Source organism: Nocardia sp. NPDC019323 (genome assembly GCF_044389845.1).
GTDB classification, from domain to species: Bacteria; Actinomycetota; Actinomycetes; order Mycobacteriales; family Mycobacteriaceae; genus Nocardia; species Nocardia implantans.
On record NZ_JBIRYN010000011.1, the window covers coordinates 1 to 57,671 of the forward strand.

The window sequence follows — 57,671 nt, forward strand, 5'->3', positions numbered from 1 at the left end:
CCCGAACCACTCACCACCACACCAGCAACAACCAAAGCCGAGACCGTTATCGGAGCAGATACACGCATTCGGCCACACCCAATCCTCGACGTCGTGGGAGCGGCCGTCCGGGACATCCCCTGCCCAGGCCGCTCTGGACAACGTTGTCCAGGTTACCCACCGGTCAGGTCCTTATTCGGTATTTCCGGTTGATCAGGGCTTATCGACGGTGAAACCCCTGCTGGAGCGGCCTTTCGGCCGGAGCTTTTCTTGCGACCGCCCTTTGCGCCGCTTTCCGCCCTGGCCTCCTGATCCGGGGATTCCGCCGACTCGATTCGGTCCAGAATGCCTTTCAGCTCTTCCAATTCCCGGCGCAGGTAATCGCGGGTGGCCACTTCGCCGACCGCGATGCGCAGCGAGGCGAGTTCGCGGGCCAGGAACTCGGTGTCCGCCTTGGTCTGCGCGGCCCGCACCCGGTCCTCCTCCAAGGCGACCCGGTCCCGGTTGTCCTGCCGGTTCTGCGCCAGCAGGATCAGCGGCGCCGCGTAGGCGGCCTGGGTGGAGAACGCCAGGTTGAGCAGGATGAAGGGATACGGGTCCCAGCGCAGCGCGACCACGAACACGTTCACCGCGATCCAGACCAGCACCACGATCGTCTGCACCGCCAAATACCGACCGGTCCCTAAGAATCGGGCCACCCGTTCGCTGCTGCGGGCCAAAGCCTCGGCGTCCCACTCGAATCGGAACCGGCTTTCCACCGGCGTCTCCAGCCGTTGGCGGGCCCTGCTGGGACCGAGCCGCGCGCCCGGGTCGTTCTCGCTCACGGTGTGTCCTTTCGGGCGGGCGCGGGGCCGTGCGGGCTCACGCTCCGCCCCGCTCGTCGGTCTCTTCCTGGTCGCGCCAGTCCTCGGGCAGCAGGTGGTCCAGGACGTCGTCGACGCTGACCGCGCCGAGCAGGTGGTTCTCCGCGTCCACCACCGGTCCGCAAACCAGGTTGTAGGTCGCGAAGTACCGGGTCACCGCGGCCAAGGGCAGTTCGGGGCGCAGCGGCGACAGATCGGTGTCGAGAATGCCGCCCACCAGATGGGCGGGTGGCTCGCGCAGCAATTGCTGGATGTGCACCGAACCGAGGTAGCGGCCGGTCGGCGTGGCGGTGGGCGGACGGACCACGAACACCATGGAGGCCAGCGCGGGGGTGAGGTCGGGGTTGCGCACCCGCGCCAGCGCTTCGGCCACCGTCGTCGACGGCGTCAGGATGACCGGTTTCGGCGTCATCAGGCCGCCCGCGCTGTAGGGAGAGTGCTCGAGCAGCCTGCGCACCGGCTCGGACTCCTGCGGGTCCATCAGGGCCAGCAGCGATTCGGCCTCGCCCTCGGGCAGTTCGCCCAGCAGGTCGGCGGCGTCGTCGGGGTCCATCGCCTCCAGCACGTCGGCGGCCCTGCGCACCTCGAGGTGGCCGAGCAAGTCGACCTGTTCGTCGTCGGGCAGTTCCTGCACCACGTCGGCCAGGCGTTCGTCGTCCAGCGCGACGGCCACCTCGATGCGCCGCTTCTCCGGCAGCTCGCGCAGCTGCTGCGCCACGTCGGCAGCGCGCATGCCCTCGAAACCTTCGAGTAGTTGTGTGACGTCCTGTCCCGGCCTGCCGATCTCGTACGGCGTCAGACCGGACACCCTGCTCCAGTCCACCACGTGCACCGTGCGCCTGCGGCCGAGCCTGCGGTGCCCGCGCACGGCCACCCTGCTGACCAGCCAGTCCCTGGAACGGGTCTGCTCGATGCCGAGATCGGCCACGTGGACCTCGACGCCGGCGAGGTCGGGCAGGTCCGGGTCGTCGACCCGCACCACCGAGTCGACGATCTGCGCCAGGGCCAGCATCTCGCCCGGTCGCTGGGTGAAACGGCGCAGGCTGACCGTTCCGGTGTTCAGGGTGACCACGCCGGGCTCGATCGCGGTGATCCGCAGGATCGGCACGAAAATACGCCGCCGGGTGGGCAATTCGACGACCAAGCCGTGTACCCGTGGCTGCTGGCGGTCGGATCGGACGGCCACGACGACGTCCCGGATCCGGCCGATAGACTCCCCGTCCGGTCCCAGTACCGCCAAACCGGCCAGCCTGGCGACGTACACCCTGGTAGCTGCCATGCTGCCAAGGCTAGATGTTCGCGGGCGGGTGTTCGCATCCCGCCACGATCGACGGGAGTGATCATGAAGCCGCGCCGTTCGGTGCTCGCCTGCCCCGGCAGCAACACGAAGATGATCGAGAAGGCCAAGACGCTGCCCGTCGACGAGGTGTTCCTCGATCTGGAGGACGCGGTCGCCCCGGTCGCGAAGGCCGAGGCGCGGGCGAACATCGTCGCGGCGCTGAACGACTCCGGGTGGGGAACGCAGCTGCGGGTGGTCCGGGTCAACGACTGGACCACCGAATGGACCTACGCCGACGTCATTTCCGTGGTCGAGGGCGCGGGCGCGCGGCTGGACGCGATCCTGCTGCCGAAGGTGACCGACGCGGGCCAGGTGCGCGCGCTGGATCTGCTGCTGACCCAGCTGGAGAAGACCTGCGGCCTCGAGGTCGGCCGGATCGGCATCGAGCCGCAGATCGAGAACGCGCTCGGGCTGCGCAACATCGACGCGATCGCCACCGCGAGCCCCAGGGTGCAGACCCTGGTCTTCGGCCCGGCGGACTTCATGGCCAGCATCAACATGCGCACCCTGGTGGTCGGCGAGCAGCCGGAGGGCTACGACACCGGCGACGCCTACCACCACATTCTGATGACCATCCTGCTCGCGGCGCGCGCCCACGGCCTCCAGGCGATCGACGGGCCGTACCTGCAGATCCGGGACGTGGAGGGCTTCCGGAGGGCCGCCGCGCGCACGGCCGCGCTCGGCTTCGACGGCAAGTGGGTGCTGCACCCCGGCCAGATCGAGGCGGCCAACGAGATCTTCAGCCCGCGGCAATCGGACTACGACCGGGCCGAGGAGATTCTGGACGCCTACGCCTTCCACACCTCGGCGGCGGGCGGGGCGCGCGGCGCGGTGATGCTCGGCGACGAGATGATCGACGAGGCCAGCGCCAAGATGGCCCAGGTGATCGCGGAGAAGGGCCGCGCGGCGGGCATGACGCGCACCACGCGTTTCACACCACCGCGAGATGCGTCGGAATAGCAGAATGGAACCATGACGAATCCCTTGGGGAACTCGAGCCGCGCGCGACAGGCTCTCCCGACGCCTCCCTCGGGCTGGCCGGTCGGCTCCTACCCGACCTACGCCGAGGCGCAGAAGGCGGTCGACTATCTGGCCGACAACCAGTTCCCGGTGCAGGACGTGACCATCGTCGGTGTCGACCTGATGCAGGTCGAGCGGGTTCTCTATCGGCTGACCTGGGGCAAGGTGATCGGCGGCGGCGTGGTGTCGGGCGCCTGGCTCGGCCTGTTCCTCGGTCTGCTGCTGAGCCTGTTCACCACCAGCGGCGCCCTCGGCCCGCTGGTCGTCGGCTTGGTCGGCGGCATCATCTTCGGCCTGATCTCGACCTCGATCCCGTACGCGGCGACCAGGGGCCAGCGCGATTTCGCGTCCACCATGCAATTGGTGGCGGGCCGCTATGACGTGCTGTGCGATCCGAAGTCGGCCGAGCAGGCACGGGACATGCTCGCGCGGTTGGCGATCTGACGCATGGAAGTGCTGGAGACGGTCCGCACCGAGGTGCTGGGCCATTTCGGCGTGGACGCCGCGAGCGTCGACGCCGCGTCGGTGACGTTTCTCGGCTTGGAGCCGATCGAGATCCTGCGCATCGTCGCGGGCGACCTGGTGCACTACGTGACGCTGGGCGGCAGCAGGCATCCCATGGGCGATCCCACCGAGGTGCACGCCGATCCGCTGCGCGGGCCGCGCGCGGAACTCGTGCTGACGTTGCGGTCGGGGGTGGGCGCAAGCTCCGGCCTGGCCAAATCGCTCGGCGTGCTGGCCGCCGCGCCGGTGGTGGAAGGCGTTGTGCTGCAAGCCGACGCGCTGCTCGACCTGGGCGAGCCGATGTGGCGCGACGCGCCGTTCACCGCGGTCCTGCTCGGCGACAGCGACATTCCCGAGGTGCCGTTGCCCGACCCGGCCGACCCGGTTCGCTACTTCGCGGTGACGCCGGTGACCGCGACGGAGGCGGCGTGGGTCCGCGTGCGTGGCGCGCAGGCGTTGCGGGAGGCGTGGCAGGAGGCGGGCATCGACGTGCGCGACCCGAGGCGCGGCGCCGCCAGCCTGTGATGCCGCCCGGCTACAGCCACTTGTTGCGGCGGAAGGTGAAGAACAGGCCGGTGCAGATGACGAGGATGAGCACCCACACCATGGGGTAACCCCAGACCTGGTGCAGTTCGGGCATGTGGTCGAAGTTCATCCCGTAGATGCCCGCGATCATCGTCGGTACGGCCGCGATCGCCACCCAGGCGGAGATCTTGCGCATGTCGGTGTTCTGCTGCACGCCGATCCTGGCCAGCGCCGCGCTGATCAGCGCGCTGAGCGCCTCGTCGAAATCGTTGATGCGCTCGGCCACGGCGGCGTGATGTTCGGCGACGTCGCGCAGATAGCGCCTGACCTCCTTCGGCACCGGCAGATCCGGCTTGTGGCTGAGCAGTTCCAGCGGCGCTGCCAGCGGGTTCACCGCGCGCCGCAGCTCGACCACCTCCCGTTTGAGCTGGTAGATGGATTCCACCGTGACCTTGCTGCGGGGGGTGAAGATCTCCTCTTCCATCTCGTCGATGTCGTTCTCGACAGACTGGGCCACCTCGATGTAGGAGTCCACGATCCGGTCGGCGATCGCGTGCAGCACCGCGCCCGGTCCGAGCGCCAGCTGCGCGGGATCCTCCTCGAGAGCCTTGCGCACCTCGGCCAGCCCGGAATGCTCACCGTGACGGACGGCGACCACGAAGTCGGGGCCGGTGAACACGATGATTTCGCCGGTCTCCACGATCTCGCTGATGCTGTTCATCTCGTGCGGGACATAGCTGACCGTGCGCAGCACCAGCAGCAGCGAATCGTCGTACCGCTCCAGCTTCGGCCGCTGGTGCCGTTGCAGGGCATGCTCGGTGGCCAGTTGGTGCAGTCCGAACGTCTCGGCGATGTCGTTCATCTGGGTGTCGTCGGGATCGTGCAGGCCCACCCAGACGAATCCGTTGGCCTCCTCGCGGGCGCGCGCGAGGGCCGCCTTGTGGGTGAATCGTCCGGGCAGGCGCTTACCGTCCACGTACACCGCGCAGTCGACGATCGCCTGCGCCGTCGGAACCGGGATGAACCGCTGCCCTTGCTGCGACGGCGTCCGGCCGGATCCACGAAGTGACGAAAGCGGGGAGAAGGACGGCACGCTGACGATGCTACGTCGCCCCGGCCTGGCGGAACTTCGCCTGCGCGTGCGGGACGACCTCGCGGCACTGTAAGACTTGAAGGCGTGCGCATCGACCTGCATACCCATTCGACCGCGTCCGACGGCACCGACACTCCGGCGGAACTCGTGCGGAACGCGGCCGCCGCGGGCCTGGACGTGGTGGCGATCACCGACCACGACACCACCGCCGGATGGGCGGAAGCGGTCGAGGCGCTGCCGAAGGGGGTGACCCTGGTCCGCGGCATGGAGATGTCCTGCGTCGGCCTGGGGGAGGACGGCTGGCCGGTGCCCGTACATTTGCTGGCCTACCTGTTCGATCCGACCCACCGTGGCTTCGCGGAGGAACGCGAGCGGCTGCGCGCCGAACGGGTGGAACGGCTGCGCGCCATGGCCGAGCGGATGGCGGCCGACGGACTGCCCATCGATCCCGACGCCGTGCTGGCCTCGGCCGGGCCGTCGGCCGGGCGCCCGCATCTGGCCCGCGCGCTGGTCGCCGCGGGCGTGGTGGCGAGTGTGGACGCCGCGTTCGACGAACTGCTCGCGCCGCACGGCCCGTACTACGCCGAGAAGGCCGACACCCCGCTGCGTCGCGCGGTGGAGATGATCGCCACCGCTGGCGGTGTCAGCGTGCTCGCGCACACCAGGGCGCGCAAGCGGGGCAGGCTGCTGGCCCTCGACGACATCCGGGAGCTGGCCGCGCTCGGCCTCGGCGGCCTCGAGATCGCGCACCCGGACCACTCCGCGGCCGACCGCGCGTTGCTGACCGATCTCGCCGCGGAATTGGGCCTGCTCACCACCGGTTCGTCGGACTACCACGGGACGAACAAGACCATCCGGCTCGGCGAGTTCACCACCGATCCCGAGCAATTCGAGAAGCTGGCCGGCAAGGCCTCCGGCGTTCCGGTGATCGCCTCGTGAGACTGGTGCGCGGCCTCAGCGGCATCGTCGCCGGCGGCACCGTGGTCGGCATGCTGATCGTGGTCGGCGCCGCGGTCATCGCGCAGCGGCGCGGCTTTCCCGGTCCCGGTGGCGAATCGGTCGCCTGGCATGTGGCGGCCGCGGTGGTCGCCCTCGGGGCGCAGATCTATTCGGATCGGCATCGTGGTTGGGCCGCCTTTGCCGGATCGATGGTCGTTTTTCTGGCTGCTGGACTATTGCTGTGGACGCAATGGTGGAGCTGACCCCCGAGTTTTGGTTGCGGGCCGATGAATTGTGCCCGAACATTTTTCTTTATGACCGAACTCGAGACGGACGTACTGGTAATCGGCGGTGGTCCCGCCGGTGCCTGGGCGGCCGTCTCCGCCGCCGCGGCCGGCGCCGCCGTGGTGCTGGTCGACAAGGCGCGCTGCGGGTCGAGCGGGCCGACGGCGTACGGCGCGATCCCCCTGTGGCACCTTCCGCCCGGCCCGGCGCGGGACGAGGCGGTGCGGCGCGGGCACGCGCACGGCGGCGCGCTGGGTGATCCGGAGTGGATGCACCGGGTGCTCGAGGAGACCCATCAGCGGATCGAGCAATTGGCCCGGTGGGGTTATCGCATCACCGGTGACCCGGCGCGTCCGGCGCGGCGCAGCTATCTGGACGGCGGCCGCTATCTGCGGCGAATGCGCCGCGCGGCCCGGGAAGCCGGGGTGCGCGTATTCGATCATCACCCGGCGCTGCAACTGCTGGCCGACCGCGAGGGTGTGGTGCGCGGCGCCACCGGATTGTGCGCCCAGGACGGGTTCCGGCGCTGGACCGTGCGTGCGGGCGCGGTCGTGGTCGCCACCGGCGGCTGCGCGTTCCTGTCCGGCGCCGCCGGCACCGACGTGGACACCGGCGACGGCTTGCTGTTCGCCGTGGAAGCGGGCGCCGAGCTGTCCGGGATGGAGTTCTCCTGCGCCTACAGCCTGATTCCGCCCGGGAAAGCCGAGCCCGCAGCGCTGCGGAGTCTCGCCTTGCGCTTCGCCCCGCTCTACGACGAATCCGGCGCGGAGCTGTCGGGGCATCGCTCGGCGGCGCTCGCGGCCATCGCTGGAGGTCAGCGGGTGTTCGCCGCCCTGGACGACGTGCCGGTCGCCCTTCGCTCCCGGCTGGCGCGTCACGGCTTCGTCGACCGCGCCGAACGGGTGCCGCTGCGCGCCGTGCTGGAGGGCACCGTGCGCGGCACCGGCGGGTTGCGCGTCACCGGACCGGATTGCGCGACGACCGTCGCCGGCCTGTTCGCCGCGGGCGACGTGGTCAGTCGCGAGCCGGTCACCGGGGCGGTGAGCGGGTTCGGCGGACTGACCGCGGCGTGGGCGATCGCCTCCGGCGTCTGGGCGGGCGCGGGCGCGGCGAAGTTCGCCAGGACAGCTGACCGGCGCGTCCCCGTGCGCGAGGTGCCGGGGGCCGGGCTCAACGCCGTGGCGCGGATCGACCCGAGGGCGGTGATCGGCCTCGTGCAAGAGCACACCTTGCCGTTGCGGCGCAGCTACTGGCGCAGCGCGGGCAGCCTGCGCGACAGCATCGCCGAACTCGACGGCATGTGGCCGGGGGCGGAATTCGACCTCGGCGGCAGCGGCGCCGAGCTGCTGTGGGCCCGGCAGGCCGCCGCGCTGCTTGCGGTGGCGCGCTGGACGAAATACAGCGCGCTGACGCGCACCGAGAGCCGCGGCATGCACCGCAGAACCGATCATCCCGGCGCCTCCGACACCTGGCGGGTGCGGCTGACGTCCGGTGGCGTGTGCAAGGTGTGGGTGCGCCCGCACGCGCCCCGAACCGTGCCGGAGCAAGCCCGCGATATCGTCGCGTGAGGGTGCGCCGCCGCGCGCTCGCACTCACACCGTCGCTGCCCCGAGCGGTGCGATCGCTCACCGCACGCGGCCGCTGAACGGGGAGTTTCCGCTTACCTGAAGGTAATTCCCGGCCCATAACGTTGGGTGATGGAGCGCGACACGGCCCAGGGGGTAACCGGTTTGGCAACTTGCCCACCGGACTGGCAGAATGTGTCGGATTCCTTGCCTCCGCCACCGCCGGGTGAGGGAATCACGGAGGTCTCCGCCTCGCCGACGTACCGTCGCGACCCGGGAGATCACACCGCATGTTCTGTCCGGGCCCACCCGCCCGGTTCTGCTCCGCGGATCAGTGCCGCGCCCGTCATCGAGATATCGGCAAGTCGTGTCCGCTCACCCGCAGCCGCTCGAAACACGCCGGTCAGCGCACCCGATGAGCGTAGTGAAAACACTTATACCCATTACCCGGTGGTAACCGTCCCCCGGTTTAGCCCGACCCGAGCAGGAGTGAAATCGTGTCACCTGTGACTGACGCACCGAATGCCACCGCAAGCCTTTCCGAAATCACCAACGACGAAATTTTCGCGGGACATCTCGGCGGCAAGCTCTCGGTCGAACTCAGTGCTCCCCTGGAGACCCAGCGCGATCTGTCGATCGCCTACACCCCTGGCGTGGCCCAGGTCAGCCGCGCGATCGCGGAGGACGAGGCGCTGGCCAAGCGCTACACCTGGACCGATCGGCTCGTGGTCGTGGTCAGCGACGGCACCGCAGTGCTCGGCCTCGGCGACATCGGCCCGCGCGCCTCGCTGCCGGTGATGGAGGGCAAGGCGGCCCTGTTCAAGAAGTTCGCCGGGCTGGATTCGATCCCGATCGTGTTGGACACCAAGGATGTCGACGAGATCGTCGAGACGCTGATCCGCCTGCGGCCGAGCTTCGGCGCGGTGAACCTGGAGGACATCTCCGCGCCGCGCTGCTTCGAAATCGAGAAGCGCGTCATCGAGGCGCTCGACTGCCCGGTGATGCACGACGACCAGCACGGCACCGCCATCGTGGTGCTCGCGGCGCTCAACGGCGCGGCCAAGGTGCAGGGCCGCGGCATCGAGGGCCTGAAGGTCGTGGTGTCCGGCGCGGGCGCCGCCGGTGTCGCCTGCACGAACATCCTGCTGGCCGCCGGTGTCCGCGACGTGACCGTGCTCGACTCGAAGGGCATCGTCAACGCCGAGCGCGGCGACCTCAACGAGGTGAAGGCCGAGCTGGCCACCCGCACCAACCCGCGCGGCCTCACCGGCGGCGCGGCGGAGGCGCTGGCGGGCGCCGACGTCTTCCTCGGCCTGTCCGCCGGTCTGATCGCCGAAGAGCTCATCGCATCGATGGCGCCGGAGGCGATCGTGTTCGCCATGTCCAACCCGGACCCGGAGATCCACCCCGAGGTGGCGCGCAAGTACGCCGCGATCGTGGCCACCGGCCGTAGCGATTTCCCGAACCAGATCAACAACGTGCTCGCGTTCCCCGGCGTCTTCAAGGGCGCGCTGGACGCGGGCGCCCGCCGGATCACCGAGGGCATGAAGATCGCCGCCGCCGACGCCATCCTCAGCGTCGTCGCCGACGAACTCGGTCCGGACAAGATCGTGCCGAGCCCGCTGGACCCGCGGGTCGCTCCGGCCGTCGCCGAAGCGGTCGCGGCCGCCGCCCGCGCCGAGGGCGTCGCGTAACGGCACCCCGCATCAGCCGAAGGGCGCCCATTCGACCGCGAATGGGCGCCCTTTTCACCTCCCGCGCCCGGCCTGACATCGGCGCCATCGCCGGCTCGAGCGCGCCGGACATCGTCGCGGCACTGCGCGTCACCGATGACTGAACGTTTCGCCGGCTAGCTGCGTACGGTGGCTTCGTCCGCGTCCGGCAGTGGAGCCGCTGATGGACGGGCGGCCCGGTGCACGCGGCGCCATCGGTCCACTCCCGGCGCGCTGGCCCACACCGCGACGGCCAGCAGCCCGTCCAGCAGCATCGCCAGCACCGCCACCAGCAGCGCGCCGACCAGCACCCGGTCGTAGCGGTAGAGGCTGATGCCGTCGAAGATGTACCGGCCGAGGCCGCCGAGGTCGACGTAGGCGGCGATCGTCGCGGTGGCCACCACTTGGAGCGTCGCGCCGCGCAGCCCGGTGAGCAGGATGGGCAGCGCGTTGGGCACCTCCACCCGGAACAGGATCTGCCGTTCGGTCATGCCCATGGCGCGCGAGGCGTCCACGACGTCGGCGGAGACGTTCGCGATTCCGGCGTAGGCGCCCGCGAGCAGCGGGGGGATGCCGACGGTGATCAGCGCCAGCAGCGGCGGTATCAGACCGAGGCCGAGCAGCAGCACCAGGAAGGTCAGCAGGCCGAGGGTCGGCAGCGCGCGCATGGCGTTGGCGAAGCCGACCAGCACCGCCGCTCCACGCCGGGTATGGCCGATGATCAGGCCGAGCGGCACCGCGATCACCGCCGAGACGGCCACGGTGAGGAAGCTGTACCAGAGGTGCTGGACGATACGGGTCCCGATGCCGGAAGGGCCGCTCCAGTTGGCGCCGTCGGTGCAGTAGTGCCAGGCGTCGAGGAAGAGGTTCACGACCCGGCGCCTTTCGTCCTGACGTCCGCGCGCACCCACGGCGTCGACCAGCGGCCCAGCGCGTACACCACCCGGTCGGCGACCAGAGCGAGCGCGAGCGTCACGATGATGCCCGCCACGATCTCGTCCGGGTAATCGCGCTGATAGCCCTGGGTGAACAGTCTGCCGAGCCCACCGACGCCGATCAGCGCGCCGACCGACACCATCGCGATATTGGTCACCACCACCACCCGCAGACTGGACACGAAGACCGGCACGGCCAACGGCAGGTCCACCGTGAGCGTGCGGCGCAGCGGGCCGTAGCCCACCGCGTCGGCCGCGTCGAGCACCGTGGCGGGCACCGAATCGAGCGCCGCGGGGACCGCGATCACCAGCAGCGCCGTGGAATAGATGGTGAGCGCGATGATCACGTTCAGTGGATCGATGGCCGAGAGGCCCGCCAGCGGAGGAATGATCACGAACAGCGCCAGCGACGGGACGGTGTAGGCCAGGCTCGCTACGGTCACCGTGACCCGGCGCAGCCACGCCGCCCGCCGCACCAGCGCGCCGACCGGGATCGCGATCGCCAAGGCAGGAAGTAGCGGCGTCATGGCGAGATAGATGTGGGTCGCGGTGATTCCCATGACCTGCGCGAAGTTCTCGACCAGATACCTCATGCCGCCGCCCGGATTCCGTCGCGCACGGCCGCGTCCGGTTCGTTCACGGCACTCGCTCCTCGAAGAAGTGCCGGTTGCGCTCGGCGTCTTCGTGGGCGCGCTGTCCGGCCAGCTGCTCGAGCACCTCGGCGGCCAGCACCCCGCCGCGCACCGCGCCCGCGCTGTCGACGGCGACGCCGATCCCGGACGGCGAGGAGATCGCGGCGTCCAGCGCCTGGCGCAGGTCGCCGGACGGGGTGAACAGCGAACCGCCCGCCGACATACTGTCGGCGAGTGCGCGGCCGGCCCGGAATCCCTCGACGCCGGTGACGTCCATCCAGCCGATCGGCTTGCCGTCGGCGTCCACCACCAGCACCCACTCGCCCGCCTCCAGCCGCAGCTCGCGCACTTCGTCCGCGACGGCCGTCCGGATGTCGTGCAGCGGAACGTCCTTCGCGGACCGGAAGGACAACCCGCGGTAACCGCGGTCGCGGCCGACGAAGTCGGCGACGAAATCGGTGGCGGGCCGAGCGAGCACGCGCTGCGGCGCGTCGTACTGCTGGAGTACCCCGCCGCGCCCGAACACCGCCACGCGATCGCCGAGCGTGATCGCCTCATCGATGTCGTGGGTGACGAACACGATGGTCTTGTGCAATTCCGCTTGCAGCCTTTGCATCTCGATCTGCAATTCGGCGCGCACCACCGGATCGACGGCGCTGAACGGCTCGTCCATCAGCAGGACCGGAGGGTCGGCGGCGAGCGCGCGTGCCACGCCGACGCGCTGTTGCTGACCGCCCGACAGCTGCGCCGGATACCGCTGGGCCAGCGAGCGGTCCAGGCCGACCCGGTCGAGTACCTCGAGCGCCGCGGCGCGGGCGGCGCGTCGCGAGTCACCGCGCAGCACCGGAACCGTCGCGACATTGTCGACGACCGTCCGGTGCGGCAGCAGGCCGCCGCTCTGGATGACGTACCCGATCCCGCGGCGCAGCCGAACGGGATCGACGGTCGAGACATCCTGTCCGGCCACGGTGATCGTCCCCGAGCTTGGCACGATCATGCGGTTGATCATCCGCATCGAGGTCGTCTTGCCGCAGCCGGAAGGCCCGACGAACACGGTGAACGATCCGGACTCGATGCGCAGATCCAAATCGGTGACGGCGTGCGTGCCGTCCGGATAGGTCTTACTGATACCGGAGAATTCGATATCCGACACCGAATTCCCCTTTCTAGCCCACCGGCTTGTTCAGCCCCTTGGCGGTCACCCAAGCCGCGGCGGCGGCTTTGGGCTCGGTCTTGCCCGCGCCGGAGACCGCCTCGTTGAGCTTGATCAGTTCCGCGGTGGTCAGTTGCGCCGACACCGCGTTCAGCGCCGCGAGCGCCTTGTCGGACTTCTTGCTCGCGTTGAGCAACGGCACCACGTTCTGCGCGGGAAAGTTGTGTTTCGGATCGCCCAGCACCACGAGGTCGTTCTGCGTGATGGCGGGCGAGGTGGTGAAGATATTGGCCGCGGTCACCTGGCCTTCCACCAGCGCCCGCACCGTGGCGGGACCGCCGCCGTCGGCGATCCGCACGAAATTGTTCGCCGCGATATCGAGGTTGTAGTTCTTCTTCAGGCCGGGCAGGCCGCCCGCTCGCTCCTGGAATTCGGCGGGCGCGCCGAATTTCACCTCCGGCGAGTGCGCCGCCAAATCCGCGATGGTGCTCAGGTTCCAGCGCTGCGCGGTGGCCCGGGTGACGACGACGGCGTCGGAGTCCTGCCCGGGCGCGGCCGTGCCGATCGCGAGATCGGAACCGAGCGCCGTGCCGAGCGCACTCTCCACGTCGGCCGCGCTGGTGGCGGTGGCGTTCTTGTCCAGGTACTGCAGCAGATTGCCGGTGTACTCGGGGATCACCGAAATGGCGCACTGCCGCAACGCGGGAATGTAGGCTTCCCTGCTGCCGATACCCAGCTTGGTGTCGACGCTGAAACCGTTGGCGCGCAGCACTTCCGCGTACACCTCGGCGATGGTCTCCGACTCCGGGAAATTCGCGGAACCGACGATCAACCCGTCTCCAGCACAGCTGCCGCCCGCGGCGAGTGGATCGGAATTGCCACAAGCCGACAGGGCCATCGCGACGGCGAGGGCCGTCGCGGCCGCGAGGATGCGGGCCGCGCGCACTGCGACGCGCGCGGCGGGGGTGCGGGTGGATTTCACGAGAGTCCTTCCGACATGACGGCGGGCGCGGTCTCGGCACCGAGCGGCCGCCGGTACATTCTGGGTGTCCATACTGCCCGCTTCCGGGTTTTCCTGTTGGCCGTGTCGAGTCGTCGGAAAGTTGGTGTCGCCGGATGGTGTTGGCCGCGTCACAGCGGGTGCTGGCTCGGTTGCTGGTCGTCGCGTCCGTCGCGCTGGTCGTGTCCTGCGGGAACGACGAGCCGCAGCGGCAGATCACGGTCGGCGCGGGTGACTCGATCGAGTCATCGGTGCTCGCCGAGATCTACGCGGGAGCGCTGGCGCGCACCGGTGCGCGGACCGCGGTGGATCCCGGACTGGGCAGCCGCGCGGATTACCTCGCCGCGCTCGACGCCGACCGGGTCCAAGTGATCGGCGAGCACACCGGCGCGCTGCTGGCCCATCTCGACGAACGCGCCACGGTGCGGCTGCCCAAGGAGGTGGCGAAAGCGGTGAGCGCCGCTTTGCCCGAAGGCTTGGTCGTCTCCGATCTCGCCGACGGCACCGATCTGCGACCGCGGGTATCGGTCACCGCCCAGTCGGCGGCGCGGGACAGGCTGCGCTCGGTCGGCGACCTCACGCCCCGGTGCGGTGGGCTGACCGTCGGCGTGGCGTCCATGCCCGGCCTGCTGCCGTCGGCTGGAAGCGCTCGCGTCGCCGGGTGTGATTTCGCGGCCACCGTCGCCTTCCCGGATCCCGCGGCGCTGCGGAACGCACTGCTGGACGGCAGGGTTCAGGCCGGTCTGTTCGTCGGCCCTCCCGAGCTCGCGCCCGGCGCGACCGACGGATTGGCCGTGCTGTCCGACGGCGAGTACGCCGTGCGCGCCGAGAACGTGCTGCCGCTGTTCCGCGAAGGACTGCTGGATCAGCGGCAGATCAAGAAGCTCAACTACGTCGCCGGCGAACTGACCACGGACGAGCTGGCCGCCATGATCCGCGCTGTCCGCGACGATGGCGCCGCGCCGAGTGAGGTCGCGCGCGCCTGGCTGGACAAACACGCGTTGTAGGGCACACCGCAGCCGAACACCATCCCGCACAGCGCCGGAGAGGGTCGACCTTCGGCGGGCCTGATCGAGAGGCCATCGAGTACAGCAACTCGATGGCCTCTCGTCGTGTATCGGCCCGGACATCGGGAACGCGATACGCGAGGCGGGCAATTGTGTGACCCATCACGGGCGGCAGCGTCTTGTCCACGGGCTGTTCCACGCCGTATATTCCACGTGGAATATTTAGCGTGGAGCATGTCGGGACCGGGCGATAGCGTGCCGGTCGGCGGCGGGCTCGCGTCGGGGCCGAAGGCCCGGGCGAACGAATGACGGAGGTGATCAGGCATGGGGCAAGGGCAGGCGCATCCATCGGTGACGCCGTTGGCCATCGCCGTGCTCGCGCTGCTGGAGGAGCGGCCCATGCATCCGTACGAGATGTTCCAGACGCTGATCGCGCGGCGGGAGGACAAGCTGGTCAAGGTGCGGCCCGGCTCGCTGTACCACACCGTGTCCCGTCTGGCCGACCAGGAATTGGTCCGCGCCGAGGGCGTCGACCGTGCGGGCAACCGGCCCGAGCGCACCACCTACCGGATCACCGCGCGCGGCAGGGAGGCGCTGCGCGACCGGATCGCCGAAATCGTGCGGCGACCCGTTCCGGAGTATCCGGTCTTCCCGCTTGCGCTGGGGGAATTGCACAATCTGCCCAAGGCGGAGGCGCTCACGCTGCTGCGCGAACGAATCGCCGTACTGGAAAACGAACTGGCCGACGCCGACATGTTGAGCGCGTGGGCCGAAGAGCACGTCGTCCCCCGCCGCTACTGGATCTCCCTGCCCTATCTGCGGGCGATGCTCACCGCCGAGCTCGCCTGGGTCAAGGGATTCACCGCCGAATTGGCCAGCGGCGCACTCGAGTGGGAGGACTTCGACCCGGTGACCGGCGCGCGCTCGGGGGGCGAGCCTGCCGCCGACTCCGCGGTGTCGCCGCCGGTGCCTACCAGCGCCGCGGCGAAATCCGCACCCAGATTTTCGGATGATCCGAGTTAGGAACGAATTGATGTCCACCCAACGCAATCCGTGGCTGGCGCTGCTCGCGCTGGTCGTCGGCTTCTTCATGATCCTGCTGGACATGACGATCGTCGCGGTCGCCAATCCCGCCATCATGACCAACTTGCACGCCGACATCTCCCAGGTGATCTGGGTGACCAGCGCCTACCTGCTCACCTACGCGGTGCCGCTGCTGGTCACCGGACGGCTGGGAGATCGATTCGGCCCCAAGAACATCTATCTGATCGGCCTGGCGGTGTTCACCGCGGCGTCGCTGTGGTGCGGCCTGTCCGGCAGCATCGGCATGCTGATCGCCGCGCGCGCCGCCCAGGGTGTCGGCGCCGCGCTGATGACGCCGCAGACCATGGCCGTGATCACCAGGACCTTCCCGCCGGACCGGCGCGGCGCGGCCATGGGTCTGTGGGGCGGCGTCGCGGGACTGGCGACGCTGGTGGGACCCATCCTCGGCGGTGTGCTGGTGGACGGTCTCGGCTGGGAGTGGATCTTCATCGTGAACGTCCCGGTCGGCGTCGTCGCCTTCGCGTTGGCGGTCTGGCTGGTGCCCGCCCTGCCGACGCACGAGCACAAGTTCGACATCCCCGGCGTGCTGCTCAGCGGCGTCGGCATGTTCCTGCTGGTGTTCGGCATCCAGGAGGGCAACACCTACGATTGGTCGCTGCGGATCTGGCTGCTGATCGGCGCGGGCCTGGTGGTGCTGGCGATCTTCCTGGTCAACCAGGCCAGGAACACCGGCGAGCCGCTGCTGCCGCTGAGCCTGTTCCGTGATCGCAACTTCGCGCTGTCGAATGCCGCGATCGCCGCGATGGGCGCGGCGGTGACCTCACTGATGGTGCCGACGTACTTCTATCTGCAGGCCGTGCGGGAGATGTCGCCGACGAAGTCCGCGCTGGTCTTCGCGCCGATGGCGATCGTGACCGGTTTCTCGGCCCCGCTGGTCGGCAAGTTCGCCGACAAGCTGCACCCGCGGATCGTGCCCACCGTCGGCTTCGGCCTGTTCGCACTGTCGGTGTTCTGCTTCTCGATGCTGATGAAGCCGGACTCGTCGCTGGCGTGGTTCCTGGTGGCCGCGGCGCTGGCCGGTTTCGCCAACGCCTGCATCTGGGCTCCGCTGGCGTCCACCGCCACGCACAACCTGCCGGTCCAGCAGGCCGGGGCGGGCGCCGGTGTCTACAACACCACCCGCCAGGTGGGCTCGGTGCTCGGCAGCGCGGCGATCAGCGCCCTGGTGGCGGCGCGGCTGACGGCGAACGGCCTCGGCGGCGGCCAGGTCGCCGAAGGCGGCGCTGGCCAAGGCCCGCTCCCGGAATTCGTCAAGGATTCTTTCAGCACCGCGCTGAGCCAATCCGCACTGCTGCCCGCTGCCGTCCTGCTCATCGGCGTCGCCGCCTCGGTCCTGTTCATCCGCCACGGCGAGTCCGCACAAGCTCAACCTGAGCGGAAATTGGTCAAGGCAGATCTCAGCAGCTGAAGTCCCGCTGATGCCCGCGCGCAAAGCTTCCGGGCGGGCATCAGCGTGCCAGCACGCCCGGCCTCGTCCAGTCGATTTTGATCTCGATCGGCACATCGATCACCGTCTGCGATTCGCTCGGCTCCAGTTTCCTACGCAATCGGTACTGGCTGAGCACTTGGTCGAGTACATAGACCTCGATCGAATCGACGCAATTGTTCGACACCCAGACGATCCAGTACCACGGGATCCCGGCGAGCGCGTACTCCGCGAGCTTGTCGGCCATGTCCACACGCTCGGTGCCCGGCGCACGACCATCCGGCGTATCAACCTACGCTGACCGTGACCGAGGGGTAGCCGGTCGCGCCGTCGGGGATGACGTCGCGGCGCTCGGCGGTTTGGGTTTCGCCGGCGCCGTCGGTGGCGCGGGCGCGCAGGGTGTGCGGGCCGGGGGTGGCGTCCCAGTCGAAGACCCACTGGCGCCAGGTGTCGATGGACTGCTCTTCGGAGAGGCGGGCCTGTTGCCAGGGGCCGTCGTCGATCTGGACTTCCACGGCGCTGATGCCGCGATGCTGCGCCCACGCGACTCCGGCGATGGGGATGGTGCCCGGCTGGAGGCGGCCGCGGGCGCGTGGCGTGTCGATGCGGGCGCCGGTCTTGATCGGGCCTTGCGCCGACCAGCCGCGGCGGGTCCAGTACGCGGTGGCGCGGTCGAAGCGGGTGACTTCCAGTTCGGTCACCCATTTGGTGGCCGAGACGTAGCCGTAGAGACCGGGCACGACCAGCCGGGCCGGGTAACCGTGCTGCACCGGAAGCGGTTCGCCGTTCATGCCGATCGCCAAGAGCGCGTCGCGTCCGTCGGTGAGCACCGCCAGCGGCGTCCCCGCGGTCCAGCCGTCGGCGCTGTGCGAGAGGACCATGTCCGCGTCGGGGTGTGGCCCCGCCTCGGCCAGCAGCTGATCCACGCGGTATCCGAGCCAGCGCGCGTTGCCGATCAGGTCCCCGCCCACCGGATTGGACACGCAGGCCAGCGTGACCAGGTGTTCCTCCACCGGGCGAAGCGCCAGATCCGCCCAGTCGAGCCGAATCTCGCGATCGACCATGCCGTGGATGCGCAGCGACCAGCCGTCCTTGGACACCTGCGGCACGATCAGGGCGGTGTCGATCCGGTAGAAGTCGTCGTTCGCGGTCAGGTACGGCGTCAGCCCTGGGACGCGGAGGTCGACGCCGGGCGGGACCGGCTCGGTGGGCGCCGACGGTTGCGGCAACCGCACCGCGGCTCGCTCGCCGGACACGTCGCTGCGGCGCGCGCCGAGCACCCGCCCGCCGATCCCCGTGACCGCCGCAAGCCCGCCGGCCACCAGCAGTCCCCGCAAGACTTGCCTGCGTTCCGGAGCCGCCGAGCCGGACTCCGATGTTCCGCTGGCCGATGCGGGCGAGGCCGCCTCGGCCTGCCGCTCCCCGGACGCCGCGTCGATGCGACGGGTCAGCGCGCGCAGCGAGTAGATGCCGACGGCGACGCCGACGACGGTCGGCAACGCGGCGGCCAGGCCGGTCCGCGATACCGCGATCCATGCCGTGATCACCCCGAACACGGCGAACAACCACGACCCGGCGGCCCGGGTGGTCCGCTCGATCGCACCGGCCACCCCGGCGACCAGGACGGCAATCACGCCCATGATCACGTACAGCGCGGCCTTGTCGCCGGTGCCGAAGGTGGTGATGGCCCATTCCCGCACCCCATCGGGGGTGTGGTCGACCACGGCCGAACCGAGGACGTGCAGCGGCGCGCTGTCGGGGCCGAGGAAGGCCGCGAGCAATTCGGCGACGCCCAGGGTCAGACCCGCCGAGACGATCCCGGCCACCACGCGCGGTCGCAGATCGGCCATGGCATCGAGACTACTGCCGGTCGTCCGCCGCGCGGGTCGGCCACCGACTACTCCCTGGTGGCGGTCCGTGACACGCGAAAAGCGCTGCCCGCGCACGGACAGCGCCTTTCTGCGATCGGTTCAGTTGTAGATACTCGCCACGTCGTCGGCGTGCTGCTTCATCACGACCGCGCGCTTGAGCGACATCTTGGGGGTGAGCTCGCCGGTCTCCTGGGTCCAGTCGATCGTCAGCAGACGGATCTTCTTGATCTGCTCGGCCTTCGACACCTTCTTGTTCGTCTCGGCCACCGCCGCGTTCACCTCGGCGAGCAGATCCGGGTTCTCGATCAGCTTCTCGATCGGGGTGTCGGCGGGCAGGCTGTTGCGTTCCTTCCAGCCGGGCAGCGACTCCGGGTCCAGCGTGATCAGCGCGCCGATGAACGGCTGACCGTCGCCGACCACCATCACCTGGCTGATCAGCGGGTGCGCCCGCAGCGAGTCCTCCAGCAGCGCGGGGGAGACGTTCTTGCCACCGGCGGTGACGATGATCTCCTTCTTGCGGCCGGTGATGGTGATGAAGCCGTCGGCGTCGATGGCGCCGAGGTCACCGGTCTTGAACCAGCCGTCCTCGAAGGCGTCCTCGGTGGCCTCCGCGTTGCCCCAGTAGCCGCTGAACACGACCGAGCCGCGCAGCAGCAGCTCACCGTCCTCGGCGATCTTGGCGGCGTGGCCCTCGATCGGCCGGCCGACCGAGCCGACCCGGATGTGCTCCGGGGTGTTGACCGAGATGGCCGCGGTGGTCTCGGTGAGGCCGTAACCCTCGTAGATGGTCACGCCGACGCCGCGGAAGAAGTGGCCGAGCCGCGCGCCGAGCGGGCCGCCGCCGGAGACGGCCGCCTCGCACTGGCCGCCCAGGGCCGCCCGCAGTTTGCTGTAGACCAGCTTGTCGAACAGCGCGTGCTTCAGCTTCAGCACCACGCCGGGTCCGCCGTTGTCCAGCGACTCGCTCCACGCGATCGCGGTCTCGGCGGCGGCGTCGAAGATCTTGCCCTTGCCGCCGTCGTGCGCCTTCTGCTTGGCGCTGTTGAACACCTTCTCGAACACCCGGGGCACCGAGAGGATGAAGTGCGGCCGGTAGCTGCCGAACTGCTCGACCAGGGTGGACCAGTCGGCGGTGTGCGCGACGATCACCTTCGCGTCGAACGCGGCCAGCGCGACTGCGCGGGCGAAGACGTGCGCCAGCGGCAGGAACATGAGGGTCTTCTTGCCCTCGGTGACGTACTTGTGCAGCGCGATCCGGTCGGATTTGGACTCCGCGTACAGGTTCGCGTGGGTCAGCATGACGCCCTTCGGGCGGCCCGTGGTGCCCGAGGTGTAGATCAGCGTGGCGGGCGACTTCGCGCCGACCTGCGCGCGGCGGCCGTGCACGATCTGGTCGTCGAGGTCGGCGCCTGCGGCGGTCAGCTCGTCCAGCGCGCCCTTGTCGATCTGCAGGGTCTGGCGCAGGTCGGGCAGCGACCCGGCTTCGATCTCGTCGATCACCTTGCGATGCTTGTCGCTGTCGACGATCAGCAGCTTGGTGGCCGAGTCCTGCAGGATCCACTTGGCCTGCTCGGCGGCGGAGCTGTCGTAGATCGCGACGGTGCAGCCGCCCGCGGCCCAGATGGCGAAATCGAGGACGGCCCACTCGTAGCGGGTGGGGGCCATGATGGCGACGCGATCGCCGAGTTCGAGACCCGAGGCGATCAGGCCTTTCGCCACCCCGGTAACCGTTTTCGCGAATTCCGCGGCGGTGACGTCCCGCCACCCGCCACCGCCGTTCGGCACGTTGAACAGCACCGTGTTCGGCGACTGCTCGGCGTGGCGGAAGACGTTGTCGGAATTGTTCGCGTCATCCGGAATGGTGTAAGAAGCCGGGACTTCGAACTCTCGCATCAGTGCCCTTCCACGTGGGTTTACTCGCCAGTAATCTACGACACCTGCGCCAGGGCCGTGAGGTCGACCACCGCCAATCGCCTCCGTACATCACCGCAGGCTGGGGACCCGCTCGAATTTCATCCTAGTTCGCGCAGGTCCGCCGGTTGAACGGCTTCGCGCAGGAACTCGGCGAGTTCGCGCAGGACGGCCGCGGCGGGCGCCGCAAGCGCGGCCTGCAGTTGAGCGACGTGCCACAGGCCCTCGCTTTCGGTGAAACGCACCTGCACCCCCGCCGCGCGCAGCGCGGCGACCAGCGCGACGCACTGCCGGTGCAGCAGTTCGCTGACGTCCACCTGCACATAGGTCGGCGGCAGGCCGCGCAACTCGCCGGTCAGCGGGGCGTAGACCGGGTCGGCGGCATCGCCGTCGCCGAGATAGGCGGCGGCGCAGGCGCGTGACCAGGGCTTGCTGATCACCAGATCGCGTTCCCGATCCGGGATCTCGTTCGGGTCTGCCCACGGCGCGATCAAACCGAGCGCGGCCGGGGTCTGCCCGTGCCGGGCGATCAGTCGCTGTGCCAGCGCGAGCGACAGCCCGCCGCCCGCGGAGTCACCCGAGACGGCGATCCGGTCCGGCCGCAGACCTGTCGCCACCAGCTCGAGGAACGCCGCCTCGGCGTCGTCCAGTGCCGCCGGTAAGGGGTGCTCCGGCGCCAGCCGGTAGTCCAGCACGTAGACCGGGCAGCCGACGTCCCGCGCCAGCCGCGCCGCCAGCGAGCGATGTGTCGCGAGCGAGCCGACCGCGTAGCCGCCGCCGTGCAGATAGAGAACCGCGCCGTGCTCGCAGGTCTTCGCGAAGTCGATCCGCTCGGCGGGCCTGCCACCGAGGCGCGTGGGTCGTACCACGGCGCCCGCGGGCAGCAACTGCGCCCGCGAACTCACGTCGAGCAGCCTGCGCTGCAGCGTGAACGGCAACCGCTTGTTCAGCGTGGCCCGGAAGATCGGATTCAGTACCGCCCGCGCCAGCGGCAGGGGCAGGTCGATGTCCCGCATTCGTCGTTCCTCGAATCCGCGATCAGGGCAGGAAGCGGCGTTCGACGTTGGCCGCGATCCGCTGATAGCCCGACGCGGTGACCCGCACGAACAGATCCAGCAGCTTGGCCTCCCAGCCGATCAGCACCCGGCCCTGCCCCTTGCGCACGCCCTCGATGATGGTCTGCGCCGCCATCTCCGGGGTGTGGATGGCCAGCTTCCGGTCGAACATCGACGCGGCCGACTTGGCATCGATGCCCTCGGCGTAGGTGGCGTTGCGCGCGACGGCGGTCTTGATGCCGCCGGGATGCACACAGGTGACCTTGACCGGGTGCCGGGCGACCAGCATCTCCTGGCGCAGCGACTCGGTGAAGCCGCGCACCGCGAACTTCGCCGCGTTGTAGGCGCTCTGTCCGGGGATCGCGATGAGGCCGAAGAGGCTGGACACGTTGACGATGTGGCCGTCACCGGACTCGATGACCATCGGCAGGAACGCCTTGGTGCCGTTGACCACGCCCCAGAAATCGACGTCCATCACGCGCTCGAAGTCCTTGTACTCCGAGCGGACGACCTCGCCGTGGTGGGCGATGCCCGCGTTGTTGTAGACCTGATGCACCGTGCCGAAGTGCGCTTTCACCGCGTCGGCGTAGAGAATCACCGCTTCGCGTTCGACCACGTTCAGCCGGTCGGACTTGACCTCGGCGCCGAGCTGCTCGCAGCGGCGCACGGTCTCGGCGAGACCATCGACATCGATGTCCGACAGTGCCAGCTTGGCGCCGCGCCGGGCCAGATTCACCGCCAGCGCGCGGCCGATCCCGGAACCCGCTCCGGTGATCACACATACCTTGTTCTTGAAGTAAGCGTCACTGCTCACGATGCCACTGCTTTCAGGTCTGCCGAGGAAATGGAGATGTCGTACGCCGCCACGTCGAATGTCTTGGTCAGCCGACGGAATTCGAAGGTGAAGTCCGGCCACAGCGTGGTGTTGTTGCCGTGCTTGTCCAGGTACCAGCTCGAGCACCCGCCGGTCAGCCAGACGCTGCTCGCCAGCTTTCTCTGCAGGTCGGCGTTGTAGGCATCCTGCACGTCGCGGCGCACTTCCACGGTACGCAGGTCGAGACGGTCGAAGGTAGCCAGCGCGTCGGCGATGTAATTGATCTGCGATTCGATCATGTACACCATCGAGGTGTGCCCCAGGCCGACGTTCGGGCCGAGCAGGAAGAACATATTGGGGAAATTGGCGATCGCGGAGCCCTTGTATCCCTGCTGCCCGATCTCGTCGAACACCTCCGACAGGGTGCGCCCGTCGCGGCCCGTGATGGTGTTGTAGGTGGGGGAGTCGGTGACGTGGAAGCCGGTCGCCACGATCAGCGCGTCGATCTCGCGCTCGGTGCCGTCCTTCGTGACGATCGAGTTGGCGCGCACCTCGGCGATGCCGTCGGTGACCACGTCGACGTTGGGACGCGAGAGCGCGGGGTAGTAGTCGTTGGAGATCAGCATGCGCTTGCAGCCGATCCGGAAATCCGGCGTCACCTTCGCGCGCAGTTCGGGGTCGCGGATCTCGTAGCGCAGTTTGGCCTTCGCGATCGCCTCGAACAGCTGCATCAGGGCGGGCGCCTTGGCCAAGCCGATCACCTGGGTCTCGCGCGCGGCGTAGATGGCCGCGCGGGACAGTCGCTGCAGGCCCGGCACGTGCTTGAAGGCCAGTCGCTCGGCCGTCGTGTACGGGCGGTCAAGGCGCGGCAGCAGCCACGGCGCGGTGCGTTGGTAGACGTCCAGGTGACCGACCTTCGGGGCGATGGCGGGCACGATCTGGATCGCCGAAGCGCCGGTGCCGATGATGGCGACCCGCTTGCCGGTGAGGTCGGCGTCGTGGTTCCAGCGCGCGGAGTGGAAGATCTCGCCTTCGAACGCGCCGATGCCCTTGATGTCCGGCAGCGCGGGCTCGCACAGCGCGCCGACGGCGGAGATCACGGTGTTGGCGGTGAAGCTGCCCTTGGTGGACTCGATCTCCCACAGCGCGGTCTCGTCGTTCCAGCGGGCGCTGGTCACGTCGCAGTCGAAGATGTGCTTGTCGCGCACGTCGTAGCGCTTCGACACGTCCTGGATGTACTGCTGGATCTCGCCCTGCCGGGAGAACGAGCGCGACCAGTTGGGGTTCAGCGCGAACGAGTACGAGTACAGGTGCGAGGGAACGTCGCAGGCCGCGCCGGGGTAGGTGTTGTCGCGCCAGGTGCCGCCGACGTCGCTGCCGCGCTCCAGCACGAGGAAGTCGTTGCGACCCTGCTGGGTCAGCCGGATGGCCAGACCCAGACCCGCGAACCCGCTGCCGATGATGATCGTCCTCGCGTGGCGCGTGGGTCGGCCGGCGACAGCTTTGTCTGTAACCTTGCGACTCATGTAATCCAGCCTACGGTCCTATTGAGCGCGAGTCAACAGTGTATTGACTGGCGTTCAGTAGGATTGGGCGCGTGACGAGAACCCAGGGAGACGCCCCCAAGCGGACGCGGCTGAGTCCCGACGAGCGCCGCGAGCAGCTGATCACTCTGGGCGCGAAGATGCTCGGCGAGCGTTCCATCGAGGACATCTCGGTCAGCGAGATCGCCGCGGAGGCGGGCATCTCGCGCGGCCTGCTGTTCCACTATTTCCCGACCAAGCAGGACTTTCAGCTGGCGATCGTGCACCACGCCAACGCCGAGTTGCTCGAGCGCGTCGCCCCGGACCGCTCGCTGGGGCTGTTCGAGATGCTGCGCGACTCGATCGAGCGCTACATCGAGTACGTCACGGAGAACCGGACCTCCTACCTCGCGCTGCTGCGCGGCCCTACCAGCGTCAGCCCCGAGCTGGCCCCGCTGGTGGACCAGACTCGCGACGCCATCATCGGGATCATCCTGGCCGAGACCCCCGTGCCGGTCGCCGAAGCCGACCATCCCCGCCTCATGCTCGCCATGCGCGGCTGGATCGCGTTCGTCGAGGAATCCACGCTCACCTGGCTGCGCTCCGAGCCCATCTCCCGCACGGAGCTGATCGACCTGCTGGTCGAATCGCTGATCGCCATAGCGTTCTCGGTGGATCCGGCTTTGGCTGCGGCGCTGAGGGGTTGACGAGTTCCTGCGTGGAATCGGTCGCCGCTGTGGCGCTGCCCACACGCCGCACTTCGCATGCCCTTGTGCTGCCAATACCGTGCTGCTCCAGTGCCTTTCGATTTTGTGTCGGAAATCCCGGCGCATACCGTTGTGTGGTCGATGGTGTGGGACGGCGATGGAGGCCGCCGATGTTGGTCATCAATGAACGAACGACGGCGCCGCGATCCGAACAGCGCGTGCTCGACTGGATGCGGACCTGGACCGGCCAGTACGTCATTGTCGGACTCGCGATCTCGGGGTGTTACCTACCCGACCGTGAGCGCAAGGACGAAACGCAGGAAGCCGATCTGGTGGTGATCACCCCCAGGGCGGCGGTCGTCGTCGAGGTCAAGGGCACCGTCCCGGAGGCGACGAGCGGTGTCCTTTCGGTGCAGGCCAACGGCCGCTGGCGGCTGTCCGGCTACGCGGGCGACCCGATCCACGTGCGCGACCACGACAGCAGTCCGTTCGACCAGGTGACGAACAACGTCTTCAATCTGAAGGCGCTGGTGCGCAAGCACAACGCCGAGGCGTTCGTCGACGGTCTGATCGTGGTGGTGCCGCCGAAGGATTCGAACCTCACGCTGAACATCGAGTCACGCAGGCGCGGTTGCGCGGTGGTGCTCGGAGCCGGGCAGGCCGATCTGCGGGCGTGGTTCCACCGCACCGCGAGCCGCAAACTCCTCTGGACCGCCGAACGCACCCATGCCCTGCTGACCGACTTGAACCTGGGCGATCAGGTCACCGTGGACGACCTGGTGGCGGACGGTTTTCCGCCGGAGCGCAAGTTGCGGGCCGGGACGCTGGCGGCGTTGGACAGCGTCACGCGCAAGGCTCCTGAACTCGACGGTAGGGGGTCCTCCGAGGATTCCGACGCGGGTGACGTGTCGGCTGGTGCGGGAGCGGCGGCCGTGGCAGCTGTGCCGGAGCAGCCCGATGCGGTACCGGAGGCACGGGATACTGTGCCGGAGGTGTCCGATGCGGTACCGGAGGCACGGGATGCTGTGCCGGAGGTGTCCGATGCGGTACCGGAGGCACGGGATGCTGTGCCGGAGGTGCCGAATGCCATTGCGGAGTCGCCGGCTGCCGTTCTGCAGTCGCCGGACGCCGTTGCGGAGGCCGCGAGCCTCAGCGCATCCAGTTCGACGGAAACGTCCGGGAACGGAGGCGAGCGAGAGGTAGATCGGCAGGTCACGGAGTCGGGGCAGTCGCCTGCGTTGCCCGCGCCGAAGGAGACCGCCGTCTCGGAACTCGATACCGAGCATGAGGTGTCGGAGCCTGTGTCTTCGGCGCGGTCCCGTGCCTCGAGCTCGCAAGCCGACCGGTCATCTCGGCAGTCGCTGGAGGACACCGCCCTCCCGGACAGCAGCCAGGCCCCCGCGTCCGAGCCGCATCCCGCGCACGCACCCGTTACGCCTGCACGCGCACCGGCCGCTGAAGTGGACCCTTTCGCACCGGAATTCCTCGCGCCGGAGCCGGTACCGGCGCCTACGTCGGACACGGCAGCTCATTCCGACCGGTACGCCTGGGAAGAAAACCGGCCGGCCTCGCATCTTTCGGATTCGCCCCCGCCCGATTCCGATGTGTGGAAGAACGATCGCCACGAGTCGCCTCGCTTCGAAGGCAGGCTCGCGGCGAGGCCCGAGGCCGAGTCGTATCCAGACGAACCGGAACCGTTCGCGACCGGAGCTGCGGCGTCGGTACGGCGTGCCCCGGCTGAGCCCGACGGGCCTGCGCCGACTGACGCCGAACTCGATTCTGTCGATGCGGAATACGGCCCGGCCGCGCGCCCAGCCGCCGCACCGTCGTCGTTCACCGACAGTTGGTCCTCGTGGATCGATCCCGCCCCCGACCGGCCGCTACGCCCCCGTCCGGTGCAGGCTCCCGTGCCGAGCCGACCCACGTCGTGGTCCACACCCACCCGCGAACCGGAGCCACTGCGCCGCCCCACGCCGACCGCCGTTCTCGAGCGGCGTCCACGGGTGGCGGTGCGCGAGCAGCTGACCGCACTGTCCGCGCGCATCCCGGGGCGCGGCTCCGAGAAATCGAAGTCACGCGGCCACCGCTCGCAACAGATCGCCGCGGTGGCGCTGATCGTGCTCGTCATCGGAACGATCTGGATATTGGCCGCCTCCTGCTCGACACCCGCGGGCGGCGCCGTGCGCCCCACCCAAGCCCCCGTGCTCACCACCGAGGCAGTTCCGCCTCCGCCGACCGTCACCGAAACCCCGGCCCGCATGAACCTGCTGCCGTTGTGCACTCCGTTCACACCCAAGTGCTGACGACGTAGTACGGCACGCGCTCAGAGGCGTCGGCCGCCGGAGCGCTCGGCTGCAAGCGGGGTCTCACGCCCCGGCGTGCAGGTAGGCCGCCCAGAGCGAGGGCGTGGCGGGAAGTGCGTCGCGCACCTGGTGGACGGCTTTGTGCAGTGCGTATGCGGCATCGGTTACGTCGTCCAGCGCGGTGTAGAACGCGTCGGCGATCTGGACAGCGATTTCGTCGTCGATGGTCCATAGCGTGCCGATGACGTGCGGGTATCCGGCGAGCTGGAACGCCGAGGCGAGATGGATGGCTTCGTCCAGGAGCCTGCCGTTGGTGGTCAGGGCGGTTTCGCAGGCCGAAAGGTAGGCCAGCCGTGCGCGGTCCAGTTGGACCGAGGCGAGTTCGGCGACGGTGAGCGGGTCCGTGTCGTGGTCGTGCAGCAGCAGGTGGCTGCGGGACGGGTCGGCCGGATCGTTGGCGCCGTGGCAGGCGAAGTGCACGATGGCGCAGTCCGCCAAGCGATCGAGGACATTGGCCTTGGTCGGGAAGGCTGTGGTAGCGCCAGGTGACGCCGCGATCGCCGAGCCGTCGGTGAGACCGGACTCCGGTTCGGTGAGCGTCGTCGCGGACGGCAGGTGGGCGGCGACCGCGCGGACTTCATCGGGCACGTGGTGCAGGCGCCCCGCGACCCCCGGAGTGGTAGGCATCGCGACGATGAGTGCGCAGCCGCGAGCAGGCTCGGTGCTCGATGAACGCCCGCGCGCGTGGCGAAGGGCGGCGATGGTGGGCGTGTAGGAGGAGACCACCCGGTCCAGCACCGCACGACCTGCGGGACCAGGGGGCTTGGTGTGGTATCCGGCGGCGTGGATGGGCAGCAGCCCCAGCAGACCACCCGGTATCCACCAGACCCGAGGGCCTGCCCCATCCGCGGCGGACCGTTCCCGGTAGCCCAAGGCGTCCAGGACGGGGCCTGCGGCGTTGTCCCACAACCATTCCAGGATCCGGCTGAGTTGTCGCTGGGCCGCTTGCCGCTCCTGCCCGGTGCGGCCTTCGCCTGCGACTCGCAAGGCTTCGTGGAAGGCGAGAACCTGGTCGATCACGGTCTCGAGCGACAGGCCGGGCAGCGGCAGGCAGGTGGTTCCGCCAGGGGTGAGCAGAAGCGCATCGCAGCGATATCCGCTGATATTGAACGCCACCACCGGGCCGTGGCCGGCCTGAGCGATGAGTTCCTCCGCCGATGGGGGCAGAGCGAAGGATGCGAATCCAGGTAGCGCACGAATTCGCGCCAGCACCTCGTTCAGCTCCCGCGCCGATCGTGCCCGGTCCGCGATCGGGTCCGCGGCCGCGTCGGGCGCGGCGGGGGCATCGGTAGGTCGGTCGAGCAGCTTCCGGAGTCGGACGAAGTCGGAGGCCAGCTCGGGGTGCTGCGCTTCGAGGTCGGTGAGGTCACCGCGGACCTGCACTGCTTGGCTCGACAGCACCGCCCGCCCCGCCTCCAGCAGCCGTAACGCCAGAATGGGGCGCTCGTCCGGTGGTGTGCCCGGATCTCGCAGCGCCAGTGCGGCCGCGTCGGAACCGAGTCCGGCGTACTCGCCGAGGACATGCTGTTGATCCGGCCGCGCCAACTCGCGTGGCGCGAGTTCGGGCAGCAATCGGATCGCTTGTCGCAGCAGCTCCGCCGCTCGGCCCGGCTCCGCTGTCGCGGCCAGCTCGGCCGCACTACGAGCTGCCCGTATACGTAGCGAGGGCGCGGCTGTGGCCAGCTCGGCGGCGGCCTGCATGGCGTTCGTCGCCTCCTGCCGATCAGCCGCGCTGCCGGTCCGTTCGGATCGGGCTGCCACAGCTTCGGCGAGGTTGATCCGCACGATGGCGTGTTCGGGATGGTCGGCGGGCATGGCCGCGACTGCCTGCCGGCCGATTCGGATCGCTTCGTCCAAATCGTCCGGCATTCCGGTCTGCTCGAACCGGATATGCAGCGGGAGGGCGAGGTTGGACAACCGGTTGGCGAGGTCGGGGTGGTCTGCGGGTGTCGCCTCGACCGCCTCCCGGCATAGTGCGATCGCTTCGTCCAGATCAGCCGCCGACCCCGTCCGTTCGGACCGCTTCGAAAGGACAGCACCGAGATCCGACAGCGTCTCGGCACGAGCGGGGTGGTCGAGCGGGAGGATGCTCGAGGATTGCCGGAGGGTGACGATGGCTTCGTCCAAAACGGCCGGCGTTCCCGTCCGCTCGAATCGCCTCAGCATGGATGCCGCGAGCTCCGACAGCATGGCGGAAAGATCGGGATGATCGGTTGGCGTGGCCGCGACGGCCTGCCGACCCATTCGGATCGCTTCGTCCAAATCGTCCATCGCACCCGTCCGTTGGAACCGAATCCGCAGGGGGATGGCGAGATTGGACAGGTGGCGGGCTCGGAGAGGGTAGTCGGCCGGTGTGGCCGCCACCGCCATGCGATTCACTCGGATCGCCTCGTCCAGATCGGCCTGCGCACCCGTTCGATCGAACCGCCTCCACAATCCGACACCGAGATTCGACAGCATCGTGACACGCCAGGGATGGTCGGGAGCAAGGATGTCCACGGCTTTCCGGAGGGCGCTGATCGCCTCGTCGAGGTCGGTCGTCAGCCCTGTTCGGTGCGACCGGGCCACCAGGCAGGTGGCCAGATTCGAGCGGGTGACGGCCAGGCCGGGGTGGTCGGCGGGCGTGGCGGCGACCGCATCCCGTCCGATCCGGATCGCCTCGTCCAAGTCGGCCATCTCGCCGCTGCGCTGAAATCGGCTCAGGAGGCAGGTGACGAGATTGGACAGTGTGGTGGCCAGGTCGCGATGGCCGGTGGGCACGGCCGCCACCGCCTGTCGGCCGATCTCGATCGCCTCGTCCAGATCGGGCAGTCCTCCTATCCGCTCGAACCGCTTCAGCAGGGCATTCGCCAGATTGGACGATGTGCTTGCCAGGTCGGGATGATCGGCGGGCGTGACGTCCACGGCTTCCCGAAGCGTGGCGACAGCCTCGTCCAGATCGCTCATGTCGCCGATCCGCTCGAACCGCCGCAACACCGTGGCCCCGTGAGCGGACAGGATGTTGCCCAGGTCCAAGCGGTCGGAGCCGAGTGCCACCGCCTGCCGACCGAAGCGAATCGCTTCGTCCAGGTCGGCCTGTGACCCGGTACTTTCGAACCGGTTCAGCAAAGCGGTCCCGAGCGTGGACAGCGACACGGGGCGGCTGGCGTCGTCGGCGTATTCCGCGGCTTCCCGGAGCAGAGCGATGGCCTCGTCCAGATCGGCCGCCGAGCCGGTTCGCTGGGACCGTAGATGCAGGGCGGTTCCGAGAATGGACGTACTGTCGGCGCGCTCGGGATGATCCGGGGTCGCGGCCGCTACCGCTCGCCGGCCGAATCCGATCGCCTCATCCAGGTCGTGCGATCGCCCTGCCAGCGCGAATCGAGCCACCAGAGCCCGGCCGATGCTGGTCATCCGGCCGGTGCGCTGCGCGTGACCGGGTGGCGTGCCTGCCACCGCCTGCCGACCGATTCGGATCGCTTCGTCCAAGTCGTCCCACGCACCGGTCACCTCACCTCGCATCCGCAGGGAGACGCCGACATCGGACAGAATGCCGACACGCTCGAGGTGGTCCGTGGCCGCCACCGCCTGCCTGCCGACCCGGATCGCCTCGTCCAGATCGGGCAACGCCATCGTCACCGTGAACTGATGCCGCAGGGCGCGACCGAGCGCGCTGATCCTTCCGGCGCGCTCGGGATGGTCGGTGGGCGTGGCCGCGATCATCGACCGCAGCATGAGGACCGACTCGTGCAGATCGGCGATCGTTCCTGTCCGCTCGAACCGGATCCGCATGGCCAACGAGAGAAAACCCAGCAGTCCGGCCACGTCGGGGTCATCAGGCGGCGTGGCGTCCACCGCTCGTCGAGCTGTGCGGATCGCCTCGTCCAAGTCGGCCGACGTCCCGGTGTGCTGGAAACGGGTCCACAGTCCGCCACCTAGTTCGCCCAGGACGACGGCGAGGTTCGGGCTGTCGGCGGGGATGGCGTCGACGGCTTTCCGCAGGGAGTCGATGGCGTCGTCCAGATCGGTCATCGCCTCTGTCTCCTTGAACCGGCGATAGAGAGCGTCCGCGAGGCGGAACAGAAGCAGCGCCCGCGCGGGGTGGTCGGCGGGGGTGGTGGCCAACTTCCGTCGCAGGAGTTTGATCGCGCCCGTGCACAAGGTGGCGTTGACCGTCACACCGCATCGACCCCCACGGTTTGCCCATCGCCTGCCAGCTGATCACCGATCACCTCTGGCACAACGGTTTACGGCGATATGATCGCACGGCACGCGCTCACCGGCAGTGGCTCCGGCGGCAGTGCCTGTCGTATTCACCTGTGCACCTGGGGGTTCGGTTGCCGCCGTCACAAGATGCAGCGCGAGTCACCGCCGGGTTGGCGTATCTCTGTGGTCACCTGCAGGAGATCCGCAGCACCCTCGGCGACGACGAGACGGACGCCTCGACCCCGTTGCGAAAGCTACTCGACGCGGTCCGGTCGGGGTCCGGGGCGGACATCGCGACCACGCTGGATGCGGTGCACGCCGCTCTGCGCACGGTGGGCGACGCGCGCGGAATCTACGGACACCACCGCGGTCTGACGCCGGTCGGCGTGCACAGCATCGAGGTCGTCTACCGCTGCCCACTCGAACGCTGCGACGGCCGTGGGCGCGACGAGGTCGATGCCGACCCACCCCACTGCGCGATCAGTGGTCAGGAACTGCGACGAGAACGGCTCTCATGAGCGGGCTGTGGAGCGAACTGGCGAAAAAGCTCGCCGAGAAGTGGTTCTCGCTGCTCGTTCTGCCCGGCGCGTTCTATCTGGCGCTCGCCGCCACCGCGCGCACGCTCGGCCATGCGCACGCACTGGACGTCGGCCTGCTCACTCGGCGTGTCACCGACCACGCCAAGAACCCGGCAGTCACCAGCACCGGCGGGCAGGTCGTCGTCCTGGCCGCGCTCCTCGCCGCCGCCGCGGCGATCGCTTTCGTCGCCCAATCGCTCGGAACGCTTATCGAGCGAGGTGTACTAGCCGCGGAATGGCAAGCGTGGCCGCTGCCGGGACGGTACCTGGCTCGGCGATCCCTGTCCCGCCGTCAGCGCCGCTGGGACAGCGCCAACGCCGACTATCTCCGGGAATACCAGCAGGCTTTGGCTCCCGATCCGACTGCCCGACCCGATCCGGCGCTGCGACACCGTGCGGCCCGCCGACGAGCGCGCATTTCGGTCGAACGCCCCGAGCGCCCGACCTGGAGCGGCGACCGCATCCACGCCGCCGCGCTCCGGCTCGACCGCGACCACCATCTCGACCTCGCGCCCGCGTGGCCGTCGCTATGGCTGGTCCTGCCGGATCCCGTTCGCGACGAGATCACCACCGCCCGCACCGCGCTTTCGCGAGCCACGACGCTCGCGGCCTGGTCCGTTCTCTACCTCGCCCTGACCATCTGGTGGTGGCCCGCCGCACCCCTCGCCGCCGTCATCGCGGCAACCGCCCATCATCGAATCCGCACGACGACCGACACCTACGCCACCCTTTTGGAAAGCGCCGCCCGTCTGCACGCCACCACCCTCGCCACCCAACTCGGCATCGACCACACCGGTCCACTCAGCCCGCAGCTCGGTCACGCCCTCACGCGTCACCTGCGCCCGTCGACCGCATGACCCTGGCAGGGGCCGCAGCGTAAAGTGTTGGCTGCGTTGCCCATTCGACTCCAAGACGCTGTTTGTGTGCTGAGTGTCGGCGGAATCGTGACGCTGCCAGTAGCACCGATCTCTGGAAGGACGCGTGTTCACCACTACCGAATCCGAGCTGGACGATCTCTACGCGGCCATTGAGAAATCCGCGCGGTTATGGAACGTGCCTTGCACCCGAGAGGCTGTCCAGCCCACTCTGACGGCATACGGCGCGATGCTCACGCGCTCGGTGATCTCTCTCCGAGTTGTCACCGACGCCCGCCGCGCGGGAGATCTCGATTACCGCTTCTTGACGCTGCCCAGCGACGTCGACCCCTACGGCATCGCCCTTTCCAACGGGCTCCTTCCCGAGACCGATCACCCGATCGGCGCTCTGCTGGACCAGGTCCGCGAGCGGTACCCCATCCACAGCTACGGAATAGATATCGGTGTAGTCGGCGGCTTCAAGAAAATCTGGCCGTTCTTTCCTGCCGACGGCATGCAGAAGGTATCCGAACTCGCCGAACTACCGTCCATGCCACCCGGTCTCGCCGACCACGCGCGCATGTTCGCACGTCACGGTTTGGAAGACAAAGTCGGCTTGCTCGGCATCGACTACCACGACAAGACGATGAACGTGTACTTCCCCGGACTGCCGGCCGACTACTTCGAACCCCGCGCCATCGTGTCGCTGCACCGGGATGCCGGACTTCCGGACCCCAGCGATCGCTTCCTCGCGCTCACCGAGAAAGCATTCGATATCTACGCCACCATCAGCTGGGAATCACCCCGCATCGAGCGCCTCTGTTTTCCGGTGATAACACCGGACCCGAGAACGCTTCCGGTTCCGATCGAACCCCGCTTCGCGCACCTCGTCGACGAAGTTCCGATCAGCACGCCCGACCGCCGATTCACCTATGCCGCCACCTCGTCACCCGACGGGGAGTCCTACAAGTTCAGTTGGTTCTATCAGTGGCAACCCCGGATTTTGGACAGGATGAAGACTTCCGATTCATAGAACTGTCGACAGGGCGTGTCAGCTGACGAGTCCCACTCCTGCTGACACGGCCTTTCGATAGCGGTGCCGACCGGGGGAGTTGGACGGCCGCCTCGAACGGCGCCCCTGCTGATGAAGATGTTCGGCGCGTAATCTGCCGGTCCTGGAATCGGTGTACCGGCGGTCGCCTAGGGGATGACAGGGCTGCTGTGACGTGGTCGATCCGCCGCCCGCGGATCAAGCATGTCAAAGGCGTTCCCAACAACAATCCTTCGAAGGGGACCTGGCCCGACACGATTACAGGCGAGGAACTCGATGAGCTGGCCGAAGCGGCTGAGAACTCACCGGCACGCGGACCCAACCACGACGGCAACTTCGAACGCGAGGTCGACGCCGGTAAGGTCATCGGCAGCGTGTCGGAGCAGTTGGGTGGTCACGCCACCAGCCGGTACAAGATCATCACCGACCGATTCGGCGGCATCATCACCATGTATCCGATCCCGTAAAAGCCAGGGAGTTGAATTGGGAATCGACATAGTTGTGCAGTTGTGGCGGGTTAGGCCGCAAACTGTGAGGAGAGAGCCGAGGCTGGCCCGCAGATCGGGCCGGACCGCGTCCCACGGTATATCGGTGCGGAGCCAGTCGACTTTTCGCACCTGCCGGAATTCCTTCGGCTCGTCCTGACGGAATTCATACGAGCCGCTGACTCTGCCGTTCCCCCATTACAGTTCACCGAACCCGGTTCGATTCATACCGGAGATCGCAGGTCTCCGCCTCGATTTCGACAGGGCCAGCGGGTACGGCCGGTTCGAGGCAATGAATACCGGCGGGCCGGTTTGCGACCGCTGAAGATCCGTGAGAAGTACCGCCAAGTTAGTTGCGATTCATCGCATTGATGACCCACACGATGATCCGTATCGGGTGCCCACATTCCGCAAGACAACTGGATCGGCACCACGGAGAAGGCAACGGACGTCGTGTTCGAAGCGCTCGGCTTGCGGAGACCGGAGAAGCGAACACCGTTCACCACTGGCGGAAGTCGAGCTTCACCAGCCCGGAGACTTGTGTAGAGGTTGCCGCGATTCCAGGGGGCGTACTGGTCCGCAACAGCAACGCACCTGAGGCCGGAACATTGGAGTTCACCCGAGCCGAGTTCGCCGCTTGGCTGGAGGGATGCAAAGCGGGAGAGTTCGACGACCTCGCTGTCTGATGCGGTGGGCGGCGTGAGCGCTCCTCGACCTTGTTGCGCCGCACGACCGACCCGACCGCACCGATCGATCGTCTGCCAACGCTACGGCCGCCGAGTTACCGCGGTGCCGTTTTTGTCGCAGGCGGAGTGGGGTCGACGAGTCGCACCTCGAGAGGGGCAACGTTTGCGTCGAGACGTACGGCACGGCTGTAGACGCCGTCGGGAGGAAGATACCCGCGGATGTACGCCGCTCGTTGAACCGCACCGTCTTTTGTGAACACGAGAATGCTGCCACGCTCTGTGAAGATGGGTTCCATCTCGACCGGAGCGCCGACGAACGCCTCGACTTTCGCACGGGTGTCGGCGGTCACGACGTAGACCCTGTCCCAATCACCGCCGGTGAGATCACGGAGCAGAGCTGAGCCGTGCGTGCGGAAGAGTTCGTCCTTCTTCGCCTCCAGATCGGTGTCTTCGATAAGGTGTGGACCTGTCGGTCGAGGCTCCACGAATTCGAGATAACGCGGGTAGCCAGGCGCCCGAAGCTCGACGTCTGCGGTGTAGAGCCCTGAGATCAGTGGCACATCAACCCAAGTCGCATGCTGAACGCCGTTCCCTCGCGCGAAGACCAGCACTGACGCGCCACTTTTGGAGAAGGTGTCCTCCATCTCCACTGGTGCACCGACTTCTCGCTCCACCTGTTCCCGGCCGAGGTATTCCTGCTGGTACACGTAGACGCGGTCCCAGCTTCCGCCGGCAAGGTCGCGCAGCGGCGTGGAGCCGCCCTTCCTCCACAGGTCGTTCAACTGTGCGGACAGGGCCTTGTCCTCACTCAAGTGTGGTTCGAACGGGTCGCCAGCCACATATGCCAGAAGTCCGACCACCGCCAACACCGGCACAGCGACGAGAAGAACGCCCCACAGCACCCTGCGAAGCCACTGTCCCTTAGTAGTAGGTTCCGTTCTTGGGCTCACCGCGCGTCACCTCCGGGTCGTGACCACCTCGCGCCGGGGGCTCTCTGTCGGTAATCCCCGTGTCGCCGAATGGCACCTGGTTGCTGTACTTCAGTTGACCGTCGGGTCCGACGACAACCAATTGGCCGTTTTCTACCGCCTTCTTCACGAGCTCCTTCAGCTCGGTGGGCGACGCATTCGGATGCTCGGCTTGGATTCGACGACCGACCTCGTTGTTGTGCAGGTCCATCGCCTCCGCGCTCGCGTGTGAAGTCGGACCGTCGATCCGCTCGTGCGCAGTCGTGTACGCGTTCGCCCAGTCCTGGCCGAATTCTTTGGACAACAGAGTGTTCCAGTAGGCGTGCCGGAACGCGTCGGCGTGACCGTCGCCCACGCCGCCCGCACGTGGCTTGTCCTCGAAGATCGTCTTCCCCTCTTCCGATGCGGCCTGCTCGATCATGGAGAACGCCAGGACACCATGCAAGTCCAGTTCGGACAGCATCCGGGCCTCACTGGCGGTAACTCGTCTGGGCTCGAATCCGGCGGCTGCCAGAGCTTTGCCGAGTGCGCTCTCCGGGTCGGTAGGGAACATGACCGTCCCGTCCGGATCGGGTGTGACGTTGTATTTGGCCAGCAGACGCTCATGTAGCGTCGCCGGTCCCGCCCCGGCGGGTCTGCCCTTGATCTCGGCTACTTCGGCTGGATCGGTCGTGAAACGATCCGCTGCCGACTGCGGTGCCGACAGTCGAATATCTCCTATGACCTGTGTGATCTGGGGAGCCCACGTCTCCATGGAGGAACCGATGTGCTTGGCTTGCGCCTGCAGGCTGATGGTGTCATTGGTGGCCCGATCCTTGTCACCGCCGTCGGGCGCATGAACCGTCCAGTCCTGCTCAACCGTAAAGCCCTCGGACATGAGCAGCAGCGCTGTGGACGTCAAAAATGAGACGGCGTAGGACATGTCGTTATAGGCGCCGATCGCCAGTTCGCCGAGCCGACCGTGCGCATCGGCGATCCTGCGAACGTACTGGTACTCCTGATCGGCGCGATCTGTCGCGGCGCGGCTCGCGGCGCCCGACCACTCCAGTGCCTGGATCTGCCGGCGCATCGCGTCGGCCGTGGCGTTGAGCCCTTTCTCGACATTCTCTGCACGTTCGCCGAGCGCCTTCAGGGCCGATACGTCCAACGATCGAGACTCCGTACCAGCAGAGATGCTGATGAGGTCGGCGAGCTTCGGAATCCACATCGGTAGGTTCTCGATTCAGTTCAACTCGCCCATGGCGTTCAACTGGTTGGCCAGATCGACGTCCACACCGTGGAACGTTGTGGCCGTGAGATACAGCAGATGGGCCATCCATCGGTACCGTTTCTCGATCACGATCTTGGCCTGCTCGCTCGCGCCATCGGCGTCGCCGAGCGCGGTGGCGATCGGCGAATCACGCAGAGACTTGATGCAGTCAGCGGCATCCAGACGTGGCGTCTTCACTGGATCTTTGACGTCGTCGGCAATGAACTCCAACACGCGCGCTGCGTCTGTCAGCGTCACGGGGTCGATCTGCACTCCAGCCTCCCCCATATCAACGGTCCCGGAGCGTACAGCGTACATAGCGGTGTGATCAGGCTGCCGGGGGTGGGGTTCCGACTCCTATGCTCGTTCCGTGAACCCACCGCCTAGATCGGTTGCCGATAGCTGGGCCGATTCCCGAAATTTCTATGCAGCAGTTCTTTTCGCGGAGGCCCGAACAGTGGCGCTGCCGCCTGGTCAGCCAGTGCTGAGCGGTTGGTACCTGCTTCGATTCCACGATGACAGCTTCTATGTCGGCGAATCTGTGAACCTACGCGGCCGGATGGTTGGGCACCGCGCGAAGTGGGGCGACGAGATCGCCACGGTGCGGTTTCGGCCGGAGATAGCGTCGAAACAGAAACTCAAGCGGCGTGAGCGAACCTTCACCCATGAGTTGGAGACGCTCGGCGTACCGCTACGGAATGTGATCAACGCGAGAGTCACCGCTGGGCGCGACGCCCTCGAGGAATTGTTGCCCGTCGGTGAGCAGGATCGGTGGCTGGCCGACCCGCAGGTCTACAACGCCGCCGATGCGACACCGCTGAAGCCGATGCCGGCGCAGGAGGTCCGATACGCGGCAAACGCGCGTCGGTACCAAGCGAGGCCGGGGGCTGATGAGGTCACCGCGCTGCTTCGCGCCTTTTTGGACTCGTCGGTTCCCGTGCCGCGCGCGACTGAGTTCCAGTATTGGTCGGTCAGCACCGGGACCTATGGCGGCAAGCGCCGTTTCTGTGTGAGCGTCGGTGCGATGGAGGTATTCGTCGTCTCCGACGAGCTGTCGGGCTTTCTCAATGTCCGCCGCAGCCTGCTGGTTCCCACCGCCGAGGCCGAACACGAATTCCTGCGCCGGCATCCTCGGGTGCGGTTGTCGCACGGCCGGTATGCCGACGCGGGAAGTGACGATGTCGCGGTGCAGTGCTGGACTCTGGACAGTCTCCAGCGCCTTGTCGATGACCCGCGCGTCACCACCGCAGCGGCCCGATTAGTCCTCGACATCATGCGTAAGCACTTCTGCATCTACACCCGTTACCACTGTCCGCAACTGGTGCAAGCGGTGTACCCCGAACACCCGCGGCCAGGGTTGCCGAGGGATGCCGCGACGAAAAGCGCCGAAGCCGTGCGGCAGTCGCCCGCATTTCAGGACAGCAGCGAGTCCGTGGACGACGGGGGCATGGGTGTTGCTCAGGCATTCGATGCCGATGGGTTGAGCGGTTCGGTAACTGGTGAAGTGATCACATGAGTTGTGGCTAGTCATCAGCGCGACGGCCGACGTGAGGGGGCTGGTCGCATGTTCCTACCATTGGTAGCATTCAGGGCATGGGTGGTAGTAAGAAGTACTCGATCAGCCTCCCGGAGGAGCTCGCTGAGCAGGCTCGAGCCCATGTCGGTCCGGGCGGCTTCTCCGCCTACGTCGCCGAGGCGTTGGAGCAGCGTGTGGCGATGGACAAGTTGGGGGAGCTGGTGGCCGATTTCGAGAAGGACAACGAGCCGCTGACGCGTGCGGAAATCGATGAGGCGCGGGCGGAGTTGGGCTTCGAACGGCGGCGTCGGGGTTCGCGCGGATCGGCCGCCTGATGCCGGATGTGCTGTTCCTCGACAGCGAGGGTCTGTCCCTGCTGTACCGGAAAGATCGCCGCATGCTTGCGTGGGTGCAGGCTGCCAAAGAGGACGGCGTGCGAGTGGCCACCACGGCTATGACGACGGTGGAAGCGGACTACAGCAAAGTGCATGCTGCCCGGATCGCATGGACACTATCGCAGATCGACGTGCATGCCGTGACTCGAGAGTTGGCTGCGCAGGCCGCTGCACTGTTGCGCGAGCATGGCCTTGGTGGCCACAAGTACGCGATCGACGCCGTTCTGGCTGCGTCGGCCCGCTCCGTTGGTGGGCTGGCGACGGTGGTGACCTCGGACCCCGAGGACATGGCCTTGTTGTGTGGCCCGGAGATCCAGATCGTCAAGGTGTGAGCATGTTGGAGCAGTGAGCAGCGATCAGGGCAACGACGACGCTGTATCGCAGCTCTGACAGCGACCTCGCTCGGTGTCCTGACCGTCATCGTCCGCAGATACGAAACCGGGCTGGATCGCTCAAAGGATTGAGCGATCCGGCCCGGTGTCAGTTCAAGTAGCTAACTGGTCGGCTCGAACGCCTCCGCGATGATCTCCGCCTGTTCCACCGCGTGCACCTTGCTCGAGCCCGAGGACGGGGCCGACATGGCGCGGCGGGAGATGCGGCGCAGGCGGGTGTTGGCGAAGCGGGCGGGGAGGGTTTCGGGGAGGTTGAGGCCGAAGAAGGGCCAGGCGCCCTGGTTGGCCGGTTCCTCCTGGACCCACGCCAGGTCGGTGGCGTTGGGGTAGCCCTCCAGGGCCTCGTTGAGGCGGCGGGTGGGCAGCGGGTAGAGCTGCTCGATCCGCACGATGGCGACGTCTTCGCGCTTCTGCTTGGCCTTTTCGGCGGCGAGTTCGTAGTAGAGCTTGCCGCTGGTCATCAGGATGCGCTTGACCTTGCTGCGGTCGCCGATGCCCTGCTCGTAGGCAGGTTCGTCGAAGACCGAGCGGAACTTGCTCTCGGTGAAGTCCTTCAGGTCGGAGACCACGGCCTTGTTGCGCAGCATCGACTTCGGGGTGAAGACGATCAGCGGGCGGCGGATGCCGTCGAGCGCGTGGCGGCGCAGCAGGTGGAAGTAGTTGGCCGGGGTGGACGGCACCGCGACGGTCATCGAGCCTTCCGCGCACAGCTGGAGGAAGCGCTCGATGCGGCCGGAGGTGTGGTCCGGGCCCTGGCCCTCGTGACCGTGCGGCAGCAGCAGCACGACGTCGGAGAGCTGGCCCCACTTGGCCTCACCGGAGGAGATGAACTCGTCGATGATCGACTGCGCGCCGTTGACGAAGTCACCGAACTGCGCCTCCCACAACACCAGCGCGTTGGGATTGCCCAGCGAGTAGCCGTATTCGAAACCGACGGCGGCGTATTCGCTCAGCGCCGAGTCGTGCACGGCGAACCAGCCCGGGTTCTCGCCGCCGATGTTGTGCAGCGGGGTGTACTCCTCGGCGGTCTTGCGGTCGATGATCACCGCGTGCCGCTGGGTGAACGTGCCGCGGCGGGAGTCCTGACCGGTCAGGCGCACCGCGCGACCCTCGTCGATCAGCGTGCCGAAGGCGAGCAACTCGGCGAAGGCCCAGTCCACCTTGCCCTCGTAGGCCATCTCGCGGCGCTTCTCCAGCACCGGCTTGACGCGCGGGTGCACGTTGAAGCCGTCGGGCACGTTGAGGAACGCGTCACCGATGCGCTGCAGGATGGACTTGTCCACCGCCGTCACGACGCTCGCGGGCACCGGCTGGTCGCCCTCGACCGACTCGCTCGGTCCAGGCGAGTATTTCTCCAGCTCACGGACCTCGTTGAACACCCGCTCCAGCTGGCCCTGGTAGTCGCGCAGCGCGTCCTCGGCCTCTTTCAGCGAGATGTCGCCACGGCCGATCAGGCTCTCGGTGTACGCCTTGCGGACCGAGCGCTTGGTGTCGATGACGTCGTACATGTACGGCTGGGTCATCGACGGGTCGTCGCCCTCGTTGTGGCCGCGACGGCGGTAGCAGATCATGTCGATCACGACGTCTTTGCGGAACTTCTGCCGGAAGTCGACCGCAAGGCGCGCCACCCAGTCGCACGCCTCCGGGTCGTCGCCGTTGACGTGGAAGATCGGCGCGCCGATGAACTTCGCGATGTCGGTGGAGTACTCGGTGGAGCGGCTGTTCTCCGGAGCGGTGGTGAAGCCGATCTGGTTGTTCACCACGATGTGGATGGTGCCGCCGACCCGGTAGCCGCGCAGACCCGACAGGTTCAGCGTCTCGGCGACCACGCCCTGACCGGCGAACGCGGCGTCACCGTGCAGCATGAGCGGCACGACCGAGAAGCCTTCCGCGCCGTCGCCCTTGTCCAGCAGATCCTGCTTGGCGCGCACGAGGCCCTCGAGCACCGGGTCGACCGCCTCCAGGTGCGAGGGGTTCGCGGTGAGCGAGACCTCGATCTCGTTGTCGCCGAACATCTGCAGGTAGGTGCCCTGCGCGCCGAGGTGGTACTTCACGTCGCCGGAGCCGTGCGTGGCGGCCGGGTTCATGTTGCCCTCGAACTCGGTGAAGATCTTCGAGTAGGGCTTGCCCACGATGTTGGCCAGCACGTTGAGCCGACCGCGGTGCGGCATGCCGATGACGACCTCGTCGAGGCTGTGCTCGGCGCACTGGTCGATGACGGCGTCCATCATCGGGATGACGGCCTCGGCGCCCTCCAGCGAGAAGCGCTTCTGCCCGACGTACTTGGTCTGCAGGAAGGTCTCGAAAGCCTCGGCCGCGTTCAGCCGGTTCAGGATGTACTTCTGCTGGGCGACCGTCGGCTTCGCGTGCTTCTGCTCGACCCGGTCCTGGATCCAGCGCAGCTGCTCCACGTCCAGGATGTGGGTGTACTCCACGCCGACGTGGCGGCAGTAGGCGTCGCGCAGGACCGACAGCACGTCGCGCAGCTTCATCCGCTCCTGGCCGTGGAAGCCGGCCACGTTGAACGTGCGGTCCAGGTCCCACAGGGTCAGGCCGTGCTGGGTGACGTCCAGGTCCGGGTGGCTGCGGAACTTGTCCTTGACCAGCCGCAGCGGGTCGGTGTCGGCCATCAGGTGGCCGCGGTTGCGGTAGGCCGCGATCATCTCCAGCACGCGCGCGCTCTTGTCGACGCCGCGTTCGCGGACGTCCTTGCGCCAGCGGACCGGCTCGTACGGCACGCCGAGACCGTGGAAGATCTCGTCGTAGAACTCGTCGGCGATCAGCAGCTGGTGGATGGTGCGCAGGAAGTCACCGGACTCCGCGCCCTGGATGATGCGGTGGTCGTAGGTGGAGGTGAGCGTCATCAGCTTGCCGACGCCCAGATCGGCGATGCGCTCGTCGCTCATGCCCTGGAACTCGGCGGGGTACTCCATCGCGCCCGCGCCGATGATCGCGCCCTGACCGTTCATCAGGCGGGGCACCGAGTGCACGGTGCCGATGGTGCCCGGGTTGGTCAGCGAGATGGTGACGCCGGAGAAGTCCTCGGCGGTGAGCTTGCCGTCGCGGGCGCGGCGGACGATGTCCTCGTAGGCGGTGTGGAACTGCCCGAAGGTCATCGCCTCGCAGCCCTTGATGGCGGCGACGACCAGCGATCGGCTGCCGTCCTTGCCGGGCAGGTCGATGGCGAGGCCGAGGTTGGTGTGCGCGGGGGTGACCGCGTTCGGCTTGCCGTCGATCTCGGCGTAGTGCCGGTTCATGTTCGGGAACGCCTTGACCGCCTGCACGATGGCGTAGCCGAGCAGGTGGGTGAAGGAGATCTTGCCGCCCCTGGTGCGGGCGAGGTGGTTGTTGATGACCAAGCGGTTGTCGATCATCAGCTTGGCCGGGATGGCCCGCACGCTGGTCGCGGTGGGGATGCTCAGCGAGGCGGACATGTTCTTCGCCACAGCGGCGGCCGCGCCGCGCAGCACCTTGGACTCGTCGGCGGCGGTGTCGGCCTGCTTCGGGCCGGAGGTCGGCGCGGCGTTCGACGTCGGCGCCGGGGTGGTCTGCGGTGCGCGCGTGGTCACGGCGGCGGGCTTGGCGGCGGCCGGTGCGGGCTTGGCGGCGGCCGGTGCGGGCGCTTTCGGGGCCGCGGGGGTGGCAGGCTTGGCGTCGTTGCGCGTGGCGGCGGCGGGCTTGGTGGCCGTCGAAGCCGGTGCGGCAGCGGCAGCCTGCGCGGGCGCGGGGGCGGACTGGCTGTTGCCGGAGTCGCCACTCGCGTCAGGCGTGTAGTCGGCCAGGAACTCGTGCCAGCTCTCGTCGACCGATGATGGATCTTGTTTGAACTTCTGATACATCTCGTCGACTAGCCACTGGTTCTGTCCGAACTGGGATGTTGAGCTGCTCACAGCAGGTGTTCGCCTCATTTCGTTCTTCGCGCTGCGACGTTTGTGACGTGCCCGGCACGGGGATCAGCGGATTGCGCGCCGATGCGCCCTATCTGAGGATAGGCCCAGCAGCAAATCGGCGGATTCACTGACCACCCGACACCCCCGACCCTATTGGTGATGACCCGGCGTCATCCGAGAATATTCCCTCCGACGCCCGCGCCGCTGCCCAGAGCCGGGCATACTGCCCGCCCGCCGCGAGCAGCTCCGCGTGCTCGCCGAATTCCACGATCCGCCCATGGTCGACCACCGCGATCCGGTCGGCGCGCGCGGCGGTGCCGAGCCGGTGCGCGACGATCACCGTGGTGCGGTCGCGGCTCAGCGACCGGCTCGCTGCCAGCACCGATGCCTCGGCGTCCGGGTCGAGCGTCGCGGTGGCCTCGTCGAGCAGCAGCAAGTCCGGAGCGACCAGTTCGGCGCGGGCCAGCGCGATCAGCTGCCGTTGGCCGGCCGACAGGCCGCGGCCCCGCTCGCCGACCGGTTGGTTCATCCCGAGCGGCAGGCCGTCGATCATCTCCGTCGCACCTACCGCGGCCGCCGCGGCGGCGATCTCTTCGTCGGTCGCGAATGGTTTCCCGAATGCAATGTTGCTCGCCACGGTCCCGGTGAACAGGTGAGCTTCCTGAGGGACGATGCCCAGCCGCGAGCGGTAGTCGGCGAGGCGGTAGTCGCGGTGGTCGACGCCGTCCACCCGGATCGCGCCGGCAGCGGTTGCCTCGGCGAGTTCACGCGGGTCGGTGCGATCATCCGCGGGCAGGTCGTACAGCCGCGCGAGCAGCTTGACGACGGTCGACTTGCCCGCGCCGGTCGGACCGACCAGGGCCAGGGTGGAACCCGCCGGGACGCGCAGCGAGACGCCGTCCAGCGCCGGAACGCGACTGCCCGGGTAGTGGAAGCGGACGTCGTCGAACGCCACGTCACCGCGCAGCCCGGAACCGATGGGCACCGGGTCGGCCGGGTCGGCGGCGATCGAGGACGGCGTGCGCAGCAGGTCACCGATCCGGCGCAACCCGACCCTGGCCTGCTGGTAATTGTCGAAGACCTGGGACAACTGCAGGATCGGCACGAACAGCAGCTCCAGATACAGCACGAACGCGACCAGGGTGCCCGCGCTGGTCGCCCCGGTGGCGACCTCGCGGGCACCGAAGTACACCACCACCGCCAACGCCACGTCGGCCCAGCCGACGACGAACGCGAAGTACAGCGCGATCGCCCGCTGCGCCCGCAACCGGCTGTTGCGGTAGCGCTGTGAGTACTCGGCGAAGCGACGGGCGGCGCGCGGCTCGTGCCGGTTGGCCTGCACCGCGCGCAAGCCGGTCACGTTCTCCTGGAAGTCGGCGTTGACCGCCGACACATGCTCGCGCGACACGGTGTACGCGGCGGAGGACACCCGCCGGAACAGCACCGTCGCGATCGCCAGGGCGGGCACCGTCGCCAGCACGACCAGAGCCAGCGACGCATCGATGACCAGCAGCGCGACCGTGATGCCGACCAGCGTCAGCAGCCCGACCAGGCTGGTGGCGACGCCGGTCTGCAGGAAGGTCGACAGCGCGTCGACGTCGGTGGTCATCCGCGTCATGATCCGCCCGGACAGCTCGCGCTCGTAGTAGTCGAGGCCGAGCCGTTGCAGGTGCGCGAAACTGCGGACCCGCAGGGCGAACAGCACCCGTTCCCCGGTGCGCGCGGTGAGCAACGTGGTGGCCGCGCCGACCGCCAGGCCGGCCGCGGCCAGCACCGCGCCGAGCACGGTCGCGCGGACCAGCGCCGCGGCGTCGCCGCCGAGCACACCGCCGTCGATGGCGTAGCGCACCAGCGGCGGGAACGCGATGGCGATCGCGGCGTCCGCGGCCAGCAGCGCCATGACGGTGAGCACCAGCCCACGCACCGGGCGCAGCAGGCGGCCGAGCCGGAAGCGCGGATCCGGCTGGCGAATGCGTTCGGAGTCCATGCCCGGCTGCTCGGTGGCGGGCGGCAGCTGCTCGATGGCCCGGCGCAGCTCGGGGGTCTCGCTGATGTCGGCCGCCGCGGCGCCGAAGCGCCGACCGGCGGAACCGGGAGAGATTCGCGTTTCCGGAGCGGACGTGTCCGGCTCGGGAGCGACGTGCCCGGCGGGCGCGGGCAGCCGGATCACGCGATCGGCGTGCGCGAGCGTCGACTCCCGGTGCGCGAGGATCAGCGTGGTGCGCCCGCCGCGGTCGGGCAGCGCGTCGAAGATCGCGGCCTCGGTCACCGCGTCCACCGCGGAGGTGGCGTCGTCGAGCACCAGGATGCGCGGCCGGGTCAGCAGCGTCCTGGCCAGTGCGATTCGCTGGCGCTGGCCGCCGGAGAGGGTGAGACCGCGCTCGCCGACCACCGTGTCGTAGCCGTCGGGCAGCTCGGCGATGAATTCGTCCGCCGCGGCCTGCACTGCCGCCTGCCTGATCTCCTCGTCGGTGGCATCCGGTCGCCCGAGCGCGATATTGGCCGCGATGGTGTCGGAGAACAGGAACGGATCGTCGAAGACGACGCCGATGGCGGCGCGCAGGTCGGCGGCGCGCACGTCGGCGATGTCGACGGTCTCGGCGCGCGCATTCGCCACGTCGACCGAACCGGCGTGCGGCGCGCCGGCTTCGGTGAACAATCGGATCCGGCCCGCGTCGGGCGCGTAGAACCGGGGAAGCAGCAGGGCGAGCGTGGACTTGCCCGAGCCCGCCGGGCCGATGATCGCCACCGTCTCGCCGGGGCGCACCCGCAGGTCGAGTTCGCGCAGCACCGGACGATCCGGATCGAAGCCGAAACGCAGCGCGTCGATCTCGATGCCGAGCGGGCCGTCCGGCAGTTCGACCGGGCGCTCGGGTTCGGCGATCACCGGCGCGGTGTCGATCACCTGGAAGACCCGCTCGGCCGCCGCCCTGGTCAGCTGGGCCATGACGATCACGGAGGAGAGGATGCGCGCGGTGCCGGTCATGACGGCGACGTAGGCGGCGAACGCGACGAAGGTGCCGATGCCGATATCGCCGTGCAGCGCGAGCAGCCCGCCGAGCGCGATGACCGCGACCATCCCGAGCTGGGGAATCGTCGCGACGGTCGGCGCGAACCCGGCATCGATCCGCGCGGCCCGCATCCGCTCGGCGAACAGCTTGCGGCCGTGCCGCTCCAGCTGATCGACCATCCGCGCTTCCTGGCCGAAGCCTTTGACCACCCGCACCCCGGTGACCGTCTCCTCGACGTGCTGGGCCAGGTCGGCGGCGCGTTGCTGCGCGGACCAGGTGGCCGCGTGCAGTCGCGGACGCATGCGGTAGACCACCAGGCCGATCGCGGGCACCACCAGCAACGCGACGGCGGCCAGCGGCGGGGAGAGCCAGATCATGACGGCGGCGGCGAGCCCGAATTCCAGCAGCGCCATGCCGGACAGCGGCACCATGGCCAGCAGCCCCTGGACGATTTGCAAGTCGGTGATCGAGCGCGACACCACTTGCCCGGTGCGCAGGGTGTCCTGCCCCACGCCGTCGAGCCGTTGCAACGCGGCGAGCAGCCGCACCCGCAGCGCGTGCTGCACGTCCAGCGACAGCCGCCCGGCCAGCCAGCGCCGCCCGAACCCGGCCGCGGACCGGCTCACGGCCAGTACCAGGATCAGCCCGGCGACGACGCTGATCGCCGCCGTGTCACCGATCCCGGCCGCGTCGACGGCCCGCTTCGTCAGCAGCGGCCCCGCGGTCTCGACAACCGCCCCGCCGAGCACCGCAGCGGCGAGCCCGCCGAGCACCGCGCGGTGCGGTAGGCATTCGTCCCACAGCCTGCGTATCCACCCCGGACTGCATCCCCCGTCCACGTCTTTCGCTCGCCCCCTTCGTCGTACCGTGTTCGTCATCGACGGTACCGACACCTGCCGACAAGTCGTTGTTCCCTGGGCGGCCGGGGATCACAGGTCGCGGGTGCGCAGGTTCCACCAGCTCGTGGCGCCCAGACCGATGGCCCACAGCAGCAGGACCACCACGGCGGCCGGGGTGGGGGCGAGGAGGTCGCTGTCGGGATAGGAGCCGACCGCGACCGTGCCGACGGTGGCGGAGACGGGCAGCAGGGTGACCACGCCCGGAATACCGAGACCGCGCGCGATCAGCCAGATCAAGGGCTCGGCGAGCACACTCCAGCCGAGCAGCAGCGCCACCGCCCTGGTCGAAGACCGCAGCAGGATGCCCGCGCTCGCGCCGATCAGCGACCAGCAGACCGCGGCGAGCAGCCCCCCGCCGAGCACCGCGAAGAACTCTCCCGTGACGGGGACTTTGCCGCGCCCGACGCCGAACAGCGCGCCGGCCGACACCATTTCCACCGCCACCGCCGCCGCCAGCGCGCAGCATCCGACGACGAGGAACTTCGCGGCGGCGAGCCGATCGCGGTCGGGACTGAACAGCGTGGTCACGGCCATGCTGCGGTACTGGTACTCCGCGCCGGTCGCCACCGCGCCGAAGACCGCCGCCGCCAGCACCACGAAGGCCAGGCCGACGTAGAGGCCGATCGTCGCCGCGCCGGTGGCGGGCTGGCCGCGCGGATCCGGCGGCCCGGCCAGGCTCGCCGACGCGACGCTCGCCAGCAGCGCGACGACCAGCAGTGCGGCCGCGAGCGTCCGGCCGCGCGGCATGGTGAGCACCTTGCGCGCCTCGGAGTTGACGTTCGGCACGAGGTCCGCGGGCAGAGTGACGATCATCGTGGGATTCCGTACGGCGTCGGCGAGGGTGGCTGCGGGGCGAGGCCCGGGTAGTGCGGCGCGGGCGCGGCGGTGGGTCTGGTCAGCGACGCGAGCACGCGGTCGGGGTGGATCGGGTCGGGCACGATGCTATCGATCCGCACCTGCGCCGCGGTGGCCGCCGTCCTGATCTGAGCTTCGTTCGCCTCGGCGACGGCCAGGCGGCCGTCCGGCCGGATCACCGCGTCGGTGAAGCCCTGGGCGGCGAGCATGGTGGCCAGCGCGATGGGGGTGGACGCGGCGACGACCAGCCGGTCCGGATGCCCGCGCCGCAAGCGCGCCGGAGTGCCCTGATACACCACCGCGCCCTCGCTGAGCACGACCAGCTGATCCGCGGCGGGCAGCACGGCGCCGAGGGTCTCGCTGGTCAGCAGGACGCTGCCGCCGCGGCGGGTGTGCTTGCGCAGGAAGTCGTGCAGCCAGCCGCGTTCGGCTGGGTCGAGCCCCTCCATCGGATCGTCCAGCACCAGCAGCGGGGGGTCGCCGAGCAGTGCGGTGGCCAGCGCCAGCCTGGTCTGCTGTCCGGCCGACAGGTTGCGGATCTGCGTCCCGGCGTGCTCGCCCAGCCCGACCAGCTCGAGCACGTCGGTCGCCCGGCTGTCGACGACGTTCGCCGCGGCGGCGTAGATCCACAGGTGGTCGCGTGCGGTGCGGGAAGGATGCAGTCCGCGTGGCGCGAGGACGCCGCCGATCACGCTCGCGGAGCCCGCGCCGTCGCGCCGGGATCCGGGCCCGCCGACCGACACCGTCCCCGAGGTCGGGGCCAGCAGCCCGAGCAGCACGCGCAGGATGGTGGTCTTGCCCGCGCCGCGCGGGCCGACCAGCGCGGCGATGGCGCCGGACGGCACGGTGAAACTGACGTCCGCCACGGCGGTCGCCAGTTCGTACCGCTTGGTCAGTCCCCGGACCGCGAACGCGATCGGCCGCGCCCCGCTCATCGCGGCGTGGCCGGAGGGCGCGGCTTCGCCGGGTCGATCGCGGTGAGCGGATCGGCGTCGACGACCAAGTGGCGGTCGGCGGGCCAGGTGCTGGGCGGCGGCCCGAATGCCTTGCGCGCGTTGGTGATCGTGGCCTTGCCCAAGGCGCGGTTACCCGCGCCGCCGATCACGGCGCCGATACCGGCGGGCAGCACCTTGCCCGCCATCAGCGCGGCGCGCTTGGTGATGAAACGGATGATGAACCGCTTCAGCAGCGAATCGTTCATGCTCGACAATCCGGGGATGCGGTTGGCGAACGCCGTGCCCCAGTTCTTCGCCGACGTGCCGACGCTCTTCTGCACGATCTGCATGCCGCTCTCGCCGAGCACGACCGCCAGCACGAGCGCCCTGCGCTGCTCCTGGTCTTCCGGCGTGATGCCGTGCACCGAGGCCACCGCCAGGGTGAACACCGCCGAGGCCTCCATGAAGAAGGTGGTCTCCGCGCTCACCGCGGCGATGGCCGCGACGGTGCCGACGCCGGGGAAAGCCGCGGTCGCGCCCACCGCGCTGCCGCTGCCGGTCACGGCGAGCAGATACTGCTTCTCCAGCCGGTCGATGATCTGTGCGGGGCTCTCGCCAGGGTGCGAGCGGCGAATGCGGTCCACGTACTTGGCGACCGCGGGGGCCTGCAGGCGGGACCCGGTGTCGAGCAGTTCGACCACCGTCTTCTCGAACGCGCCTTTGAGCATCGGCGGCATCCTCCTCTTCCGGTCTGCTGGGTAGAACTGTATGGCACCGGTTGCCGTCAGCTCGTCATGACAACGAAGTACCCAGCCGCATCGGTTCCACCGGCGGCTGCCTCGCTTTCGACCCGGACGGGTGCGCCTGTTACTCGGGAGGGTGGATCGCGGGCACGCGTTCGCCCGGCGGCGGAGGCGGCGGCGGGGTTCCGTCGCCGAACGGCCTGCCCCCCAGGGCTTCTCGGCCGTGCGGGGTGAGCCAGTTCGCCAGATCGGGGCCTTTGGGGACGATCCCGGTGGGGTTGATGTCCCGGTGCACCACGTAGTAATGCGTCTTGATCTGCTCGAAGTCGATCGTGTCGCCGAAGCCGGGGGTCTGGTACAGATCGCGCGCGTACGCCCACAGCACCGGCATCTCGGTGAGCTTGGACCGGTTGCACTTGAAGTGCCCGTGGTAGACCGCGTCGAAGCGCACCAGCGTGGTGAACAGCCGGACATCGGCCTCGGTGATCGTGTCGCCGACCAGATACCGTTGTGCGGCAAGGCGTTCCGACAGCCAGTCCAGCCGGGCGAAGAGCCGGTCGTAGGCGGCGTCGTAGGCGTCCTGCGCCCCGGCGAACCCACAGCGGTAGACGCCGTTGTTGACGTCGCGGAACACCGCGAGGTTCACCTCGTCGATCTCCGCGCGCAGCGGCTCCGGGTACAGTTGCGGCGCGCCGGGACGGTGGTGCGCGGTCCACTCGGTGGAGAAGTCCAGCGTGATCTGCGCGTAGTCGTTTGTGACCACCTGGCCGGTCGGCACGTCCACGACGGCGGGGACGGTGATGCCGCGCGGGTAGTCCGGGAACCTGGCCAGGTAGGCGTCGCGCAGCCGCGGGATGCCGAGCACCGGGTCGACACCGCCGGCATCCAGATCGAAGGTCCAGCTCAGCTTGTCGTGGGTGGGTCCGCACAACCCGAGCGAGAGCACCGGCTCCAGCCCCAGCAGACGGCGCACGATCAGCGTGCGATTGGCCCACGGGCAGGCACGCGCCGCGACCAAGCGGTAGCGCCCCGGCTCGACCGGGTAACCGTCGCGGCCGTCGGCCGTGATCCGGGTCGTGATGTAGTTCGTGTCGCGTTTGAACTCGCCGGGCTCGACGTAGGAACCGCTTGCACTGGCCGACTTGGTCACATCGACAGTCTTCCAGATCGACCTCGTACGCTGACCGGATGAGTGAAACGAAGGCCACCCGCCTGGAACGAGACGTCACCGAAGGCGGAGCGGAGGTGGCGACCCTCACGCTCGCCCACCCGCCGCTGAACCTCTTCGACCGGGCGATGCTGGACGCCCTGATCGCCGACATCGCCGAGCTGTCGGCGCGGCCGCCGCGTGCGGTGCTGCTGCGCGCCGAGGGCAAAGTGGTCTCCGGCGGCGTCGACGTGCACGTCTTCGACGGCCTGACCCCCGAGCAGGGCGCCGAGTTGTGGCGCACGCTGTTCGCGCAGATCATCCATCCGCTGGAGGCGCTGCCGTGCCCGGTGGTGTTCGCCGCGCACGGGCTGACCCTGACCGCCGCGTTCGAGATCGCGCTCGCCTGCGACATCCTGCTCGCGGCGCCGAAGGCCAAGTTCGGACTGGTGGAGATCGTGGTCGGACTGACCCCGTCGATGGGCGGTCCGCAGCGTCTGGCCGAGCGCGCGGGCTCGGGACGCGCCCGCGAGTTCGTGATGACCGGCGACCTCTACGACGCGGCGACCATGGCCGAGTGGGGCGTGGTCAACGCCGTGCACGAGGACCTCGACGCCGCGGCGCGCGCGCTGACCCACCGGCTGGCCGAGGGCCCGACGAAGGCGAACGCGGCGACCAAGAAGATCATCGAGGCCTGGCGTTCCGGCGGTGTGGCACACGCGGATTCGGTGACACCGGAGGTGTCCGGCGCGCTGTTCGACACCGAGGACCTACAGGGCGGTGTGCGCAGTTTCCTCGAGCAGGGTCCGGGGAAGGCGCGCTACGCGGGCCGGTGACAGCTGGGACACGTTCATCGCCTATTCCAGCGAAGTTGTGACATGCGTCATATAGTCGCAGTGCCTGATAAATCGAGGCACGCGGAGGACGAATGTCGCAGTTGCTCGTCGAATATCCCCTCACCCGCCCGCACGTCTGGGACAACCCGCTGGCCCGGGGCGCCGACGGGGTGCTGCGCTACGGAAACCTCACACCGGCGCTGACCGAACTACTCGACCTGCAAGTGCACGCCTTCGGCAGTCGTGAAGCCGTGGTCGAGGTCGGCGGCCCGCGCCTGACCTACCGGGAGCTGTGGCACTCCGCCTCCCGCATCGCCGGCGGCCTGCAGGAGCACGGCATCGGATACGGCGACCGGGTCGCCGTGCACATGCCCACCGGCGCGCGGTGGGTGCAGGCGTTCCTCGGCGCCCTGCTCAGCGGCGCGGTGCCGGTGCTGGTGCACGACGGGCTTCCGGAGGGGATGGCCGAGCGCGTGATCGCCGACAGCCGTGCGGATTTCGTGCTCGGCGACAAGGCCTGCGCGACCGAGTTGCCCGACGGCGCCGCCTACATCGATGACGGCGCGGCGCTGGGCGACCTCGCGCTGCTGTGCTACACGAGCGGGTCATGCACGCCCAAGGGCGTCGAGCTGACCAACGAGAACCTGCTGTCGGCCGTGCGCTCGGTGGTCGCGGCGCTCGACCTGCCGACCGACGGTCTGCGCAACCTGGTGCTGTTGCCGTTGGCGCACGCCAGCGGCTGTGTCGATCAGCTGTTGCCGACCTTCGCCGTGGGGGGCACCGTGGTGCTCGCCCGGGACACCCGCGGCATGGCCGAAGCCATCACCGCCGAGCGCGTCGACATGGTCTCCGCGACGCCGCGGATCTTCGCGGGCCTGCTGCCCCGGCTCGCCGAACTGCGCGCCGACGGATTGCGCACCGATGGCATCGCGCGGATCAGCAAAGCCGGTCATCGCGCCGAACGCGCCGCGTCTGCGGTCACTTCGGTCGACCTCACGGTCGAATTGCGCGGCGTGTTCCCCGCCGCACGGCAGTGGTCGGTATGGGGCGCGACCGAGACCAGCGGGATCGGTCTGGCGGTGGACGACGCCGAGCGGGCGGACTCGCCCGACACCGCCGCGGTGCTCGGTTTCCCGTTCGGCGGAACGGAATTGGCGCTGTGGGGCCCACGGGCGACCGCCGGGCATGGCGAACTGCTGTGCCGAGGGCCGAATGTCACCCCGCGCTACTGGGACGACCCGACCACGACCGCGGCGCGGTTCACCGGAACCTGGTTCCACACCGGCGATCAGGTGACGATCGACGCCGACGGCTTGGTGCGCAGGCAAGCAGTGCCCGTGGAGTGAGCTCGCCTCACTCCAGCATTCGCTCGCGCAGCCGCCCGAGCAGGTCGGGCGTCAGCCCGATCGTCGCGAGATAGCCGTGCAGATCGCCGTGCAACTCGCGCATCGAGGCGGTGGCGATGTCCAGGTATTCCTCGCGAACGCCGAGCAGGTCGATCGAGAGTTCCTCGCCGCCGAGCAGCTTGTCCGTCATGAGGGCGCGCAGCGCGGGGACGGCACCGTTGCTGAGCAGGTAGTCGGCCTGGACGTCGGCTTCGGTGACGCCGACCGCGCGCAGCAGCGTCGCGACGGCCCACCCGGTGCGGTCCTTGCCCGCCGCGCAGTGCACGAGCACGGCGCCGTCGCCGCGCAGGATGGACTCGGCGAGGGAAGCGATGGCGGCGTGCGCCTCGGGGAGCGCCGGGAACATCCGGTACACCTCGAGCATGTGCGTGTAGGCGGTCCGCGCGGTCGCCTCGTGCGGCGGCGCTTCGGCCATGCGGGAGTCGAACGGCGTGATGGTCAGCCGGACGTCCGCGGGCAGCCGGTCGGCGCCGATGTGGTCGATCTCGCGCTGTCCGCGCAGGTCGTGGACGGCACTGACGCCCAGCTCGCGCAGCGCCGCGTGGCCGGCGTCGTCGAGCCCGCTCAATTGCGCCGAGCGCAGCAGGACTCCGGGGCGGACCTTGGCGCCCTCATCGGTGCGCAGCCCGCCGGTGTCGCGGAAGTTGAACGTGCCGGAGAGGAAGTACTGGTCGGCGGGGGGCGAGAGTGTCACCGATCCAGGCTATCCCCAGCGCGGAACGGAAGGACGCCGGTCGCGGATCGAACCCCCCACGATAAGCTGACCGTTTTGGGCGGTTTCGCTGTGGCATTCGCCACAGGATTTGGGTTGCCCGGCGCCCGGACCGTACCGTTGTCAACGGTCTGTCCAGCGTGCCGGCGGCGCCGAGATCCACCGTCATAGCGCGATTTCCGGGCGACACGGCCTGATCGCATACCGATCCCGGTTGGGTAACAAAACATTCTTTCAGTCCGGAATTACCCATCGAACCCGTTCTCAAACCCCGAAAAATGTCTACCATTGGTGAACGTTGGACCGGGCAGCCAGGTGTTTCCCGAAGTTGCCCGCCCTGTTCAGCGAGTCGCGCCGACGCAGGTGCGTGAGTTCTTTCGCCGAGAGGGAGTCGTCGTTGAGCGCACGTGGAGAAGTGATAACAGAAATCCGGCTACGACCCGCCGTCATCGAGGCGGTCGAGGCGGCGGCGGCCACGCTCGACTACACGGGCCTGCGCGCGCTGCGCGTGCTGCTGCACGCGGGGGTCAGTGCCTACTGGCCGCTGGTCAAGGCCACACCGGAAAAGCAGATCAGGTCGTATGAGATGACCTTGCAGGCGCTGCGCGCCCGCTGGGCGGTCAAGACCGATTGCTTCCCGGATCCGATCGCCACCGACTTCTACCGGGAGAAGGACGCGGAAGTCACCGCCTTCTTGGAGATGTGTGCCGAGTTGTCGGGCACGCAGTGGCTGGAGCCGGTGGAGGCGATCGCCTGCAATGTCGTGTCGATCGTGCAGGGCACGGTGCTGCGCTGGCTGGCCGATTGCAATGACGAGACCATGCTGGTGGTGCTCGACGAGATGGTCAGCGCGCTCGCCACGAAGGCGACGGAGCGCTGACAAATACTGGACGTTTGACCAACTTGGTGGTTGAGTTGTCCTGGTGACCGAGACGTCGCCGATCGCGGGGCTGCACGCGGCCACCGCCGAACTCGACCCGCCGCTGGCCGCCATCGACCTGTCCACCCTGCGCGCGAACGCCGCCGACCTGGTGCGGCGAGCCGGTGGCACGCCGGTGCGGGTGGCCGGCAAATCCGTGCGCTGCCGCGCCGTGCTCGCCGAAGTCCTCGGCGCCGATCTCACCGCGGCGGGCGGCTTCGCGGGCATCATGTCCTACTCGCTGCGCGAGGCGCTGTGGCTCGTGCGCCACGGCGCGCGCGATGTGCTGCTCGGCTATCCGAGCGTGGATCGCGCCGCGCTGGCCGAACTGGCGGCCGACGACACCGCGCTGCGCTCGATCACGCTGATGATCGACGACACCGCGCAACTCGACCTGATCCGCGCCGCCGTCGGCTCCGACCTGGTGCGGCTACGGGTCTGCCTCGACGTGGACGCCTCCCTGCGGATCGGTCCGCTGCATCTGGGTGTGCGACGTTCTCCGGTTCGCACGCCGCGACAGGCGGCCGAGCTCGCGGGCGAGGCGCGGCGGCGTGGCTTCGACGTGGTCGGCGTGATGACCTATGAGGCGCAGATCGCGGGGCTGCCGGACGCGAACGTCGCGGTGCGCTTGGTGAAGCGGGCCTCCGCGGCGGAGATCCGCAAGCGCCGGGCCGAGGTCTTGGACGCGGTCCGGTCTGTGGTCGGCGCGCTCGAGATCGTCAACAGCGGCGGCAGCGGATCCATCGAGGTCAGCGTCGCCGATCCGGACGTCACCGAGGTGACCGCCGGATCCGGGCTGTACGTGCCGACGCTGTTCGACGACTACCGGTCGTTCGAGCCGAGACCGTCGCTGTATTTCGCCCTGCCCGTGCTGCGCAGGCCCGCGTCCGGCATCGCCACCGTCTTCGCGGGCGGCTACATCGCCTCCGGTCCGGCCGGGCGGTCGCGAGTGCCGAAACCGGTGTGGCCGCGCGGATTGAAACTGCTCGGCACCGAGGGGGCGGGCGAAGTGCAGACGCCGCTGTCGGGCGCAGCGGAACTGCGGATCGGGGACCGGGTGTGGTTCCGGCACGCGAAAGCCGGTGAATTGTGCGAGCGGTTCGACACCGTGCACTTGGTCGAGGAGGACGGCTCCCGCGTCGGCGTGCCGACCTATCGGGGCGAGGGCGTCTGCTTCGGCTGACCCGCGCCGGTCAGCCGCAGGAACGCGCCCAGATCGGCGAGTTCGTCGGGGTTCGCGGGCAGATATTCGGTGAGCAGCGGTGAGCGGATGACGATCGCCTTCCACATGGCGCGGCACAGCGCGTGGATCAGGCCGCGCGACAGCAGCGACGGCATGCCGTAGGGGGCGTCGGCGGGGGAAGAGGTGGTCATGGACAGCAGCACCACCGCCGCCTCCCGGCCGCGGAAGCGATCCGGCGTGCCCACCAGGACGTCCTCGATCTTGGCGCGGGCCAGCAGCGTCCGGATGCGTGCTACCTGAGCGGCGTACGGAGCGACCACGAAGATGTCGTGGGGGTGCATCCGGCGTGTGGTCGCGCCGCTGGTCCACGACCTGCCGAGCAGCGCGCGGACGCGGCGCACCACTTCGCGCGCCTCCGCCGGTGACTCGGTGGCGTTGCCGTAGTGGTCCACCAGGACGGTCTCCACGCCGGGGTCCTCGCCGTGCAGTTGCCGGGCCAGGGTGACGGTTTCGTTGGCGCGCAGGCGGCCGTCGTAGTACAGGCGGGAGACCGGTTCGCACACCGCCGGGTGCATCCGCCAAGTGCGGTCAAGGAAGTAGCCGCGCTCGGTGGGTAACGTCTGGCGTCCGTCGGCCAGCCAGCCCAGCACCGATTCGCCGACCGGGGCCGGATGGGCGCCGCGCGCGGACGACGCCACGGGATCGCCGAGCAGCAGCAGATTGCGCGCGCACCCTGCGACGGACACGGTCTCGGCCAGCGGGAAGCGGCCCGCGTCGGCGATCACGAGCAGGTCGAGGCCGGCGCGGGGCACCGACTCCTCGTTCGCGAAATCGGCCGGTTCGCCGCCGAGCACGCAGCCGCTGATCGCGTTGTCCAGGAAACGCCGAGAGCGGGCGGGGTCGATCACCACCCACTCCGGCGCGACGGACGCCGCGTCCTTCTTGGCGACCAGCTCCGGCAGTACGCCCGCCCGCACCACCGCGTCGAGCAGGTTCTCCACGGCGGCGGGCGTTTGCGCGACGATGCCGATCCGCCACTTGTTCCGAGTGATCAGCCGCTCCAGCACCCTGGCCACGGTCGCCGTCTTCCCGGTGCCCGACGGACCCTGCACCGCGACGTAGGAATGGTCGAGAGCGCACAGCGCGGCGGTGATCGCAGCGGCGTAGTCGCCGTGCACCTCGGGCAACCTGGCGTCACCCCGCAGCCGGGGCCTGCGGCGCGCGAGGACGTCGAACACGGCCGTGCGCGGAGTGTCGGGCAAGGTCATCAGCAATTCCTGGGCAGCGAGTTCGATCGCCAGTTCGGCGTTCTCGTCCCAGGCCGGGAGACCGGGCGCGATCGCGGACGGCAGTTCGTCGTAGGGTTCGCAACCCTCGGGCAGCGATTCCTCCAGGCGGACCGCGTCGTCGAATTCGGTGTCCACCGAGCAGCCGAGCACCGTCGCCGTCGC

General features: G+C 68.8%; 49 protein-coding genes (1 of these 49 running past the window's edge). 24 read left to right on the forward strand and 25 right to left on the reverse strand.

The genetic code is table 11. The annotated features are described in order from the left end of the window. Positions 1-152: 152 nt before the first annotated feature. Both ACH49X_RS29350 and ACH49X_RS29355 read right to left on the reverse strand, forming a co-directional pair. Positions 153-803 carry a DUF1003 domain-containing protein gene (locus tag ACH49X_RS29350; protein ID WP_195082126.1) on the reverse strand — a complete coding sequence of 217 codons (651 nt, stop codon included), beginning with the start codon at positions 801-803 and terminating at the stop codon, positions 153-155. A 37-nt stretch (positions 804-840) separates the two neighbouring features. Further along, on the reverse strand, positions 841-2,121 hold the full coding sequence (locus tag ACH49X_RS29355; RefSeq protein ID WP_195082125.1) for a magnesium transporter MgtE N-terminal domain-containing protein: 1,281 nt from the start codon (positions 2,119-2,121) through the stop codon (positions 841-843). 63 nt (positions 2,122-2,184) lie between these two features. On the opposite strand from ACH49X_RS29355, the gene ACH49X_RS29360 reads away from it, so the two are divergent. From ACH49X_RS29360 to ACH49X_RS29370, 3 genes are read left to right on the forward strand one after another with little or no spacing between them, the layout of a single operon-like run. Continuing rightward, positions 2,185-3,141 (forward strand): CoA ester lyase, encoded by a 957-nt coding sequence (locus ACH49X_RS29360; RefSeq protein WP_195082124.1) that lies wholly within the window; start codon positions 2,185-2,187, stop codon positions 3,139-3,141. Between the two features lie 12 nt (positions 3,142-3,153). Beyond that, on the forward strand, positions 3,154-3,645 hold the full coding sequence (locus ACH49X_RS29365) for a general stress protein (protein ID WP_195082123.1): 492 nt from the start codon (positions 3,154-3,156) through the stop codon (positions 3,643-3,645). 3 nt (positions 3,646-3,648) lie between these two features. Then, positions 3,649-4,230, forward strand: a complete 582-nt coding sequence (locus ACH49X_RS29370) for a suppressor of fused domain protein (protein ID WP_195082122.1) — start codon at positions 3,649-3,651, stop codon at positions 4,228-4,230. Positions 4,231-4,240: 10 nt separating this feature from the next. On the opposite strand, the gene ACH49X_RS29375 is transcribed toward ACH49X_RS29370, so the two are convergent. Beyond that, the gene (locus tag ACH49X_RS29375) at positions 4,241-5,332 is read right to left on the reverse strand and encodes a magnesium and cobalt transport protein CorA (protein WP_357207859.1); all 1,092 of its coding nucleotides are present in this window, start codon (positions 5,330-5,332) and stop codon (positions 4,241-4,243) included. A gap of 75 nt (positions 5,333-5,407) precedes the next feature. On the opposite strand from ACH49X_RS29375, the gene ACH49X_RS29380 reads away from it, so the two are divergent. The 4 genes from ACH49X_RS29380 to ACH49X_RS29395 all read left to right on the forward strand — a co-directional run bounded on the left by ACH49X_RS29380 (position 5,408) and on the right by ACH49X_RS29395 (position 9,806). Continuing rightward, positions 5,408-6,262 carry a PHP domain-containing protein gene (locus tag ACH49X_RS29380; protein WP_195082121.1) on the forward strand — a complete coding sequence of 285 codons (855 nt, stop codon included), beginning with the start codon at positions 5,408-5,410 and terminating at the stop codon, positions 6,260-6,262. A 50-nt stretch (positions 6,263-6,312) separates the two neighbouring features. Continuing rightward, positions 6,313-6,525, forward strand: coding sequence for a hypothetical protein (locus tag ACH49X_RS29385; RefSeq protein WP_357207754.1), 213 nt, complete (start codon positions 6,313-6,315; stop codon positions 6,523-6,525). Between the two features lie 51 nt (positions 6,526-6,576). Beyond that, a complete protein-coding gene (locus ACH49X_RS29390) occupies positions 6,577-8,115 on the forward strand; it encodes an FAD-binding protein (protein ID WP_357207757.1) in 1,539 nt (512 codons plus the stop codon). Positions 8,116-8,609: 494 nt separating this feature from the next. Continuing rightward, positions 8,610-9,806 carry an NADP-dependent malic enzyme gene (locus tag ACH49X_RS29395; RefSeq protein WP_397071423.1) on the forward strand — a complete coding sequence of 399 codons (1,197 nt, stop codon included), beginning with the start codon at positions 8,610-8,612 and terminating at the stop codon, positions 9,804-9,806. 155 nt (positions 9,807-9,961) lie between these two features. Here the strand turns inward: ACH49X_RS29395 and ACH49X_RS29400 are convergent, their stop codons facing one another. The 4 genes from ACH49X_RS29400 to ACH49X_RS29415 are packed head-to-tail and all read right to left on the reverse strand — an operon-like array spanning position 9,962 to position 13,442. Next, on the reverse strand, positions 9,962-10,696 hold the full coding sequence (locus tag ACH49X_RS29400) for an ABC transporter permease (RefSeq protein ID WP_323124373.1): 735 nt from the start codon (positions 10,694-10,696) through the stop codon (positions 9,962-9,964). Continuing rightward, positions 10,693-11,352, reverse strand: a complete 660-nt coding sequence (locus ACH49X_RS29405; RefSeq protein ID WP_357207758.1) for an ABC transporter permease — start codon at positions 11,350-11,352, stop codon at positions 10,693-10,695. Before ACH49X_RS29405 ends, ACH49X_RS29400 begins: the two co-directional genes overlap by 4 nt. Before the next feature lie 43 nt (positions 11,353-11,395). After that, a complete protein-coding gene (locus tag ACH49X_RS29410) occupies positions 11,396-12,544 on the reverse strand; it encodes an ABC transporter ATP-binding protein (RefSeq protein WP_357207761.1) in 1,149 nt (382 codons plus the stop codon). 13 nt (positions 12,545-12,557) lie between these two features. Next, the gene (locus ACH49X_RS29415) at positions 12,558-13,442 is read right to left on the reverse strand and encodes an ABC transporter substrate-binding protein (RefSeq protein WP_397071483.1); all 885 of its coding nucleotides are present in this window, start codon (positions 13,440-13,442) and stop codon (positions 12,558-12,560) included. 218 nt (positions 13,443-13,660) lie between these two features. On the opposite strand from ACH49X_RS29415, the gene ACH49X_RS29420 reads away from it, so the two are divergent. From ACH49X_RS29420 to ACH49X_RS29430, 3 genes are all read left to right on the forward strand, one after another. Next, positions 13,661-14,551, forward strand: coding sequence for a glycine betaine ABC transporter substrate-binding protein (locus ACH49X_RS29420; RefSeq protein ID WP_357207763.1), 891 nt, complete (start codon positions 13,661-13,663; stop codon positions 14,549-14,551). Between the two features lie 324 nt (positions 14,552-14,875). Next, on the forward strand, positions 14,876-15,574 hold the full coding sequence (locus tag ACH49X_RS29425; protein ID WP_195082113.1) for a PadR family transcriptional regulator: 699 nt from the start codon (positions 14,876-14,878) through the stop codon (positions 15,572-15,574). A 10-nt stretch (positions 15,575-15,584) separates the two neighbouring features. Beyond that, the gene (locus tag ACH49X_RS29430) at positions 15,585-17,063 is read left to right on the forward strand and encodes a DHA2 family efflux MFS transporter permease subunit (protein ID WP_357109984.1); all 1,479 of its coding nucleotides are present in this window, start codon (positions 15,585-15,587) and stop codon (positions 17,061-17,063) included. A gap of 40 nt (positions 17,064-17,103) precedes the next feature. Here ACH49X_RS29430 and ACH49X_RS29435 read toward each other — a convergent pair whose 3' ends face one another. The 6 genes from ACH49X_RS29435 to ACH49X_RS29460 form a co-directional block, all read right to left on the reverse strand. After that, positions 17,104-17,328 carry a hypothetical protein gene (locus ACH49X_RS29435; RefSeq protein ID WP_357109987.1) on the reverse strand — a complete coding sequence of 75 codons (225 nt, stop codon included), beginning with the start codon at positions 17,326-17,328 and terminating at the stop codon, positions 17,104-17,106. Between the two features lie 40 nt (positions 17,329-17,368). Then, positions 17,369-18,931, reverse strand: a complete 1,563-nt coding sequence (locus ACH49X_RS29440) for a molybdopterin-dependent oxidoreductase (RefSeq protein ID WP_357207765.1) — start codon at positions 18,929-18,931, stop codon at positions 17,369-17,371. 120 nt (positions 18,932-19,051) lie between these two features. Next, the gene (locus ACH49X_RS29445) at positions 19,052-20,845 is read right to left on the reverse strand and encodes a long-chain fatty acid--CoA ligase (protein WP_195082109.1); all 1,794 of its coding nucleotides are present in this window, start codon (positions 20,843-20,845) and stop codon (positions 19,052-19,054) included. Between the two features lie 119 nt (positions 20,846-20,964). Further along, a complete protein-coding gene (locus ACH49X_RS29450; protein WP_195082108.1) occupies positions 20,965-21,879 on the reverse strand; it encodes an alpha/beta hydrolase in 915 nt (304 codons plus the stop codon). A gap of 22 nt (positions 21,880-21,901) precedes the next feature. Further along, positions 21,902-22,732: an SDR family NAD(P)-dependent oxidoreductase gene (locus tag ACH49X_RS29455; RefSeq protein ID WP_357207768.1), complete on the reverse strand. Its 831-nt coding sequence runs from the start codon at positions 22,730-22,732 to the stop codon at positions 21,902-21,904. Beyond that, positions 22,729-24,258 carry an NAD(P)/FAD-dependent oxidoreductase gene (locus tag ACH49X_RS29460; protein ID WP_195082106.1) on the reverse strand — a complete coding sequence of 510 codons (1,530 nt, stop codon included), beginning with the start codon at positions 24,256-24,258 and terminating at the stop codon, positions 22,729-22,731. The genes ACH49X_RS29455 and ACH49X_RS29460 overlap by 4 nt, the downstream gene beginning before the upstream one ends. Positions 24,259-24,329: 71 nt before the next feature. On the opposite strand from ACH49X_RS29460, the gene ACH49X_RS29465 reads away from it, so the two are divergent. Continuing rightward, complete coding sequence (locus ACH49X_RS29465) at positions 24,330-24,962, forward strand: TetR/AcrR family transcriptional regulator (RefSeq protein WP_357207771.1); 633 nt, start codon at positions 24,330-24,332, stop codon at positions 24,960-24,962. An 11-nt stretch (positions 24,963-24,973) separates the two neighbouring features. Continuing rightward, the gene (locus tag ACH49X_RS29470) at positions 24,974-27,265 is read left to right on the forward strand and encodes an NERD domain-containing protein (protein WP_357207774.1); all 2,292 of its coding nucleotides are present in this window, start codon (positions 24,974-24,976) and stop codon (positions 27,263-27,265) included. Positions 27,266-27,328: 63 nt separating this feature from the next. Here the strand turns inward: ACH49X_RS29470 and ACH49X_RS29475 are convergent, their stop codons facing one another. Next, positions 27,329-31,483: a CHAT domain-containing protein gene (locus ACH49X_RS29475; RefSeq protein WP_357207776.1), complete on the reverse strand. Its 4,155-nt coding sequence runs from the start codon at positions 31,481-31,483 to the stop codon at positions 27,329-27,331. Positions 31,484-31,680: 197 nt separating this feature from the next. On the opposite strand from ACH49X_RS29475, the gene ACH49X_RS29480 reads away from it, so the two are divergent. The 5 genes from ACH49X_RS29480 to ACH49X_RS29500 all read left to right on the forward strand — a co-directional run bounded on the left by ACH49X_RS29480 (position 31,681) and on the right by ACH49X_RS29500 (position 35,164). Further along, positions 31,681-32,028, forward strand: coding sequence for a hypothetical protein (locus ACH49X_RS29480; RefSeq protein WP_195082103.1), 348 nt, complete (start codon positions 31,681-31,683; stop codon positions 32,026-32,028). After that, positions 32,025-32,945, forward strand: a complete 921-nt coding sequence (locus ACH49X_RS29485) for a hypothetical protein (RefSeq protein ID WP_357207778.1) — start codon at positions 32,025-32,027, stop codon at positions 32,943-32,945. The genes ACH49X_RS29480 and ACH49X_RS29485 overlap by 4 nt, the downstream gene beginning before the upstream one ends. Positions 32,946-33,069: 124 nt before the next feature. After that, a complete protein-coding gene (locus ACH49X_RS29490; protein ID WP_357207780.1) occupies positions 33,070-33,975 on the forward strand; it encodes an aromatic prenyltransferase in 906 nt (301 codons plus the stop codon). A 188-nt stretch (positions 33,976-34,163) separates the two neighbouring features. After that, positions 34,164-34,460, forward strand: a complete 297-nt coding sequence (locus ACH49X_RS29495; RefSeq protein ID WP_357207782.1) for a hypothetical protein — start codon at positions 34,164-34,166, stop codon at positions 34,458-34,460. Positions 34,461-34,861: 401 nt separating this feature from the next. Then, a complete protein-coding gene (locus ACH49X_RS29500) occupies positions 34,862-35,164 on the forward strand; it encodes a DUF397 domain-containing protein (RefSeq protein WP_357207862.1) in 303 nt (100 codons plus the stop codon). Positions 35,165-35,259: 95 nt separating this feature from the next. On the opposite strand, the gene ACH49X_RS29505 is transcribed toward ACH49X_RS29500, so the two are convergent. Genes ACH49X_RS29505 through ACH49X_RS29515 form a run of 3 tightly spaced genes read right to left on the reverse strand, consistent with a single transcriptional unit; the run spans position 35,260 to position 37,654 of the window. Continuing rightward, entirely contained in the window at positions 35,260-36,039 is a 780-nt protein-coding gene (locus tag ACH49X_RS29505; RefSeq protein ID WP_357296720.1) for a hypothetical protein, read from the reverse strand. 46 nt (positions 36,040-36,085) lie between these two features. Then, positions 36,086-37,339 carry a DUF6973 domain-containing protein gene (locus ACH49X_RS29510; RefSeq protein WP_357207788.1) on the reverse strand — a complete coding sequence of 418 codons (1,254 nt, stop codon included), beginning with the start codon at positions 37,337-37,339 and terminating at the stop codon, positions 36,086-36,088. A 15-nt stretch (positions 37,340-37,354) separates the two neighbouring features. Further along, complete coding sequence (locus ACH49X_RS29515) at positions 37,355-37,654, reverse strand: hypothetical protein (protein ID WP_039800482.1); 300 nt, start codon at positions 37,652-37,654, stop codon at positions 37,355-37,357. Between the two features lie 97 nt (positions 37,655-37,751). On the opposite strand from ACH49X_RS29515, the gene ACH49X_RS29520 reads away from it, so the two are divergent. From ACH49X_RS29520 to ACH49X_RS29530, 3 genes are all read left to right on the forward strand, one after another. Then, entirely contained in the window at positions 37,752-38,897 is a 1,146-nt protein-coding gene (locus ACH49X_RS29520) for a GIY-YIG nuclease family protein (protein WP_357207790.1), read from the forward strand. A gap of 77 nt (positions 38,898-38,974) precedes the next feature. After that, positions 38,975-39,232 (forward strand): hypothetical protein, encoded by a 258-nt coding sequence (locus ACH49X_RS29525; RefSeq protein ID WP_357207793.1) that lies wholly within the window; start codon positions 38,975-38,977, stop codon positions 39,230-39,232. Further along, positions 39,232-39,624 (forward strand): DNA-binding protein, encoded by a 393-nt coding sequence (locus ACH49X_RS29530; RefSeq protein ID WP_357207795.1) that lies wholly within the window; start codon positions 39,232-39,234, stop codon positions 39,622-39,624. Before ACH49X_RS29525 ends, ACH49X_RS29530 begins: the two co-directional genes overlap by 1 nt. 161 nt (positions 39,625-39,785) lie before the next feature. On the opposite strand, the gene ACH49X_RS29535 is transcribed toward ACH49X_RS29530, so the two are convergent. The 6 genes from ACH49X_RS29535 to ACH49X_RS29560 all read right to left on the reverse strand — a co-directional run bounded on the left by ACH49X_RS29535 (position 39,786) and on the right by ACH49X_RS29560 (position 51,167). After that, on the reverse strand, positions 39,786-43,592 hold the full coding sequence (locus tag ACH49X_RS29535; protein WP_357207797.1) for a multifunctional oxoglutarate decarboxylase/oxoglutarate dehydrogenase thiamine pyrophosphate-binding subunit/dihydrolipoyllysine-residue succinyltransferase subunit: 3,807 nt from the start codon (positions 43,590-43,592) through the stop codon (positions 39,786-39,788). 106 nt (positions 43,593-43,698) lie between these two features. Continuing rightward, complete coding sequence (locus ACH49X_RS29540; RefSeq protein ID WP_357207799.1) at positions 43,699-47,463, reverse strand: ABC transporter ATP-binding protein; 3,765 nt, start codon at positions 47,461-47,463, stop codon at positions 43,699-43,701. 51 nt (positions 47,464-47,514) lie between these two features. Continuing rightward, the gene (locus ACH49X_RS29545; RefSeq protein WP_195082088.1) at positions 47,515-48,297 is read right to left on the reverse strand and encodes an ABC transporter permease; all 783 of its coding nucleotides are present in this window, start codon (positions 48,295-48,297) and stop codon (positions 47,515-47,517) included. After that, complete coding sequence (locus tag ACH49X_RS29550; protein ID WP_357207802.1) at positions 48,294-49,274, reverse strand: ATP-binding cassette domain-containing protein; 981 nt, start codon at positions 49,272-49,274, stop codon at positions 48,294-48,296. Before ACH49X_RS29550 ends, ACH49X_RS29545 begins: the two co-directional genes overlap by 4 nt. Next, complete coding sequence (locus ACH49X_RS29555) at positions 49,271-50,002, reverse strand: hypothetical protein (protein ID WP_195082086.1); 732 nt, start codon at positions 50,000-50,002, stop codon at positions 49,271-49,273. The genes ACH49X_RS29550 and ACH49X_RS29555 overlap by 4 nt, the downstream gene beginning before the upstream one ends. 139 nt (positions 50,003-50,141) lie before the next feature. Further along, positions 50,142-51,167, reverse strand: a complete 1,026-nt coding sequence (locus ACH49X_RS29560; RefSeq protein WP_195082085.1) for a glutathione S-transferase family protein — start codon at positions 51,165-51,167, stop codon at positions 50,142-50,144. Between the two features lie 38 nt (positions 51,168-51,205). On the opposite strand from ACH49X_RS29560, the gene ACH49X_RS29565 reads away from it, so the two are divergent. Both ACH49X_RS29565 and ACH49X_RS29570 read left to right on the forward strand, forming a co-directional pair. Further along, complete coding sequence (locus ACH49X_RS29565) at positions 51,206-52,000, forward strand: enoyl-CoA hydratase/isomerase family protein (protein ID WP_195082084.1); 795 nt, start codon at positions 51,206-51,208, stop codon at positions 51,998-52,000. A 92-nt stretch (positions 52,001-52,092) separates the two neighbouring features. Further along, positions 52,093-53,346, forward strand: coding sequence for a class I adenylate-forming enzyme family protein (locus ACH49X_RS29570; RefSeq protein WP_195082083.1), 1,254 nt, complete (start codon positions 52,093-52,095; stop codon positions 53,344-53,346). Positions 53,347-53,353: 7 nt separating this feature from the next. Here the strand turns inward: ACH49X_RS29570 and ACH49X_RS29575 are convergent, their stop codons facing one another. Continuing rightward, positions 53,354-54,100 (reverse strand): tyrosine-protein phosphatase, encoded by a 747-nt coding sequence (locus ACH49X_RS29575; protein WP_195082082.1) that lies wholly within the window; start codon positions 54,098-54,100, stop codon positions 53,354-53,356. A gap of 415 nt (positions 54,101-54,515) precedes the next feature. Between ACH49X_RS29575 and ACH49X_RS29580 the strand changes: the two genes are divergently transcribed. Both ACH49X_RS29580 and ACH49X_RS29585 read left to right on the forward strand, forming a co-directional pair. Next, the gene (locus ACH49X_RS29580; RefSeq protein WP_195082081.1) at positions 54,516-54,998 is read left to right on the forward strand and encodes a TetR family transcriptional regulator; all 483 of its coding nucleotides are present in this window, start codon (positions 54,516-54,518) and stop codon (positions 54,996-54,998) included. Positions 54,999-55,041: 43 nt separating this feature from the next. Further along, the gene (locus ACH49X_RS29585) at positions 55,042-56,220 is read left to right on the forward strand and encodes an amino acid deaminase/aldolase (protein WP_357207805.1); all 1,179 of its coding nucleotides are present in this window, start codon (positions 55,042-55,044) and stop codon (positions 56,218-56,220) included. Here the strand turns inward: ACH49X_RS29585 and ACH49X_RS29590 are convergent. Further along, positions 56,190-57,671, reverse strand: the 3' end of a protein-coding gene (locus tag ACH49X_RS29590) for an AAA domain-containing protein (RefSeq protein WP_357207807.1). The gene runs 1,881 nt beyond the window's last position; only the last 1,482 of its 3,363 coding nucleotides appear in the window; the start codon falls outside the window, past its right edge; it ends in the stop codon at positions 56,190-56,192. The two genes, ACH49X_RS29585 and ACH49X_RS29590, sit on opposite strands and share 31 nt — an antisense overlap.

Coding starts and splice junctions, on each gene's coding strand:
- ACH49X_RS29355 (WP_195082125.1), bottom strand. CDS start 2,121: ATGGCAGCTACCAGGGTGTACGTCGCCAGGCTGGCCGGTTTGGCGGTA.
- ACH49X_RS29360 (WP_195082124.1), top strand. CDS start 2,185: ATGAAGCCGCGCCGTTCGGTGCTCGCCTGCCCCGGCAGCAACACGAAG.
- ACH49X_RS29365 (WP_195082123.1), top strand. CDS start 3,154: ATGACGAATCCCTTGGGGAACTCGAGCCGCGCGCGACAGGCTCTCCCG.
- ACH49X_RS29370 (WP_195082122.1), top strand. CDS start 3,649: ATGGAAGTGCTGGAGACGGTCCGCACCGAGGTGCTGGGCCATTTCGGC.
- ACH49X_RS29385 (WP_357207754.1), top strand. CDS start 6,313: ATGCTGATCGTGGTCGGCGCCGCGGTCATCGCGCAGCGGCGCGGCTTT.
- ACH49X_RS29390 (WP_357207757.1), top strand. CDS start 6,577: ATGACCGAACTCGAGACGGACGTACTGGTAATCGGCGGTGGTCCCGCC.
- ACH49X_RS29405 (WP_357207758.1), bottom strand. CDS start 11,352: ATGAGGTATCTGGTCGAGAACTTCGCGCAGGTCATGGGAATCACCGCG.
- ACH49X_RS29415 (WP_397071483.1), bottom strand. CDS start 13,442: ATGGCCCTGTCGGCTTGTGGCAATTCCGATCCACTCGCCGCGGGCGGC.
- ACH49X_RS29420 (WP_357207763.1), top strand. CDS start 13,661: ATGGTGTTGGCCGCGTCACAGCGGGTGCTGGCTCGGTTGCTGGTCGTC.
- ACH49X_RS29425 (WP_195082113.1), top strand. CDS start 14,876: ATGGGGCAAGGGCAGGCGCATCCATCGGTGACGCCGTTGGCCATCGCC.
- ACH49X_RS29430 (WP_357109984.1), top strand. CDS start 15,585: ATGTCCACCCAACGCAATCCGTGGCTGGCGCTGCTCGCGCTGGTCGTC.
- ACH49X_RS29435 (WP_357109987.1), bottom strand. CDS start 17,328: ATGGCCGACAAGCTCGCGGAGTACGCGCTCGCCGGGATCCCGTGGTAC.
- ACH49X_RS29440 (WP_357207765.1), bottom strand. CDS start 18,931: ATGGCCGATCTGCGACCGCGCGTGGTGGCCGGGATCGTCTCGGCGGGT.
- ACH49X_RS29445 (WP_195082109.1), bottom strand. CDS start 20,845: ATGCGAGAGTTCGAAGTCCCGGCTTCTTACACCATTCCGGATGACGCG.
- ACH49X_RS29450 (WP_195082108.1), bottom strand. CDS start 21,879: ATGCGGGACATCGACCTGCCCCTGCCGCTGGCGCGGGCGGTACTGAAT.
- ACH49X_RS29460 (WP_195082106.1), bottom strand. CDS start 24,258: ATGAGTCGCAAGGTTACAGACAAAGCTGTCGCCGGCCGACCCACGCGC.
- ACH49X_RS29485 (WP_357207778.1), top strand. CDS start 32,025: ATGAGCGGGCTGTGGAGCGAACTGGCGAAAAAGCTCGCCGAGAAGTGG.
- ACH49X_RS29500 (WP_357207862.1), top strand. CDS start 34,862: ATGATCCGTATCGGGTGCCCACATTCCGCAAGACAACTGGATCGGCAC.
- ACH49X_RS29510 (WP_357207788.1), bottom strand. CDS start 37,339: ATGTGGATTCCGAAGCTCGCCGACCTCATCAGCATCTCTGCTGGTACG.
- ACH49X_RS29525 (WP_357207793.1), top strand. CDS start 38,975: ATGGGTGGTAGTAAGAAGTACTCGATCAGCCTCCCGGAGGAGCTCGCT.
- ACH49X_RS29530 (WP_357207795.1), top strand. CDS start 39,232: ATGCCGGATGTGCTGTTCCTCGACAGCGAGGGTCTGTCCCTGCTGTAC.
- ACH49X_RS29535 (WP_357207797.1), bottom strand. CDS start 43,592: ATGAGGCGAACACCTGCTGTGAGCAGCTCAACATCCCAGTTCGGACAG.
- ACH49X_RS29540 (WP_357207799.1), bottom strand. CDS start 47,463: ATGACGAACACGGTACGACGAAGGGGGCGAGCGAAAGACGTGGACGGG.
- ACH49X_RS29545 (WP_195082088.1), bottom strand. CDS start 48,297: ATGATCGTCACTCTGCCCGCGGACCTCGTGCCGAACGTCAACTCCGAG.
- ACH49X_RS29550 (WP_357207802.1), bottom strand. CDS start 49,274: ATGAGCGGGGCGCGGCCGATCGCGTTCGCGGTCCGGGGACTGACCAAG.
- ACH49X_RS29555 (WP_195082086.1), bottom strand. CDS start 50,002: ATGCTCAAAGGCGCGTTCGAGAAGACGGTGGTCGAACTGCTCGACACC.
- ACH49X_RS29565 (WP_195082084.1), top strand. CDS start 51,206: ATGAGTGAAACGAAGGCCACCCGCCTGGAACGAGACGTCACCGAAGGC.
- ACH49X_RS29570 (WP_195082083.1), top strand. CDS start 52,093: ATGTCGCAGTTGCTCGTCGAATATCCCCTCACCCGCCCGCACGTCTGG.